The following is a 57,671-nucleotide window of genomic DNA, read 5'->3' as shown; positions in this document are numbered from 1 at the left end:
ACAGCAGCCCGATCGCCACGAGCAGGCCCTGGACGACGGAGGCGGCGATCGTCACCCATTCGATCTGCCACGCGAGGTTCGCGATGAGAGCGGCGGCCACGAGCCCGATGGGCATCGCGTACTTCGCCGGCCAGCGGAAGCCGATGAGGAGGATCCCGGCGAGCAGGATCGGGGTGAGCGCGAGGAGCGCGGCTACGGCAAGATTGTCCATCGTCGTGTCCGATCCGTGGCGGCGGTGCCACTGGCTGTGTGGCGTCGTTGCCACCGGTCGGCTGCCGCGACGATCGCGGCGCTTGATGTCATCTTTCCTTGCCATAGGCTCAGCGGTCAAGGGTCGGTGGGAATCGGCGGGGTCGTCGCCTGCTGCCGTACGGCCGTCGACGACGCCCGGCCGGTGCCGGCAATGGCGGCGGCAACGGCTCTTGAGTCGGTGCGCGTGTGCCGATATCGTCGAAGGTGTCGAGGGCGACGTGCGCACTGCGCGTCCCGGTCTCGGCCCGTGACGAAGGAGTCGGAGCTCATGACGTACATCAACAGGGAGTCCAGCGAATCTGTGCCGGGCCTGCCGGAGGTCGTCGATGCCGATTCGTGGCGCGACGCCAGGGCCCGACTGCTCGACCGGGAGAAGGCCCACACCGCCGAGGCGGACGCCATCGCCGCAGCCCGCCGCACCCTGCCCATGGGCGAGATCGACGCCGACGCCGAGGTCCACGGCGAGGACGGTTCCGTCGCCTTCCGCGAGCTCTTCGACGGCCGTGACGAACTCATCGTCTACAAGCACATGTGGTACGACGGGGCACCCCACCAGGGGCAGTGCGAAGGGTGCACGGCCGTCGCGTGGAGCCTCCGCGACGCCGTCTACCTCAACGCCCGCGGCGTCTCCTTCGCCGTCCTCACCTCCGGCGCATGGTCTGAGGTGAGGCCCTATGTCCACTTCATGGGCTACGAGCAGCCGTGGTATTCGGTGAGGGGACTCGATGAGCCGCTCGGCGGGGACATGGGATCCCTGCTCAGCTTCGTCCGCCGAGGCGACCGGGTGTTCCTCACGTATGAGACGACCGGACGGGGCGTCGAACCGGTCACCGGGTTCCTCGGACTCCTCGACATGACCGCTCTCGGTCGGCGCGAAGGGTGGGAGGACGTCCCCGAGGGCTGGCCAGAGGTGCCCGATGCGGGTTCGCCCGTCGGCGGACGCGGATCACCCGTGGGCTGGTACTGGCGCACCGACGACCAGGGGCGGGCGACGTGGGGTCCGACGAGCCGACCAGTGCCCCAGTGGACGCGCCACGGCGCGGCGCCTGTGACCTCGCTCGGCCGCGACGGACACAGCCACTGAGCAGGGCGCTGCTGCCATGGCCGGCCGCGACGGACACGGCGGCTGAGTGCTACGGGCACAGCCGCTGAGCAGGCTGCGGTTGCGACGGACACCGCCTGCGGACCGGGCGTTCGCACGGGTCTGCGGACAGCCTCGGCGAAGGGTTTGACGAGATCTGGATCACGTCATAGTCTTTCGGTGTGTGAACAATAAATTTCACGATGTGAAATTTTCGCCGGCCAAACCCCGTTGCCCGCGATACTCGACGCACCGATAGGGTGCTGGAGAAGGAGAACCACCGATGACCGCTCATATCGAGAACCTCGACATTCCCGCAGGGATGGAGATCACGGGCGAACTGCCCGACGGGGCAGAGAAAGTCCTCACCCCGCAGGCGCTCGAGCTCATCGTCGAGCTGCACCGGAAGTTCAACGGGGACCGCCTCGAACGGCTGGAGGCCCGCCGCGTGCGCCAGCAGGAGATCGCGAACGGTGCCGACCTCGACTTCCTTCCCGAGACCAAGGAGATCCGCGAGGACGAGACTTGGCAGGTCGCCCCTCCCGCACCCGGACTCGAGGACCGGCGCGTCGAGGTCACCGGACCGACGTACAAGAAGATGACGATCAACGCGCTCAACTCGGGCGCGAAGGTGTGGCTGGCCGACCAGGAGGACGCGAATACCCCGCAGTGGGATTCGGTCATCGGCGGTCAGATCAACCTCCTCGACGCCCTGACCAGGGAGATCGACTTCACCTCGCCCGAAGGCAAGGAGTACCGGCTCGCCCCCGACGAGGAGCTGCCGACGATCGTCGTGCGCCCCCGCGGCTGGCACATGCCGGAGAAGCACATCCTCGTCGACGGTGAGGAGACCTCGGGTTCGCTCGTCGACTTCGCCCTCTACTTCGCCACCGCCGGTCAACTCCAGGTCGAGAAGGGCAAGGGCCCGTACTTCTACCTCGCGAAGATGGAGTCCCACCTCGAGGCGCGCCTGTGGAACCAGGTCTTCGAGCACGCCGAGGACGCCTTCGGCCTGGCCCGCGGCACGATCCGGGCGACCGTGCTCATCGAGACCTACCCGGCGGCCTTCGAGATGGAGGAGATCCTCTACGAACTCCGCGAGCACTCGGCCGGGCTCAACGCCGGACGCTGGGACTACATCTTCTCCGTGATCAAGAACTTCCGCTCCCGCGGCGCCGACTACCTCCTGCCCGACCGTTCGGATGTGACGATGACGGTGCCGTTCATGCGCGCCTACACCGAGCTGCTCGTGCGCACCTGCCACAAGCGCGGGGCGCACGCGATCGGCGGCATGAGCGCCTTCGTCCCGGCCAAGGACCCCGAAGCCAACGAGGCGGCGTTCGCGAAGGTCCGCGAGGACAAGTCGCGTGAGGCCGGCAACGGCTTCGACGGATCCTGGGTCGCCCACCCGGGCATGGTCGCCCTGTGCAAGGAGGTCTTCACCGAGACCCTGGGCGAGGCGCCCAACCAGATCGACAACAAGCGCGAGGACGTCTCCGTCACCGCCGCCGAGCTCCTCGACGTGAAGTCGACGCCCGGTGCGATCACCGAGGCGGGCCTGCGGACGAACATCAACGTCGGCATCCAGTACCTGCGGGCGTGGCTCGAAGGCAACGGCGCGGTGGCCATCCACGGGCTCATGGAGGATGCGGCGACCGCCGAGATCTCCCGCTCCCAGGTGTGGCAGTGGCTCGACGCCGGCGTCGAACTCGACACCGGGAAGACCGTGACGAGGGAGCTCGTCCAGCAGATCGTCGCCGAGGAGGTCGCCGGCCTCCCGGGTGAGGCGAGCGATTGGAAGGACGCCACCGACCTCTTCCTCTCCGTGGCCGTCGCCCCCGACTACGTCGACTTCCTCACCCTGCCCGCCTACGCGAAGATGGCCTGAGGCGCGCGCGGCTCTCGCGCCGCTCCGTTCGCGGGGCCGGCTCGCCCGCCGCGGGGCCGCAGTCATCAGCACGGTCTTCCGACTCAAGCAGTGTCCACGCACCCTGCTCACGTCGGAAGACCGTGCTTTTATGTGGTCACGGTGTCGTCGAGTCCGCGAGCGCGTCGAGTTCGCGGGGGAGGTCGCGCATCCCGGTCAGGGGTGAGAGCAGCACAGGCAAGGCCGCGAGGATCGAGACGGCGGCGAAGATCCACAGCGCCGGCACGATCCCGATGGTGTGGGCGAGTGTGCCGCCGAGGAATGCGCCGATCGGCATCGGACCCCACACGAGGAACCGGATCGAGGCGTTCATCCGTCCGAGCAGCGGCTTCGGGCACAGACGCTGGCGGAAGCTCACCTGGGCGACGTTGTAGACGACGACGCACCATGAGAGGACGAGCCACCCGATGAGCAGCGTCGGCAGCGCAGGCAGCACCGAGGCGAGGGGAACGGCGAGCGTGGCGAGCCCGGCCAGTGTCGCAGACACCGTGATCGAGCGCCCTTCGCCGACGAACTTCTGCACCCACGAGGAGCTCAGCGCCCCGACGATGCCGCCGACGGCGCCGAGGGACATGACCAGCCCGAGTTGGAACTGGTTGAGGTCGAGTGTGCGCAGGGCGTAGAGGACGAGGAGTGCGAAGACCGCGGAGGAGGCGAAGTTCGACAGACCGGTGCACGCGACGATCCGGCGCAGCAGCGGGTGGCCGAGGACGAAGGCGAGGCCTTCGCGGATGTCGGCGACAAGGGTGGGTCGGCTGTCGGGCTGCGGCGGTTCCTCGCGGTGGCGGATACGGCTGACGAAGAGGCTCGAGAGCGCCATGCAGATGCTCGTGACCCCGATCGTCAGCGGTCCGCCGATGAGTCCGACGAGTCCGGAGGCAGCCGACGGTCCCACCACCGAGGCGGTCTGCTGACTGGCCTGGAGCTTGCCGTTGCCGTCGCCGATCTGATCGCCGGCGACGATCTCGGGCAGATACGACTGGTTGGCGACGTCGAAGAAGACGGTGACGACGCCGACCCCTGCGGCGATGACGAAGAGCTGGATCATCGTGAGCAGGTCGAGCGCCCAGGCCAGAGGGATCGTCAGGAGCAGGGCTGCGCGGAGCAGGTCGCCTGCGACGATGACCCGCTTCTTGCGCATCCGGTCGACCCAGGCCCCGGCAGGCAGGCTGATGAGGAGGAACGCGGCGTTCTCGAACGCGGCGAGCAGGCCCATCTCGAAGGCATCGGCGGCGAGGAGCTGGACGGCGATGAGGGGGAGGGCGAAGAGGACGAACTGGTTGCCGAACACCGAGACGGTGTCGCCCATCCACAGCTGCCGGAAGTCGTGATGGCGCCAGAGGGAGCGCTGCCCGGGCGGGGGTGTCTGGGTGCCGGAGGCCGGGTCGGCCGGGGCGCCTGCCAACGGGCTCGGAGACGCGCCGGGCGACACCGGTGGCGGCGAGGGTTCAGCAGGATCGTCTGTGCTCATGGGCTCTTCTTCGAGTCGGTGAGGTCGGCAGTGATTGAGTTCTCTCAATCACTAGTGTCGCATCGAGACCTCGGCCCGGCAATGGTTCGACCCGAAGTGATTGACTTCTCTCAATCGTTGGCTAGCGTGGACGGCATGAACGCCGAGCAGTCCGAACCCGGAGCGACAGCGGACCCACCGGAGCACCCCGCCCGCAACCCCGATGACCCGACGGTGCGGGTCGCCCACGCGATCGAGCGCCGTGACGCCACCGACGCCGAGGCGAAGGCGCTCGCCTCGAGCGTGCGCATCCGCATCCTCCGGCTCTGCCTCGACGAGGAGCTGAGCAACCGGGAGATCGCCGAGGCGCTCGACCTCAATCCCGCGACCGCGCTCCACCATGTGCGGATGCTCGTCGACACCGGGTTCCTCGAGGCCCAGGAACCCCGCCGAGGTCGACGCGGCGCTCGGGAGATCCCCTACCGGGCGACCGGCAGGAGCTGGTTCATCGACGCCGGTGACATCACCGACCCGATGATCGAGGCCTTCGCCGCCGAGTTTGCTGCCGCCCCCTACCCGGAACGGTCGATGAGCCGGATGGCGGCGATGCTCACCCCCGCCGAGGTCGTCGAGTTCCAGCAACGACTCGAGGACCTGCTCGAGGACTTCCGGTCCCGGCGATCGCAGGACGGCGCCCGGCAGTGGGCGCTCTTCGTCGCCATGCATCCCAGCGCCGCCCCCGACGAAGGAGCCTCATGACCGCCAAACAGCTCGACCTCGATTCCCTGCCCGCCGAGGCGGTCGACTTCCTCGAGGCGGTCATACGCGGTGAGGCAGTCGCCGTCGTCCGCGGCGGGGAGCAGCTCGGAACGCTGGGCTTCACCTCGGCGGTGATCGAGGGCGATATCGTCGCGAGCTCCCGCTTCGGTCAGCCGACGGTCGACGTGCCCGAGGGGGTCACGGTCGTCGTCACGGCGATGGCGCTGTCCACGGCAGCCCGGCGCCGCCTCGGCGAGGCATTCGGGGAGGACTACATGGTCCTCGACTTGGGCGACGCCCCCGAGGACGCCGACATCCTCCTCACCCATCCGATCAGCCTGCAGCTCCTCGGTGCGCTGCGGGAGCGGTTTCCCCGCGCCGAGGTGGTCGTCACGGAGATCGACGACGAGGAGGCCGGCGTCTCCTACCTCGGGCCGGTCAGCCGCCTTCTCGACGCCGGCGCGAGTGCCTACCTGCCGCCGCGTCCTCCGCCCGCCATCGCCTCGGCGGTCGACGCCCATGTCCGCACAGTCCGCGGTCGAGACCTCGACGGTAGGGCACACACACGGTTGACTTCGCGCTCGAAGCGATGACCGACCAGGCGGAGAACCGGGCTCGAGCACGGTGAACCGACGCCAGCACGGTCCGCGCACCCTGCTCAAGTCGGAAGACCGTGCCGAACAGCTGAGCGTGCCTCGGGCACCTTGCTGAGGTCGGAAGACCGTGCGGATGCGAGACCCGGCTCAAGCCACGCCGAGACCTCCGGATTTGCGGGGATCGGGCCGGGAATCACCTTAGGATGAGGAGCATGGCGACCAGAACGACTTCCCCCGCTTCTGGTACCGGAAAGCGCTCTGCCTCCAAGGCGAAGGGCGGTTCCGGACAAGCGGGGACCGAAGACCCCGGGACAAACGTTGTCACCGGTGCGTGGAGGGGAGTGGCCCACATGGCCGGAAACCGTGCGCGAAAGATCCTCAGTGACGAACCCACCGACTCTCCGACGAAGCGCGACGGCACCGCCTTCTTCCTCGTCGGACTCTCGATCGTCGTCGCCGCCTTCGAATGGTGGAACATCCCCGGCGCGATCAGCGACATGGTCCGCAACGTCGTCGAAGGCACCTTCGGCCGCGTCGCCCTCGCCCTGCCGGTGATCTTCCTCGGCTACGCGATCCGCCTCTTCCTCCGCGGCGATGACAACCGCGGCAACAACCGCATCCTCATCGGCATCGTCCTCCTCCTGCTCTCCTCCGCAGGACTCGCCCACATCGCGGCCGGCAACCCGAGCTTCGTCAACTCGCGGGAGGCGATGGCCAACGGCGGCGGTGCCCTCGGCTTCGTCATCTCCTCCCCGCTCGTGACCGCGACGACCGTCTACGTCGCCGTCCCGCTGCTCGTCCTCCTCGGACTCTTCTCCGTCCTCGTCATCACCGCGACCCCGGTCCGCTCGATCCCGACCCGCCTGACCGCGCTCTACCAGCGGCTGACCGGCGGTGCCCGCCCGACCCCGAACGACGCCGAGGCGGACGAGAATCCGACCGACCTCGTCGCCGAGAACACCCACACCTCGAGCCTCAAACCCGTCATGGGCGCCAAGCGGCGCAGCCGGAAGAAGAAGACCGAGATCCCCGAGCTCGACCCGCCGGCCGACGACGACCTCGCCGACAAGGCCTACGACAAGGCCTACATCCACGAGAACGAGGTCTCCGACGAGGAGGCCCCGACCACCGTCTTCGAACCCGAGCCGCAGTTCAAGCCCGGTGAGCGCCGCCCGACGAAGGCCGAACGCGAAGCCTCGGCGCTGAAGAAGGCCATCGGCATGTCCGATGACGCACCGACCACCGCGCACACTGCGAACCCAGCGGCCGCCTCGGCGCCGGTGCCGACGACGAACACCCCGGCACCCCCGCCCACCGAGCAGCTGCCCGAACGCGTCGAACAGCTCACCCTCGCAGGCGACGTCACCTACACCCTGCCGAACTCCGACTACCTCGTCCCCGGACCGCCCGCGAAGGAACGCTCGGAGGCCAACGACCGCGTCGTCGAGGCGCTGCGCGACGTCCTCGAGCAGTTCAAGATCGACGCCCAGGTCACCGGGTTCTCCCGCGGCCCCACGGTCACCCGCTACGAGGTCGAACTCGGGGCCGGCACGAAGGTCGAGAAGGTCACCGCGCTGTCGAAGAACATCGCCTACGCCGTGGCCAGCGCCGACGTTCGCATCCTCTCACCGATCCCCGGCAAGAAGGCCATCGGCATCGAGATCCCCAACTCCGACCGTGAGAACGTCGCCCTCGGCGACGTGCTGCGCTCGAAGGCCGCCCGCAAGACCGACCATCCGATGGTCATGGGCGTGGGCAAGGACGTCGAAGGCGGCTTCGTCGTCGCCGACCTCTCGAAGATGCCCCACCTGCTCGTCGCCGGTGCCACCGGCGCCGGTAAGTCGAGCTTCGTCAACTCGATGATCACCTCGATCATGATGCGCGCCACCCCCGACGAGGTCCGCATGATCCTCGTCGACCCCAAGCGCGTGGAGCTGACGATCTACGAGGGCATCCCGCACCTCATCACCCCGATCATCACGAACCCGAAGAAGGCCGCCGAGGCGCTCGAATGGGTCGTGCGTGAGATGGACGCCCGCTACGACGACCTCGCGAACTTCGGGTTCAAGCACATCAAGGAGTTCAACAAGGCCGTCCGCGAGGGCCGGGTCCAGGTGCCCGCCGGGTCCGAGCGCGTCCTCCAGCCCTACCCGTACCTCCTCGTCGTCGTCGACGAGCTCGCCGACCTCATGATGGTCGCCCCCCGCGACGTCGAGGCCTCGATCCAGCGCATCACGCAGCTTGCGCGTGCCGCCGGCATCCACCTCGTGCTCGCCACCCAGCGACCCAGCGTCGACGTCGTCACCGGCCTCATCAAGGCCAATGTGCCCTCGCGGCTGGCGTTCGCGACGTCCTCGCTCGCCGACTCCCGCGTCGTCCTCGACCAGCCGGGTGCCGAAAAGCTCATCGGCCAGGGTGACGCCCTGTTCCTGCCGATGGGTGCCGCGAAGCCGATGCGCGTCCAGGGTGCATGGGTGAATGAGTCCGAGATCGAGAAGGTCGTCGAACACGTCAAGGGCCAGCTCACCCCGAACTACCGCGAGGACGTCGCCGTCGAGGCGCCGAAGAAGCAGATCGACGAGGAGATCGGCGACGACCTCGAGCTCCTCCTCCAGGCCGCCGAGCAGGTCGTCACCACCCAGTTCGGGTCGACGTCGATGCTCCAGCGCAAGCTGCGCGTGGGCTTCGCGAAGGCCGGCCGCCTCATGGACCTCATGGAGTCCCGCGGCATCGTCGGTCCCTCCGAGGGCTCGAAGGCCCGCGACGTCCTCGTCCGCCCCGAGGATCTTCCGGCGACCCTGGCCGTCATCAAGGGGGAGACCCCACCCGCCGAGGCGGCCGACCCGTCCGCGGGTGCCTCGGCTGCCGATGACTTCGCCGAGGACTTCGACGACGACTACGGTGACTCCGGTGCCGATTACGGCACCTCCGATGGGTCCGGGGCGACCGCCTCGGCGAGGGAGGACCGCTACGGCAACGGCGTCGGCCATGCCGAGGACCTGCAGGTCGGCGACATCGACCCGGAGACGGGACTCGAGGTCGTCGAAGCCTCCGGCGAGGACGCCTGGCAGCTCACCGGCCGCTGAGGCCCTGGGCCGCTGAGGCCACGGGCCGCTGTCAGGCGGCCGGCATAACGATTGCGGAGTCGATCGCCCACGACGGGCGGTCGGCTCCGTCTCGTTGTCAGGGGTCTCCGATAGGGTTGAGGTGTGAACGAACGAGCTGAGACCCCACCCCAGGCCGCACCGAGCAACTGGAACGTCCCCAACGCCCTGACGGTCGTGCGGATCCTGCTCGTTCCCGTCTTCCTCGTGTTGCTGCTCAACGACGGCGGGCAGAACATGACGACGCGGTGGTGGGCGCTCGCGGTGTTCCTGCTCGCGATGCTCACCGACAAGATCGACGGCGACCTCGCCCGCAAGTACAACCTCGTGACGAACTTCGGCAAGATCGCCGACCCCATCGCCGACAAGTCGCTCATGGCCGCAGCGCTCATCGGGCTCGCGATCGTCGGGGAGCTGCCGTGGTGGGTGCCCGTCATCATCCTCGTGCGCGAACTCGGCATCACGGTGCTGCGGTTCTTCATGATCCGCATCGCCGTCATGCCCGCCTCCCGCGGCGGCAAGATCAAGACGGTGCTCCAGACCGTGGCGATCGGCCTGCTGCTCCTGTGGAAGCCGCTCGCGTTCCTCGTCCCAGGTCCGGTCGCCGTCGTCCTCCTCGTCATCGCGTGGCTCGTGCTCGTCGCGGCGATCATCGTCACGATCGTCACCGGCATCGACTACTGCATTCAGGCCGCGAAGCTCGCCCGTGCCGCGCATGCCGGGGAGGGGGCCGGCGAGAATGGTTCGACTGCCGGGGGACCCGGTGAGGGCGCCGAAGGGAACACACCCGGCTCGCCGACGGACGACCCCGGGGAGGTTCGGCCCGACCATGGCCGGTGACCTGCTCGGCACGTGCCGGACGATCATCACCACGTGCGCTGAGCTGGGACTCTCGGTCGCCTCGGCGGAATCACTGACCGCCGGACGGTTCATCGCCACCCTCGTCGACGTCCCGGGCGCCTCCGCCGTCGTCCGCGGCGGACTCGTCACCTACGCCACCGACCTCAAAGCCACCCTGGCCGGCGTCGACGCCGACCGCCTCGAGGAGACGGGACCCGTCGACCCCGTCGTCGCCGCCGAGATGGCCGTCGGTGCGGCCCGCGCATGCGTCGCCGACATCGGCGTCTCGTGCACCGGCGTCGCCGGGCCCGACCCGCAGGACGGCAAGGAGGTCGGGCTCGTCTACACCGCCGTCGCCTTCGGTTCGCGCGCCCAGGTCCTCGAACACCGCTTCACCGGGGGTCGGGAGGCGATCCGGACCCGCACGGTCGAGACCATGGTCGAGCGCCTCGGCGAGTTCACGACGAAACTCGCCTTCGGGCCGCCCGCGGAATAAGATCGCCGTCTCAGAGGTTGTCTCATCAAGATGACATATGCACTGAAATGCCACCGTGCCGGTTTCTCCGAAAGGACTGGCAAAACTCCGATCTCACCCGCCCAGGTTGGCGCGTCCACGCGGCCGGGCTGTAAAGTTGAATCCACGTTCGCGCGAACAAAGGGAGGGACGCACAATGCTACTGAGAGTTGAAATCGGCGATGCCCTGCGTTCCGCTCGCCGCCGTCAGGGGCGGACGCTGCGCGATGTCTCCACCGGTGCCAGCGTCTCGCTCGGCTACCTCAGCGAGATCGAACGCGGACAGAAGGAAGCCTCCTCGGAGCTGCTGTCCTCGATCTGCGAAGCCCTCGACCTGCCCGTCTCGGCCCTGCTCTCCGAAGTGTCCGACCGATTCGCCCTCGCCGAAGGCGTGGAGATCCCGGACACCATCCCGCAGGAGCTCTCGGACAAGATCCTCGGGCACCCCGGCGGGTATCCGTCGCCACGGCTGGCCGCCAAGCCGTAATGCGCCACACCCTCTACTGGACCCTCATGAACGAGGAGTTCGGTGAGGCGCGTGCGGCCTCACTCCACACCGACCTCACCCTGAGCACCCTCGGCTCCATCACCGCCGACGAGGCGTTCCGCCGCGGCATCGAACCCCGCGACATCTGGACCGCCGTCTGCGATTCGATGGGCGTGCCCGAGTCCCGGCGACTCGGCAAGGAGAAGCCCCGGTCGACGCCGTTCTGACGGGCGGTTCCGGCGGCATCGCCGGGCGCATTCGCACAGATCTTCGTCCGACACGCCGCCGCATATCGAACACATGTTCCCATATGGGCTATGCTGGTGAGCGAATCACGGGACCTGTGACCACGAGTGGCGCACTGTCCACAGGCGAGAAGCGTTCTCTGTCCTCATGTCAGTGCCGTCTTCTAGCCTTGGTCTCACAGGAAACGACACCTTAGGAGAGGTCATGGCGCGAACACCCAAGAACCTGCAGATCCCCACCGGCGGCGACAAGTCGAAGGCCCTCGACGCGGCCCTCGGACAGATCGACCGCAACTACGGCAAGGGCGCGATCATGCGCCTCGGCGAAGGCGTGCGGGAGCCGATCGAATCGATCCCGACCGGCTCGGTCGCCCTCGACATCGCGCTCGGCATCGGCGGTCTTCCCCGCGGCCGCGTCGTCGAGATCTACGGACCGGAGTCCTCGGGTAAGACGACCGTGGCCCTCCACGCCGTCGCGAACGCCCAGAAGGCCGGCGGCATCGCCGCGTTCATCGACGCGGAGCACGCCCTCGACCCCGAGTACGCGAAGAAGCTCGGCGTCGACACCGACCAGCTCCTCGTCTCCCAGCCGGACACCGGTGAGCAGGCGCTCGAGATCGCCGATATGCTCATCCGCTCCGGTGCCCTCGACATCATCGTCATCGACTCCGTCGCAGCCCTCGTGCCCAAGGCCGAGATCGAAGGCGAGATGGGCGACAGCCACGTCGGCCTCCAGGCCCGCCTCATGTCGCAGGCGCTGCGCAAGATCACCGGCGCGCTGGCCCAGTCGAAGACCACCGCGATCTTCATCAACCAGCTGCGTGAGAAGGTCGGCGTCTTCTTCGGCTCCCCGGAGACCACCTCGGGCGGCAAGGCCCTGAAGTTCTACGCCTCCGTGCGCATCGACGTCCGCCGCATCGAGACCCTCAAGGAGGGCCAGGACGCGATCGGCAACCGGACCCGGGCGAAGATCGTCAAGAACAAGGTCGCCCCGCCGTTCAAGCAGGCCGAGTTCGACATCCTCTACGGCCACGGCATCTCCCGCGAAGGCAGCCTCATCGACATGGGCGTCGACAACGGGATCATCCGCAAGTCCGGTTCGTGGTTCACCTACGACGGCGACCAGCTGGGCCAGGGCAAGGAGAACGTCCGCAACTTCCTCCGCGACAACCCCGGCCTCGCCGAGGAGATCGAGCTGAAGATCAAGCACAAGATGGGTCTCATCAAGGTCGACGCGGACACGACCGAGGCCCCCGCGGAGGAGACCGACGACGTCGAGGTCTCGTGAGACCGTGAGCGAGACCCCGAAGACGGCTGAGCAGCTCTCCGCGCTGCGCCAGGCCATGTCGGACCTCGAGGCCCGACAGGCCGCAGGCGGGACGGGGTACTTCGCGCGCCTCGACGAGGGTGAATCGGCTGCCGTCGCCGAGGCGGCGCCAGGGGATCCGGCACGCGGCCTTCAGCCGCCCGGCCCGGGGGCAGGAGAACCGACCGGCACGGTGCCGGACGAACCGTTCGCGGACTCTCCGGAGCTCGCCGATGCGTATGCGAAGGCGAAGAAGACAGCGCTGAACATGCTCGCGATGCGCGATCACTCCTCGACCGAGCTGCGGGAGAAGCTGCTGCGCCGTGACTTCGACCCCGCGGCCGTCGACCGGCTCATCGCCAAACTCGAACGCTCGAACCTTCTCGACGACGGCCAGTTCGCGCAGCGGTTCGCGAAGGCCCAGCGGGAGAGCAGGAAGCTCTCCCGGTCGGCCCTGCGTCGGCAGCTCGTGAAGAAGGGCATCGACGAGGAGACCATTGCCGGAGTCGTCGCCGAGGTCGACGGCGAAGAGGACCTCGCCCGTGAGGTCGCCGAGAAGAAGGCCCGCTCGACGCGCGGTCTCGACCATGAGGTGCGCGAACGGCGGATCCTCGGCATGCTCGCCCGCCGCGGGTTCTCCTCGACGATCTGCCTCAAGGTCACCCGCGAGGTCCTCGCCGAGGGGTGATGGTCCGCCGAGAGGTGAGTCCCCGTCCGCGAAACATCACCCGGCGGGTGGAGCCGCGGCTCCGGCAGCGCGGGCATCGGGATCGGGGGAGCCGCTAGAATGGTGGGGCCATGACTGAACTCATCGACTCTCCGCACTCCGCGGATCAGCACCCCCGCAGCTACGAGGTCAAGACCTACGGCTGCCAGATGAACGTGCACGACTCCGAACGCCTCTCCGGCCTCCTCGACGACGCCGGCTACGTTCCCGCGGACACGCAGTCCCAAGCCGACGTCGTCGTCTTCAACACCTGCGCGGTGCGGGAGAACGCCGACAACCGGCTCTACGGCAACCTCGGCCGCCTCGCCAAGGTCAAAGAGCAGCACCCCGGACTCCAGATCGCCGTGGGCGGATGCATGGCGCAGAAGGACCGCGACACGATCGTCAGAAAAGCCCCCTGGGTTGACGTCGTCTTCGGCACCCACAACATGGGATCCCTGCCCGCGCTCCTCGAACGTGCACGGCACAACGACGAAGCCCAGGTCGAGATCCTCGAGAGCCTCGACGTGTTCCCCTCCACACTGCCCAGCCGCCGCGAATCCCAGCACTCCGGGTGGGTGTCGATCTCCGTCGGCTGCAACAACACGTGCACGTTCTGCATCGTGCCGAGTCTGCGCGGCAAGGAGAAGGACCGCCGACCCGGTGACATCCTCGCCGAGGTCGAAGCCCTCGTCGCCGACGGCGTCGTCGAAGTCACCCTGCTCGGCCAGAACGTCAACTCCTACGGCGCCGAATTCCGCGACAAAGGTGCCTTCGCGAAGCTCCTGCGTGCCGTCGGCAACATCGAGGGCATCGAACGCGTCCGCTTCACCAGCCCCCACCCCGCCGCGTTCTCCGACGACGTCATCGACGCGATGGCCGAGACGCCCACCGTCATGCCGCAGCTGCACATGCCGCTGCAGTCCGGCTCCGACCGGATCCTCAAGGCGATGCGCCGGTCCTACCGGACGAGCCGCTTCATGCGCATCCTCGACACCGTGCGAGAGCGCATCCCCCGCGCCGCGATCACCACGGACATCATCGTCGGCTTCCCCGGTGAGACCGAAGAGGACTTCCAAGGCACCATGGACATCGTCCGCCGCGCCCGCTTCTCCCAGGCCTTCACCTTCCAGTACTCCATCCGCCCCGGCACCCCGGCCGCGACGATGCCCGACCAGCTGCCCAAGGACGTCGTCCAGGAGCGCTTCGAACGCCTCATCGCCCTCCAGGACGAGATCGCGTGGGAGGAGAACCAGGCTCTCATCGGCAGCGAAGTCGAGGTCCTCGTCACCGGCCTGCCCAACGCCGACTCTCCGCGGCTGAGCGGCCGGGCCGCCGACAACCGCCTCGTCCACGTCGGACTGCCCGAAGGCGCGAGTCTGCCCCGGCCCGGCGACTTCGTCACCGCCACCGTCACCGACGCCAAGCCGTACTTCCTCCTCGCCGACACCGGGTTCGGCCTCCGCCCCTCCCGTGCCGGCGACGCCTTTGACCGCGCGCAGGCCGAATCCTGCGGCACCCCGAGCCCCAGCGGTGGCAGCGGCGGCACCACGGTCCTCGGCATGCCGACGATCCGCCCCCGCAGCTGAGATGGGTCGACTCGCACTCATTCCTGCCGCCCCTGTTCTCCTTCCCGACGTCGACGCCTCGGAAGCGGCGTCCGCCGTGCGGGTGAGGACCGCGATCACCGATCTGCTCTCCACCGCAGACCGGTGGGCTCTGCCCGTCGATGCGCTGCCCGCAGTCCTCGGACTCGGTGGTTTCGGCATCGACCGCGGGCTCGACACCCGCACAGGGAAACGCCTCGACGGTGACGACTGGGTCGATGCCGTCACCGGGCTCACCGAGGACGACCGCGATATCTGCACCACCGCGCATCCGGGCCTCGGAGTCGCAGCTCTCCACACCCAGGCGGCCGAAGCAGCCATCGGACCGCTCGGGTCGAGCGATTCGGTTCTCGTCCCCATCGACCTCTCCGCAGCCGCCTCGGCGAATGCGCCCCTCGCACCGGTGCCAGGGGCGCGCGATTTCGATTCGGCGCTCATGGCAGCCGTGCGCACCGGCGACCTCGACGGCCTTCGTGACGCGGTCAGCCGGGCAGGTGCGGTCCACGCGGACCTCGAACTGCTCGGCGTCGCCCTCGACCACCTCGGCGAGGAGCCCCACACCGGAGGAACCACGGTCCTCATCGACGAGACCATCCACGATGTGCGCACGGTGTGCGCCGTGATCGGGACCTGAGATGAGCACTCCCGCATCGGCGCGCGGCACAACAGGCTCGGTGAGCGACACAGAGGCGTCGCAGTCCACTACCCAGGGTGCGGACACGATCCCACCTGTCATCACCGTCGTCGGGGCGACCGCTACGGGCAAGTCCGATCTCGCGCTCGACCTGGCCGACCACCTCGGCGGGGAGATCGTCAACACCGATGCGATGCAGTTCTACCGGGGGATGGACATCGGCACGGCGAAGCTGCCTCCTGCTCAGCGCCGCGGGATCGACCACCACCTCATCGACATCCTCGACGTCACCGACGAGGCGAACGTCCAGACCTTCCAGGCACAGGCGCGCGCTGCGATCGCCGAGATCCGTGCCCGGGGGCACCGTCCCATCCTCGTCGGCGGCTCCGGCCTCTACGCGCGCGCCGCGACCGACCGCCTCGACTTCCCCGGCACCGACGCGACGGTGCGCTCCTGCCTCGAGGCCGAGGTCGAGGCCGACCGGTGGGCTGCCCACGCGAGACTGGCAGACCTCGATCCGGTCGCTGCGGAGAAGATCACCGTCAACGACGTCCGCCGGATCGTCCGCGCCCTCGAGGTCATCGAACTCACCGGCCGCCCGTTCACCGCGTCTCTGCCCGAGTACACGGAGATCGAACCGACGATCCACATCGGACTCGCCCTCGACCGCGGCACCCTGCACGACCGCATCGCCCGCCGCGTCGACCTCATGTGGGAGGCCGGGTGGGTCGACGAGGTCCGTACCCTCCTCGACCGTGGACTCGCGAGCGGGAAGACCGCCTCCCGGGCCATCGGCTACGCCCAGATCCAGGACTACCTCGCAGGCACCCTCGACGCCGATGCCGCCCGCCAATCGACGACCGTGCGCACCCGCCAGTTCGCCCGCCGCCAGGACACGTGGTTCCGCCGCGACCCGCGCATCACCTGGATCGACTCCGGTGTCTCCGATGCCGGGGCCCGGCTGAACGCGGCACTGTCGATCGTTAGACTGGAATCATGAATACCCCGTTCGCCGCCCTCGCCGGCACCCGCTTCCACAAGGGCCACGGCACCGAGAACGACTTCGTCCTCCTCGAGGACGACGGCGGCGACCTCACCCTCCACCCTGAGACGGTGGCCCTCCTCGCCGACCGGCGCACCGGCCTCGGCGGCGACGGCGTCATCCGCATCGTCCGCTCCGCCGACTCCGGGATCCCCGGCGCCGACGCGCAGGCCGCCGACGGCGCGGAATGGTTCATGGACTACTACAACCACGACGGCAGCCTCTCGGAGATGTGCGGCAACGGGGTGCGCGTCTTCGCCCACACTCTCGTCGCCACCGGCCGCGTCCCTGCCGACGCCGCTGAGATCAAGGTCGGCACCCGCGACGGGATCAAGACCGTCCGCACGACCCTCAACCCCGCCCTCGGCGAAGTCGAGACCTCCACCGAGGCAGCGACGTCCGGCCCGGGCGGACCCGAGGACGCGTGGTACACCGTCGACATGGGCTCATGGTCGCTCGACGAGCGCGCCGAGGTCCTCGTCACCACCGCCGGCATCGACGTCGCCCGCCCGGGCCTGTCGGTGGAGACGGGCAATCCCCACACCGTCGTCGCCCTCGCCGAGGCGGCCGAACTCGCCGCCGCCGACCTCCGTGACGCTCCCGTCCTCGACCCTGTGCCGCCTCACGGATCCAACGTCGAGTTCATCGTCATGGAACCCGCCCGCAGCGACATCGCCGGGGGAGAGGGCGCCCTGCGGATGCGCGTGTCCGAACGCGGGGTGGGGGAGACCCGATCGTGCGGCACCGGTGCGTGCGCGGCGGCGATCGCCGCCCACCACTGGGCGGGACCGACCTCACCGCTGCAGTGGCGCGTCGACGTCCCCGGCGGACGCCTGCGCATCGGCATCACCCCGGATCAGACCGGTGATCGGGGAACGGTCACCCTTGCCGGTCCCGCCGTGCTCGTCGCCGAGGGCACGCTCGACTGAACGACCGCCTCGGCGGGGAGACCGCGAGGGCCGTGAGCTCAGGCGTCCCTGTGGACGGTGAGGATGCGGAAGCCCTTGGATGAGGCGGTGCGCTCGGCGGTGAAGCCGTCTCCGAGCATTCCCCGCATCCAGCTCAGCAGCGAATCCGCGCCGAGGTTCTTCAACACGACGAGATCGGCGCGACCGCCCGGCGCCAGGCGCGGCAGCCACGTCTCCAGCAGTTCGTGGAGGGCGTCCTTGCCGATGCGGATCGGCGGGTTCGAGCGGATCGTCGTGAAGGTGAGGTCCTCCGGCACCTGTTCGGCGGTGACGGGACGGATCGAGGTGAGGCCGAGTCGGGCGGCATTGGACGCGGTCGACTCCAGGGACCGGGAGTTGACGTCGAGGGCCCAGATGCGGACGTCCACCTCGGCGTCGGCGGCCTGGAATGCCGACTCGAGCGCGATGGGACCCCACCCGCACCCGAGGTCGAGGAGGTCGCCGGGGGCGGGATCGGGCAGATGCCTGAGCAGGACCGCGGTGCCGGGGTCGAGACGGGTGGGGGAGAACGTCCCGCTCATCGTCTCCACCGTCACGGTGCGACCGGCCAGGTCGAGCGTGAGCTCACGCCGCTTCGCCTCGCTCGATGGGCTCTCAGTGAAATAGTGCTCGGACACGTCTCCAGTCTAGGCGGCTGTGGGAGAATATATGGACGCACCGCAGCGTTGTACTTCTCAGGCGTCGTCCAACGATCGGCGCCCGCACACGAAGAGTCTGCACACGAACAAAGGAATGAATGACCTCCACTGACAAAGAGCGTCGAGACGCCATGCTCGACCGTGTCCTCGCCCGAGGTGCCCAGGCGCTGAGCCCCAAGCAGGCCTCCGCCGACGAAGAATCGCAGTTCGACCTCGCCGAGCGCGCCGCCCTGCGCCGTGTCGCCGGCCTCTCGACCGAACTCGAAGACGTCACCGAGGTCGAATACCGTCAGATCCGGCTCGAGCGGGTCGTCCTCGCCGGACTGTGGAACACCACCCTCGACGAGGCGGAGAACTCCATCCGCGAGCTCGCCGCCCTCGCCGAGACCGCCGGCTCCGAAGTCCTCGACGCGATCGTCCAGCGCCGCGACAAGCCGGACCCCGGCACCTACCTGGGCCGCGGCAAGGCTGCCGAGCTCAAAGAGATAGTCGAAGCCGTCGGCGCCGACACCGTGATCATCGACTCCGAACTCGCCCCCAGCCAGCGGCGCGGGCTCGAGGACGTCATCAAGGTCAAGGTCGTCGACCGGGTCGCGCTCATCCTCGACATCTTCGCCCAGCACGCGAAGTCCCGCGAAGGCAAGGCGCAGGTCGAACTCGCCCAGCTCGAATACCTCCTGCCGCGTCTGCGCGGTTGGGGTGAGTCGCTGTCCCGCCAGGCCGGCGGCCGTGTCGCCGGCGGTGCCGGCATCGGCTCCCGCGGTCCCGGTGAGACGAAGATCGAACTCGACCGTCGCCGCATCCGCACCCGGATGGCGAAGCTGCGCCGCCAGATCGCCGGCATGGCTCCCGCGCGTGACACGAAGCGGAAGAACCGCTCCCGCAACCATGTGCCCTCGGTTGCGATCGTCGGGTACACGAACGCGGGCAAGTCGTCCCTGCTCAACCGGCTCACCGACGCCGAGGTGATGGTCCAGAACGCGCTGTTCGCGACCCTCGACCCCACGGTGCGCCAGTCGCGGACCGCTGACGGGATCACGTTCACCTACACCGACACGGTCGGCTTCGTCCGGAACCTGCCCCATCAGCTCGTCGAAGCGTTCCGGTCGACGCTTGAGGAGGCCGCGGACTCCGATCTGCTCCTCCACGTTGTCGACGCCTCACACCCGGATCCGCAGGGGCAGATCCATGCGGTGCGGCAGGTGCTCGGCGACGTCGACACCGGTGACATCCCCGAACTCCTCGTCTTCAACAAGGTCGACCTCGCCGATGAGAACGTCGTCACGGCCCTGCGCGCGGAGTACCCGGGCGCCCGTTTCGTCTCCGCGGCGACGGGGGAGGGCATCGCCGAGCTCGTTGAGACGATCGAGGAGAAGCTGCCTTCGCCGAACATCGAGGTCTCCGTGCTCATCCCCTATGAGCGGGGCGACCTGGTGTCGAAGATCTATGCACTCGGCACGGTCGACCATGAGGAGCACGGCGTCGGCGGCACCGGCATGCATGCGAAGGTGCCGGCTGAGCTCGCCGCCGAACTCGAGGAGTTCCGCCGGCCCGACATGGTCATCGGCGAGTGAGCACGGTCGGCGACCTGCTCTCTGCGGCCGTCGGCGCCATCGGCGGGTCGACCCGTGAGGGTCAGACCGAGATGGCGCAGGCGGTCGCCTCGTCGCTCGACAACGGCATCCACCTCCTCGTTCAGGCGGGCACCGGCACCGGCAAGTCGCTGGCCTACCTCGTGCCCGCCGCGGAGTATGCGAGCCGCACGGGTGGGAAGGTCATCGTGTCCACGGCGACACTGGCCCTGCAGACGCAGATCATCCACCGGGACCTCCCGCGCCTGTTCAAAGCCGTCAAACGGTCCCTTGATCCGCTGCCGAAGGCCGCGCTGCTCAAGGGACGCCGGAACTATGTGTGCAAGCACAAGCTCGCCGGCGGCTATCCGGACGAGGACGAGGGGATGCTCTTCGACCTCGGCGCGGATGCCGCGGCCGGGCGCAAGCCTGCGGACCGGTCGGGGCTCGGCGAGGAGATCCAGCGGATCCGCACGTGGGAGAAGACGACGGAGACCGGTGACCGCGACGACCTGATCCCCGGGGTCAGCGACAAGGCGTGGGCGCAGGTCTCGGTCAACGCCTTCGACTGCCTCGGCTCGAACTGTCCGCTCTTCACAGAATGCTTCGCCGAGCAGGCCCGCAATGCCGCCGCCGAGGCGGACATCGTCGTGACCAATCATGCGCTGCTCGCGATCGACGCGTTCGGGGAGAACTCCGTGCTGCCCGAACACGACGTCATCATCATCGACGAGGCGCACGAGCTCAAGGACCGGGTCACCAGCGCCCTGTCGGGCCAGATCAACACGGGCATGCTCTCGGCCGCGACCTCCGCGGTGCGCAAGCACACCACCGTCGAGGACGGGGTCGTCGCTCTGCTCGACACCGCCTCGGCGGCCTTCGAACGCGCCGTCTCAGGCACGACCGAAGGGCTCATGCTCTCGCTGAGCGAACCCCTGGGGCTGGCGCTCACGCAGATCCGCGACTCCGCCCGCCAGATCATCAACGACATCGGGGGTCGCAGCGAGGACGCTGACGCCGGACGGCAGATGGCGAAGGCCCGGTGCCAGGAGATCTTCGAACTCGCCGAACGCTTCTGCGACCCCGGCAAGAACGACGTCATCTGGCTCAGCCGGTCGACGTTCCGGGAGAGGGAGACGGTCAACCTCGTCGTCGCCCCGCTCAGCGTGGCCGGCACCATGCGGCACGGCATCTTCGAGGAGTCGACGGTCGTGGCGACATCGGCGACCCTGTCCTTGGGCGGGAACTTCGATGCCGTGGCCGCCTCGCTCGGACTCGTCGGACCTGATGCGCCGAGGTGGGACGGCCTCGACGTCGGCTCGCCGTTCGACTACGGCAAGCAGGGCATCGTCTACGTCGCCGCGCACCTGCCGAAACCCGGTCGCAGCGGACTGAGCGAGGAGGCGCTGGCCGAACTCGAAGCGCTCGTCACCGCATCCAAGGGCGGTGCGCTGGGACTCTTCTCCTCGCGGGCGGCCGCGAATGCCGCGGCCGAGCACCTGCGCGACGCGGTCGACCTGCCGATCCTGCTCCAGGGCGATGACGGTCTGCCGTCGTTGGTCTCCCGGTTCGCCGCCGATGACGAGGCGTGCCTGTTCGGGACGATGTCGCTGTGGCAGGGCGTCGACGTGCCCGGTCGGACGAACCGACTCGTCATCATCGACCGGATTCCCTTCCCCCGGCCCGACGACCCGCTCATGCAGGCTCGTGCCCGGGATGCCGATCGGCGTGGGGTCAACGGATTCATGGCGGTGAGCGCGACTCATGCCGCGCTCCGTCTCGCCCAAGGTGCCGGGCGCCTCATCCGCTCGACCGGGGACAAAGGCGTCGTCGCGGTGCTCGACTCTCGGCTGCGCTCGGCCCGGTACGCCGGCTACCTCGTCAACTCGATGCCACGGATGTGGCCGACGACGGACTCGGCGCTCGTGCGCACGGCCCTGGGACGCCTGGCCGCGACGAAGGACGACGACTCCGCGAAGGGCTGACGGCGCGTCCGCGAGGCGACGGTGCGTCTGTGTGACGGCGGTGCGTCGGCAAGCGCGGTGAGGCGGGCCGGACTCTGCGCGGTATCCTGCACGTCCTACGTCCAGGTCGACTTCGCACGCATAGCCCTGTTTCGCACGCGCAGCGACATTTCCTAGGCCTGGCTCCGTATAGCGTCGCTCCAACGAGATGAACCACCCGTGCACAGGTGGTTTATCGAGCTAAGCGTGATGGTGAGAACCGCGCTCGAAAATGAGTGCACGCTGTGACGCTGATAGTCCCCAAGCTGTGTAGCTGAGGCCCTCGCGTATTGTCCGCGAACTGCGCACCAGGGGTGGTCGCGATTTAGAGCACTCGTGTTGCCGAGCCCCTTGCGTTGTCGGGCCCCTTGCGTTGTCGGGGCATTCGCGCTCACGGGGGACCACCTCGGCGAGGTGATGGTGCGTCGATAAGGATCGGGTGTTCCCGGGCGCGATGGTAGAGTCCGCGTCATGGCCGGGATCTCGCGCAGGAAGAAGTACGGTCTGGTGTGCCTGCTCATCGGCGTCGTCTGCCTGGTGTCCGGTGGGATCGGGTTCCTGGTGGGAGCAAAAGCCGAGGACATCTGGCCGCCCGCACTGCTGATCGTCGGCGGGCTTGCCGCGCTGTTGAGCCTCGGAGCGCTCTTCGACAACGGAGATTCTGCAGGGGGCGCGCACACGACGACCTCGTCGATGAACGACATCACGCGCAATCTCTGACGTCGTCGCTGCCACTGGTCCTTGGTGACCCTCGTCGTGAGCGCCGCAACCGCAAACCACCCCTGTAACCGCATCTCCACCAGGCAGCCGCAATTCATACGTCTGGCTCCGCACAACGTCGGTGCAACGCGATAAACCACCTGTGCACAGGTGGTGTGTGGAGCTGAAGGTGGTTGAAGGGCTGGGCGGCCTCCGTGAGGGATAAGCCTCGCTCGTCGCAAGCCGCGCTCGTCACAAGCCAGCTCACGCGCCGCGGAAACGCCGAATGCCCCCGACCACCATCGGTCGGGGGCATTCGTGCTCACGGCAGGCCACCTCGGCGAGGATCTGCGCACCCTCGCCGATGTACCTCAGAGGCGGCGGATGACGGCGACGACGAGGCCCATGATCTGGGCATAGGTGCCGTCGATCGGGTCGTAGTCCTTGTTCTGCGGCAGCAGCCACTGGCGCCCGGCCTTGCGCTTGAGCGTCTTCACCGTCGCCTCGCCGTCGAGGAGGGCCGCGACGATCTGACCGTTGTCCGCAGTGTGCTGCTTGCGCACGACGACCCAGTCGTCGTGGCAGATCGCGGCTTCGATCATCGAGTCGCCGACGACTTTGAGCAGGAACATCTCACCCGAGCCGACGACCTGCGTGGGCAGGGAGAAGACGTCGTCGATCTCCTGCTCGGCGAGGATCGGCCCGCCGGCGGCGATGCGCCCGACGACGGGGACCTGGACGGTGTTGTTCGCCAGCTCCTCGTACTTCGCGCGCTCGGCCTCCTCCTCTTCGAACGGGTTGACGACCTCGATCGCACGCGGACGCTTGGGGTCGCGGCGGACGTAGCCGAGCCGTTCGAGCTGGGAGAGCTGATGCGCCACGCTTGAGAGCGACGCGAGCCCGGCCGCCTCACCGATCTCACGCATGCTCGGCGGATAGCCGTTGGTCACCACGGCGCGCTCGATCGTCTCGAGCACGAGCCGCTGCCTGGGGGAGAGCCGGAAGTCCCCGGCCCCGGTCGGACCGTCAGGAATTTCGACCTCGTCCTCGTCGTTGCGGGCCGCGGCGATCTCGCTGGCAACATCCTCGTTGCGCGGCCGTCCTCTGCCTCGTTTGCTCTGCACCATTGCTCTCTCCCCTTCGTTCTAATCCCGCCGTTTCCCACCGGTCGAACCGCCTCGAGAGATCTCGTGTCAGTGCCGCCTGGGATGGTTGTTCGAGACCGATCAACAACGCTGGTTCTCGTTCATTGTCTCATAAATGTTCGAGATGGACTGGACATATGTTCGAATGGCATGTTGAATAGAACAGACGTTCTACCCATTGCGGGTGGAATCGTACGAAGAAAGAGGTAAATGCAATGTCTGCGAAGACTTCCCCCATGCATCTGACCACCCGTGGCCGCCGCGCCGTCCGCCTGCTCCGCACCGCACTGTGCGCGCTGGCCATCATCGGAGGCACGCTCTTCTTCTCCGCTCAGACGTTCACCGCCGAGGCGGTCGCCGGGGACGAGGTCGTCGGCGTCGCCGCGGACGCCGTCGTCGTCGGCGAGGGAGAGTCGCTGTGGACCGTGGCCTCGAACCTCGGACTCGACCGGGACACCCGCGATGTCGTCGCCGACATCGTCGAGCTCAACCACCTGTCCTCGCCCGTCGTCCACCCCGGCCAGAGCCTCGACGTTCCCCAGCGCTAAAATCGGTGTGTGGGAAACATCGAGTCTCTGCCAGTGCGTGCCGATCTCGTCGGACGGGAGCCCTACGGCGCTCCTCACCTCGACGTTCCGGTGCAGCTCAACGTCAATGAGAACGCCTATCCGATCCCGGACGTCGTCGTCGCGGCGATGCGGGAGGCCGTCGACACGCATCTGTCCGGACTCAACCGCTACCCGGACCGGGAGTTCACCGCGCTCCGCGAGCACCTCGTCGGCTACCTCGACGGCGTCAACGAACGCGCCGGCACCCCTGTCGATCTGCGCCCGGAGATGATCTGGGCGGCCAATGGCTCGAATGAGGTCCTCTCCCACATCGTCCAGGCCTTCGGCGGTCCCGGGCGCACCGCGCTCGGCTTCACGCCCAGCTACTCGATGCACCCGCTCATCACCACCGGCACCGGTGCCGAATGGGTCCATGCCGACCGTGACGATGATTTCGGTCTCACCGCCGAGGCGGTCGCCGCCGAAGTCGCCCGTGTCGACCCGGACATCGTCTTCCTCTGCACCCCGAACAACCCCACCGGCACCTCGCTCGGCCTCGACGTCATCGAAGCCGCCTACGACAACTGCTCGGGCATCGTCATCGTCGACGAGGCGTACGCCGAATTCTCCCGCCCCGCACTGCCCTCGGCGATGACCCTGCTCGAGGGCCGCCCCCGTCTCGTCGTCTCCCGGACGATGAGCAAGGCGTTCGCGTGCGCGGGTCTGCGCCTCGGCTATGCGATCGCCGCCCCCGAACTCATCGACACCCTCCGCCTCGTGCGCCTGCCCTACCATCTCTCCGACGTCACGCAGGTCCTCGCGTGCACCGCACTCGACCACGCGGACCTCCTGCTCGGCAACGTCGACCGGCTCATCGACTCTCGCAACGCCATCGCCGCACGCCTGGCCGAAATCGGCTTCACCGTGCACCCGAGCGATTCGAACTTCGTCCTCTTCGGCAACATCGCGAACCCGGCCGAACTGTGGCAGAAACTGCTCGACCGAGGCATCCTCATCCGCGACATCGGCATCGCCCATCATGCCCGTGTCAACGCCGGCACCGAGGCTGAGACGACTGCGTTCCTCACAGCGATCAGCGATATCGTCGACACCGATCCCAGCATCCTGCTCACGTCGAACTGAGACCGCGCTCATTCAATTGAGACGGCTCCCGGCGAACTGAGTCGTCTGAGGTCGCCCTGGTCATCACCCGGGCCGCGACCCTGGGACAATGGAGAGGGCACCACCCGCGCTGCACACGAAGAAAGGCTCACTATGAGGCAGGCCCAGCTGGAGAGGTCGACATCCGAATCGACCGTGTCCGTCGCGCTCGATCTCGACGGCACCGGGAAGTCCGACATCTCGACGACCGTGCCGTTCTTCGACCATATGCTCACGGCGCTCGCGAAGCACTCCCTCATCGACTTGGACGTCTCCTCCTCCGGCGACACCCACATCGACGTCCACCACACCGTCGAGGACACCTCGATCGTCATCGGTCAGGCCATCGCCGAGGCACTCGGCGACAAAGCCGGCATCCGCCGGTACGGTGCCGCCTTCGTCCCGCTCGACGAGTCCCTGGCCCGGTGCGTCGTCGACATCTCCGGTCGGCCCTACTTCGTCCACGCAGGCGAACCCGAAGGCCAGCAGTACCACCTCATCGGCGGGCACTTCACCGGGTCGATGACCTCGCACGCCCTGGAATCGATCGCCTTCCACGCGGGACTGACCGTCCACCTCGACCTCATCCGCGGCCGCGACCCGCACCACATCGTCGAAGCGCAGTTCAAAGCCTTCGCCCGCGCCCTGCGCGAAGCCGTCGAACCCGACGGCCGCACCACCGCCGTGCCGAGCACCAAGGGAGTCCTGTGAGCACCACCGTCGTCGTCACCCCGTTCGGGATCCCCGACCAGCTCGCCGCCGCCTGCGTGCTCTCGAACATCACCGGCACGATCGTCCCGATCGGTGAGTTCACCGGCATCGTCCTCGAGGATACGGGAGTTCAAGCCGGCAACGAGGCGGCTGCGGCCATCTCGAAGCTCGCCGGCAAGCACGAAGTCCTCCTGCTCGTGCGCAGCGATGAGCAGATCGACGCCGGCCACTACCGCAACGGCGCCCGCGAATCCGATGTGCCCGCGGGACTGGCCCTGCGCAACCTGCCCGACGTCGTCGAACAGCTGCTGCTCGAACTCACGACCGCTGACCGGGTCGAGGGCAGCATCCCCACCTCGTCGATGTCGAAGCTCCAGGCCAGCGCCGCGACGATGACCCCGGGCCGGGCGGCCTTGGCCAGGACCGCGCTGCTGTGGATCATCGTCGCCGTCCTCGCCGGTCTCGTCCTCGCCTTCGGCGTCACCGTCGGCCTCGGCGGCAACGCCATGGCGTGGGCGGTTGCGGTCTTCGGCGGTGTCGTCCTCGGATTCTCCCTCTGGCGCATCTCCCGGGTGCTCTCGGGAGGGCGGTCGCAGTGACGACGATCGCCGTACTCGACTACGGAGCCGGCAATGTCCGTTCCGCTGTGCGTGCCGCGCAGGCCGCCGGCGCCGAGGTGACGCTGACGGCCGATCATGCCGTCATCGACGCAGCCGACGGACTCCTCGTCCCCGGAGTCGGCGCGTACTCCGCCGTCATGGCCGGACTCGAGGCCGTCGACGCCGTCGACCTCATCCGCGCCCGCCACGAAGCGGGCCGTCCGCTGCTCGGCATCTGCGTCGGATTGCAGGTCTTCTTCGCCGAAGGCCGTGAGCACGGTGTCGAGACGACCGGGATCGGGCTGTGGCCCGGTGAGGTCACCGCCCTCGATGCCCCTGTCGTGCCCCATATGGGCTGGTCGGACATCGCCGCCGCCGAAGGCTCGTCGATGTTCAGAGGCATCGAGGACGAGAAGTTCTACTTCGTCCACTCCTACGCTGCGACCGAGCACCCTGCCGGCACCCTCGTCACGACCGCCCATCACGGCTCCGACTTCGTCGCCGCCGTCGAGGACGGCACGACGTGGGCGGCGCAGTTCCATCCGGAGAAGTCCGCGCAGGCCGGTGCCTCACTGCTGCGCAACTGGATCGCCTCGTTCCCCGAGAGACCATAGGCTCCGCCAGACCCCGAGCACTCACCCCTCAGGCCCTCACACTCCCGTCGACCACCCGACCGACTGCGTTGCGGGCAGACCGCAACCGAAGAAAGGCCACCATGACCGACAAGCTCGTCCTCCTTCCCGCCGTCGACGTCGCCGACGGCAAGGCCGTCCGCCTCGTCCAGGGTGAAGCCGGCACCGAAACCGACTACGGTTCGCCCATCGACGCCGCCCACGACTTCGAGGCCCGCGGCGCGGAATGGATCCACCTCGTCGACCTCGACGCCGCGTTCGGCCGCGGCTCGAACTCGGACCTGCTCAACCAGGTCGTCAAGGCCGTCGACATCAAGGTCGAACTCTCCGGAGGCATCCGCGACACCGAAAGCCTCGAACGCGCCCTGGACACGGGCGCCGAACGCGTCAACATCGGCACCGCGGCCCTGGAGAACCCGGAGTGGACGGCGGAGATGATCGCCCGCTTCGGCAACCAGGTCGCCATCGGACTCGATGTGCGCGGTCAGACGCTCTCGGCCCGCGGCTGGACCAAGGACGGGGGAGACCTCTACGAAGTCCTCGCTGCCCTCGAAACCGCCGGCTGCGCGCGCTACGTCGTCACCGACGTCCGCAAGGACGGCACCCTGCAGGGACCGAACGTCGACCTCCTCGAGTCCCTGACGACCCGCACGGACAAGCCGATCACCGCCTCGGGCGGCGTCTCGAGCCTCGATGACCTGCGTGCGCTGCGCGCCCTCGTGCCCGCAGGCGTCGACTCCGCGATCGTCGGCAAGGCGCTCTACGCCGGGAAGTTCACCCTCGAAGAAGCCCTCGACGTCGCAGGACGCTGAGCACCATGTCCACCGACTCCGCCGGCCAGCCCTGGGAGGGCCGCAACCTCGCCCCCAACCCGTTCTCCGGTGACACCGGAGAGGCCGACGCCGCTCTGCTGACCGCCCTCGAAGCCGTCGCGGCGACACCGCTGGAACCGAGCGCCCACGAAGGCGTCGTGGCTGCCCTGGCCGGTGCCCGCCTCTACGCGCCGATCGTGCCGATCGCCGTCGACCACGGGGTCGGCGAGAACGGCCTCATGGTCGACAACTCCTCCGACATGGCCATGGTCCGACTCCGGGCCGAGGACGGCCGCGAATGCACCCCGGGATTCTCCGCGATCCCGCCGCTGTCCCAGTGGCATCCGCAGGCCCGGCCCGTGCCGATCGAGGCCGAACGCCTCGCGCTCGGGGCCGTCGAAGCCGAGTCCCAGCTCGTCGTCATCGACCCGGGCACCGACCGGTCGTTCCTCCTGCGGCGGCCCGCGCTCTTCGCGTTCGCGCAGGGACAGCCGTGGACTCCCGCGTGGGCCGATCCCACCGTCGCCGAGGCGGCCGTGGCCCTGGCCGGCCGGTTCCCCTGGCTGGCCCGCATCGCGGTGAGCCCCGGCAGTGCCCGCGTCCACGTCGAGGGGCCGGAACTCGGCATCCGCCTCGGCGTCCGTGATGACGTTCCCGCCGAGGAGATCGACCGGTTCCAGCGGGCGCTTGCGGCCGATCCGATCATCGTCGAGCGCGCGGACTCACTCGCCATCCAACTCACCCGGGTCTGAGCAGTCATCCAACTCACCCGGGTCTGAACAGACGGCCGAGTCTGCGACAGGGGATGTGCAGTCGTCGGATGTCTCCTATGCTTGGGACTCATGAGCGCCCGGAGAGACCTCAGTCACGTTGCCCGACCCGACGAGAGCTATCTCGATCACATCGCCGCCGAGACCCGCGATCGGGCGGAGAAAGCCGCAGAGTGGACCTCGGAGTTCACCGGCGCCCCCACCTCGAGCACGACGCGCATCGAGGCCAACCTCGCCACTGCCGAGCCTGAGATCACCGGCCTGCTCCACACGATCCACGCCTTGGCCGAAACGGCCTTCGAGGAGCACGAATCCGTCGCAGCGATCGCCTCGGTGCTGGAGGCCCGCGGAATCCCCGTCGAGACGGGACTCTTCGGTGTCGAGACGACGCTGCGGGCGACGACCGGCAACGGCAACGGCCGGACGATCGCGATCCTCGCCGAATACGACGCCCTGCCCGGCATCGGTCACGCGTGCGGGCACAACCTCATCGCGGCCGCCGCGGTCGGAGCCTTCCTCGCCCTCCACGACCTGTATGAACAGGATCCCGATGCGGTGCCGGGCACCGTCGTCCTCCTCGGCACCCCGGCGGAGGAAGGCCATTCGGGCAAAGAGGTCATGGCTCGGGCCGGTGCCTTCGAGGGCATCGATGCGGCGATCATGGTCCACGGGTACGGCTACGACTGCGCCGATCAGGTGTGGTTGGGCAGGCGCCTGCTCGAGGTCACGTACACCGGGGTCGCCGCGCATGCCTCGGCGCAGCCCTTCATGGGACGCAACGCCCTCGACGCGGCGACGCTGTTCTACCAGGGGCTCGGGCTCATGCGACAGCAGATGCCGCCGATCTCGCGCCTCCATGCCGTCATCGCCGACGGCGGCACTCGGCCCTCGATCATCACGGAGACCGCGCGAGTCCAGTGCTACGTGCGCTCGAAGTACCCGGAGACGCTCAAGGAGCTCTCCGAGAGGGTCGAGGACGCCGCGAACGGGGCTGCGCTGATGACGGGCACCGGGGTCAAGGTGACCTGGGATGAGCATCCGCCGTCGCTGCCGGTGCGCGGCAATGCGGCGCTCACCGCCCGGTGGGCGCTCCACGAGATCGAGCAGGACCGCACCCCGCTGCCGGCCGGTGTCCTCGACGAATCGATCGCCGCCTCGACGGACTTCGGCAACGTCTCCTACCGGATCCCCGGCATCCACCCGCTCATCAGGACCGCGGACGCCGAGGTGGCCCTGCACACCCGCGAATTCGCCGAGGCCGCGGACACCCCCGCCGCCGAGGCCGCCGCTCACGACGCCGCCTACGGGCTCGCGTGCACGGCACTCGACTTCCTCGTCGACGACGATCTCGCCGCCGAGGTGGTCGCCGAGTTCGAACGCGCCGGCGGCGCCATCGACGTCGAGAACTACTTCGCGTAGCACCCGAGCCAGCACTCGAACACGCACCAAAGCACCACCCGAGAGAAAGCAGAGCCATGTCAGCGCAGACTCCAGCGAAGGTCGGGATCGGCCAGCGCCTCCTCGACGGGATCGAACGGATCGGCAACCGCCTGCCCGAACCGTTCACGCTCTTCCTCGGACTCTTCCTCATCACCGGGGCCATCTCGACGGCGATGGCGCTGGCGAACGTGTCCATCTCCATTCCCGGCAGCGACGAGATCGTCACGATCAAGGGCCTGTTCACCGGCGAGGGCATGGCGTGGCTGACGACGACAATGGGGGAGAACTACATCGGGTTCCCGCCGCTGGCCACGGTGCTGCCGATCCTGCTGGCCGTCGGCGTCGCCGAGAAGTCCGGCATGCTCGCCGCGGCTGTGCGCGTCGCCTTCGGGTCGAGTCCCCGCTGGCTGCTGCCCTACGCTGTCGGCTTCGTCGGTGTGGTCGGGTCGATCATGGCCGACTCGGCGTTCATCATCATCCCCCCGCTCGCAGCCCTCGTGTTCAAGGCCGCCGGCCGGCACCCGATGGCCGGTCTCATCGGCGGGTTCGCCGCCACCGGCGCCGGCTATTCGACGTCGATCGTGCCGACCAGCCTCGATGCGCTCTTCGCCGGCATCACCACCTCGGTGATGGAGACCCTGCCCGGTGTCGAATACCAAGCGGTCAACCCGGTGTCGAACTACTACTTCAACATCGTCGCCTCGATCGTGCTCGCGATCATCGCCGGCTTCATCATCGACAAGCTCATCGAACCGAACATGGTCCGCAAGGGTGTGCCGCGTGACTACGTCGACGCGACGAAGCAGGGCCTGGACAAGAAGTACCAGGCGAAGACCGTCGCCTACAGCGAGAACTCGGTGACCGCCGAGGAGGTCGAGGCCGCGCAGAAGGAGATGAGCCCGAAGCTCGAACCCGCCGAGAAGAAGGGACTGCTCTGGGCGCTGCTGGCAGCACTCGCGCTCACCGCGGTCATCCTCGTCGCCGTGCTCATCCCGGATTCGCCGTGGCGGAACGAGGACGGCGGGTTTCTGCCGAAGTCGCCGCTGCTGTCCTCGATCGTCTTCATCGTCTTCGCGTACTTCATGCTCATGGGCGTCGTCTACGGACTCGTCGTGGGCACGGTGCGGTCGATGAATGACATCGTGCGGATGATGGCCGAGTCGATCATCGACATGATGTCCTTCCTCATCCTCGCGTTCATCCTCGGCCAGTTCATCGCCCTGTTCAACTGGACCGGCATCGGCTCGTGGATCGCCGTCGCCGGCGCCTCCGGGCTCGAGGCGATCGGGCTGACCGGGTTCGCCGCGATCATCGGGTTCATGCTGCTCGCGAGCGTGCTCAACCTCTTCATCGTCTCCGGTTCGTCGATGTGGACGCTCATGGCCGCGGTCTTCGTCCCGCTCTTCGCCCTCCTCGGCTACGAACCGGCGTTCATCCAGGCCGCGTTCCGCGTCGGCGACTCCGCGACCCAGGTCATCACCCCGCTCAACCCGTACATGATCGTCCTCCTCGGCCTCGTCCGCCGCTACGAGCCGACCGCGGGCCTGGGCACCGTGATCTCCCGGATGTTCCCGTTCGTCATCCCGTTCTGGCTCGCGTGGGCGGCCCTGCTCGCCCTCTGGTACTTCCTCGACCTGCCGCTCGGCCCCGGCAACGGGATCTTCCTCGGTCAGAGCTGAGGACGGTCGTCAGGGTCGCCGGTTCCCTCGCCGAGGTGGGGATCGGGTTTCCTGCGTATGTTCGCCGAGGTGGTCGTCCAGTCCGTGCGGATGTTCACGGTTCGGCCGGTGCGCCCGCCGAGGTAGGGGTCGGGTTTCCCACGTCCGCTCGCCGAGACGGGTGTCGGGCGCTCACCGCAGCATCGCGTCGATCCCGGCCCGCCAGTCGGCCTCGGCGTCACCTGTCTCGATTCGGCAGGGGCGGCGCCAGATCGGGGCGAGCTCGGCGAGCTCGTACATCGAGCGATCGAACCAGCCTGCTGCGCGAACGACTGCGTGGGGGAGGGCGATCGGCGTGCGGACCCGCGAGCCGAGGACCGAGTGGGTGTAGGCGGCGACTTCGGTGAGCGTCGGATTCGCGCTCGGGGCGATGACGAGGCGGTGCTCTCGGGAGACGGTCCTCGCCGAACCAGCTCGCGCCGAGCTAGTTCGCGCCGAGCCCACCCGCGCACCTGCACTGAGGTCCGCGGCATTGAGCTCCCCGGCATCGCGGGGCCGTCCTGTCTCCTCGAAATCGGCCGCTGCCTGAATCATCGTCGCCGCCATGTCATCGATGACGGTGATCCCGTGCGGCACATCGGTGCGGGCAGGGACGACGGCACGGTGGCCGTCCGCGATCCTCTCGGTGATGCACAGACGCACCACCGAACTCGTCGGAGAAGCCGTCGCGCCGATGAGATCGCCGGCGACGACGCTGGCCACCCGAGCCGGATGCGCGGTGCGTGCCTCGAGGAGCTGCTGCCGGATGCGGCCCTTGTCCTCGACGGGGGCGAACGGGGCATCGGCCGTGATCGGTGTGGTCCGTCCGGCGAAGGCGTAGACCGATTCGGGGAAGACGACGGGGATGTCGAGCTCGGCCGCCGCGTCGAGGATCGCGGCCTCAAGTCCCGGCAGTGTTTTGGCCCAGACTCGCGAGTCGTAGGCGGTGTGGACGCAGGCGAAGATCGCCTCGGCACCGACCACAGTCGCTGCCTGGAGGACTGCCTCGCGTGACGACGCATCACCCCGGGACCACGAAAGACGCCCGCACGAGGTCACAGACGTGGACCCCGAGTCCGACGTCGACTCAGACGCAGGAGCTGTCGTCGGCGTTGATGCCGTGCTGCTCACCGGCCGACGTTCGCGGGCGGTGTCCGCCGACGCCAACGCAGGCGACGTGCCGATCGCCGCGAGGGCGGTCTCCGATGGCTGCGAGCGGGTCATGATGCGGACGTCGGTGCCGGCCCGGACGAGGTCGGCGGCGATCTGTGAGCCGATTTGTCCGAAACCGAGGACGAGTGCTGACTTCATGGCGGATGTCCCTTCAGTTGATGAGCGAATCAGAACCGAGAGCACTGCTCTCTAGCGTGCTGATTCGAGAGTAGCGCCGCCGCACCGACAAAACAAGAGCAGTGCTCACATTCATCTGCGGTGCTCTCTCAACCTACGATGGACACATGGCTGACGAGACTGCGAAGACACCCCGACAGCGGGCCCGCGAGGAGACCGAGGCGCGGATCGTTGAGATCGGGAATCGGATGCTCGACGAGGACGGCGTCGACTCGCTGTCTCTGCGGGCGATCGCCCGGGAGCTCGGCATCGTCTCGAGTGCGGTCTACCGTTATGTGAGGACCCGTGACGAGCTGCTGACGATTCTCATCGCCGATGCCTTCACCTCGCTCGCGGACGCCGTCGACACGGCGCTCGGACAGGAGAAGTCGGTCGAAGCGCTCGGGCTGGCGATGCTCGCGTGGTCCCGAAGGTATCCGCAGCGCTGGGCGCTCATCTACGGCACCCCGATCGCCGCCTATCAGGCACCCCGCGAGGTCACCGTCGAACCCGGCACCCGCGTCATGGCCACCCTCGTTCAGCTTGTCGCCGCAGCAGGTTCCGGCGACCAGGCCGGAAGCGAATCCGGCGACCAGGCCGGGCCCGACTCCGGCACCGCTCCCGTTGACGACGCCGGTTCACGCCAGCCCGCTGCTGCAGCCTCACCGGAACTCTCGCCCGCCATCGCCCGCCTCGCAGCCGAACTCGAGACCCTCGGCCTCGACGTCGGGCCCGAGGCAACGATCGCCGCGATCACCGCGTGGGTCTCCATCATCGGACTCATCAGCTCGCTGCGCTTCGGGCAGTTCGGCCCCGGCTTCGACAACGTCGAGGACGACCTCATGACCTCGGTCGTCCGCCAGCTCGGGTGGTGACGGCACGGTCGCCCCACCTCGGCGAGGGCGCACGTGTTCCCGGCCTGGCGACCGTTGCCTCCGCCCCACCCCGGCAGGGGAGATCTCCGTGCCGGCGACGACCTTTCCATGAATGACGAACGGCCCCTGCCGAGAAGACAGGGGCCGTGACGCAGACGGGTCAGCGGACGGGGCCGGTGAACTTCTCTCCGGGCCCCTGGCCGGGCTCGTCGGGAATCGACGAAGCCTCGCGGAAGGCGAGCTGCAGGCTGCGCAGGCCATCGCGCAGCGGGCGGGCGTGATGGTCGCCGATGACGGTGGCGGCACCGGTGACGAGGCCGGCGAGGGCCGTGATGAGCTTGCGCGCCTCGTCGAGGTCGATGAGGTCGGCGGCGGACTGCTCAGGAGTGTCCTCGGCGAGGCCGACCTTGACGGCGGCTGCGGACATGAGATGGACGGCCGTGGACGTGATGATCTCGACGGCGGGCACCTCGGCGATGTCGCGGGTGACGTCGGCGACCGCCTCTGCGGCGTTGGGGTCTTGAGAGGTCATGGGACTACTCTGGCACATCCCGGCGTCCGGAGTGGCGGGAAGGGGTGCCGATGTGCGAAGAGTCATGAAGCGTAGTACACTTAATACGGTGCGAAGCGGAGTCTGACTCCCACCTGGATCGCGACGAGCGATCGGGTCCGAAGATCTACTGCAGGTCTCACCTCGATATTCATCGGGTTGAGTGCGGCGGATCGAGGTGTATTCACGGAAGATCCCATGGTCCTCATGGCCGCGGTGATCGTGTGTGCAGGCTCCCTTGGCATTCGTGTCGATGGGAGCCTTTTTCATTGCCGCGAAACCATTTGAGCTAAAAAGGAGTGAACACATCAGCGAGACGCGCATCAATGACCGGATTCGGGTTCCCGAGGTCCGGTTGGTCGGACCCAATGGTGAACAGGTCGGTATCGTTGCCATTCGCAAGGCACTCGATCTCGCCCGAGAGGCAGATCTCGATCTCGTCGAGGTCGCCCCGCAGGCGAAACCCCCCGTGGCCAAGCTCATGGACTACGGGAAGTACAAGTACGAATCTGCCCAGAAGGCCAGGGAAGCCCGGAAGAACCAGGCGAACACCGCGCTGAAGGAGATCCGCTTCCGTCTCAAGATCGACGAACACGATTACGAGACGAAGAAGGGTCACGTGACGCGGTTCCTGTCCGGCGGCGACAAGGTCAAGGTCATGATCATGTTCCGCGGGCGCGAGCAGTCCCGTCCCGAGATGGGCATCAAGCTGCTCAACCGTTTGGCCGAAGATGTGTCGGACCTCGGCACCGTCGAATCCGCCCCCCGGGTCGACGGCCGCAACATGGTGATGGTCATCGCTCCTCACAAGTCCAAATCCGACGCCAAGGCCGAAGCCCGCAAGGCATCCACCGATGCCAAGGGCCGCAGTCCTGAAGTGAAGTCCCGACGTGATCGAGTCGCTGCGGAGAAGAACGCAGCGCCCGAGGCGTGAGAAGTAGGTAACGAATCGCCGGATCCCCGTGATCCGGCGGGTGAAGTAGTTGTGGGCGCTTGAGCGCCTGCAGCGAAATGCAAAGGAGAACGGCACCATGCCGAAGCAGAAGACGAACAGCAGCGCCAAGAAGCGCATGCGTGTGACCGGCACTGGCAAGATCATGCGTGAAGGCGTGAACAACCAGCACAAGTTCGAGGGTAAGTCCTCGAGCCGCAAGCGTCGCGTCGGTACGGACCAGGTCCTCACCGGCGGCGACCGCGCCATGGCCCGCAAGCTTCTGGGCAAGCTCAAGGGACGCTGACCCCTCCGGGTCCGTGCGACCCTCAGTGTCTCAGTGACACCAGGGTCCACCTCAGCTTGAACCAGACTCCGGCACCGCCGGAAGAAACGAATCGAAGGAGTAACACGTGGCACGTGTGAAGAGGGCAGTCAACGCCCACAAGAAGCGCCGGGTCATCCTCGACCGGGCAAGCGGCTACCGCGGACAGCGCTCGCGCCTGTACCGCAAGGCCAAGGAACAGGTCATCCACTCGCTGGTCTACAGCTACCGTGACCGCCGCGCTCGCAAGGGTGACTTCCGTCGCCTCTGGATCCAGCGCATCAACGCCGGCGCCCGCGCCAACGGCATGACGTACAACCGCTTCATCCAGGGCCTCAAGGCCGCTGGCATCGAGGTCGACCGTCGCATGCTCGCCGAGCTCGCCGTCAACGACGCAGCGACCTTCGCCCACCTCGTCAAGGTGGCCAAGGACGCCCTCCCGACCGACGTCAACGCCGCGAAGACCCCGGCCGCCTGACGTCCGCTCGGACAGACTCTTCCACAGCGGCCCCGACCCGATCGTTCATGCGATCCGTCGGGGCCGCTGTCCTGTCCGGATCACCCAGCCGGGCGGTGGGTTCGCCAGTTCCGTTCGGACCAGCCCTGCCCCTCGACGCATCGCCCGCTCGACCGCACGATTCCTCGACCAGAAGGCCAGCCATGAAGCTTCCCGACGTCATCTCCTCGCCGAACTCCAAGCGCATCAGGAATGCGGCGAAGCTGCTCAACCGCCGAGGTCGTCGCGCCGCCGGCATGTTCCTCGCCGAAGGTCCCCAGGCCGTCCGCGAGGCGTTGGCCACCGAGGGTGCCGTCGATGAGCTCTTCCTCACCGAGGCGGCCGCCGAGTCCCACCCCGAGTTCGTCGCCGCCGCTACCGGCGGGCGGGTCTTCCTGTCGATCGTCTCCGAGGAGGTGCTCACCGAGCTCGCCTCGACCGTGAACTCCCAGGGCGTCGTCGCCGTGTGCCGCACCCTCGACGTCGATCTCACCGAGGTCGTGACGAAGGACGCGCAGCTCATCGTCGTCCTCTCCCAAGTCCGCGACCCGGGGAATGCCGGCACGATCATCCGCCTCGCCGATGCCGCTGGTGCCGATGCCGTCGTGCTCACTTCATCGAGCGTCGACGTCTACAACGACAAGACCGTCCGCTCGACCGCCGGTTCTCTCTTCCACATTCCCGTCGTCATCGGCGTCGGCCTGCCCGAGGTGACCGAGCTCGCCCGTGCCCGCGGACTCCAGGTGCTCGCCGCCGACGGCAACGACGCCGCCCACGACCTCCATCATCCGTGGGAGTCCGGTCTCGACCTCTCCGCCCGCACCGCGTGGGTCTTCGGCAACGAGGCCTGGGGGATGCGGCCGGAGGACCTCGAGGTCACCGACGCCTCGGTGGCCGTGCCGATCTACGGCCAGGCCGAGAGCCTCAACCTCGCCACCGCCGCCGGCATCTGCATCTACGAGACTGCGCGCAACCAGCGGATGTAGCGGGGGAGATTCCGAAAGTTCTCGGCAGTGTCGGTACGTGTGGCCGGAGAGAGTCGGCCTGATTCCCACGAGTCCCATTTGGGTCTAAGCCCCAGTCGAATGATGGTTCGGGAAGGGCCCATTTTTTGAACTTCTCGATGTCCGAAGCGGCTCAGAACACGAAAGCGGTGGACGCTCCGTCGACATATTGCAGCGGTCCTGTGCGGTGCGCTCGAAACTGATGGTCCAGCGCTTGTAGCGCCTGGTCAGCAGCCCGGAATGGCTTCTTCGTCGTCTGCCAAACAATTTTGCCAGCATCTGCTTTACGGTTTCGCGGCCGTCTACTTTACGGTTATACAGTCGACAGGTTAGCAACTGCTCCTTCGCAGCTAGGACAGTCGCTACCCCGGGGAATGAGACGCCGGTCGCACTGAGCAGCCGAATCGTCAGTTCACCCCATAGGTACCTCGACCTACTTCGAGACTTGACGCGCCGGATGCTTCCGCCCATGCGAACAACGGTTCGCGTCAACTATGTCGGGCAACGTAACAACGCCAGGCCGCGGTCACCGCGTCGACCCAGGCGGATTGGGTGCACCCGCGACGACGTCACGACCTGAGCGACTCGAGATCGATCATCGGTCGCTTGCCCAGGGCAGCCTCGACGGTAACAGTCTTGAGAGATCTTCGAAGGGCTTGACTTCACCGGCCTCGACCGGCCGGGGCTGTCGCTTGAGGGTTCCAGGGGCAGACAGCCGGCCGATCGGTACTACGCTTGTGTCCTCAGTGGTCTAATCTAGGAAGACGACGGAGAGCTCGCAGTGTTCCGCCTTGCGAACATGAGTCTGAGGGGAGCATGGATTGGTAGCTGAAGGATTCGTGGTTTTCGATCTCGAGACGACGGGGTTCAACGCGAGCCGGACCGACAGGATCGTCGAGATTGGCGTCGTCCACATGAACCGTCTGGGAGAGGTAACCCATCGCTGGGACACACTGATCAATCCCAATCGAGACCTCGGTCCGACGCGAATCCACGGGATCCGCGGCGCCGACGTCGCTTCAGCGCCGTTGTTCGAAGACATTTCAGATGACCTTCGATCACTTATGGCCAACCGTGTGCCGGTAGCGCACAATGCGGTATTCGACACACGCTTTCTCGAAGAGGAGTGGAAACGGGCGCGACTTGCTCAGGGTGCCGATTTTGCCGTGGATGCTCTGTGTACGATGCAGCTTGCGTCCCGCTTGCTACCTGGTACGGGCAGGAGCTTGTCTGACTGCTGCGCAGCATTCGACATTAGAATCGAAAGGGCCCACAGCGCCTTGGCTGATGCTGATGCCACTGCGGCTCTGTTGGCTCAGTTTCTTCAAATGTCGGAAACTGAGCCGCTCTGGAACACCGCATTGCAGAGGGGATTCGACCCCGCAGGTATTCGACTCGCCGGTCGGCGGCTAGACCCGGTCTCCCGCCAGGCGTCAACCTCGACTGCAGTGTCACTGGAAGCGTCGACTCGGCGATGGGACAAAATCGTGTCCTCTCTGCCTGAGAGCGAGGATGTCACCGAAGCTGAACGTAACTACCTTGCGCTGCTAGATCGTTGCCTCAGCGACTTCGAAATCACGACCGCAGAGCTCGGCGAGCTCGGATTACTGGCGTCCGAATCTGGGCTGGACCGCAAGAAGCGACGTGAACTCGAATCGGCGTACTTCGAACAAATGGTTGCTGTCGCGGCCGCCGACGGACACATCTGCGAGGACGAACGCCACGCAATCGAATCGCTTGGCCATGCGTTGGGTATTGGTGACCAGCGGGTGCAAACTTCGTTGGCGCTTCGAGACAGAATCTCACAGGTAGGCGACGACGCTGGCGAAAGCACGCAGGCGGAATCGGTGACGATCGCTCCAGGCTCAATGGTCGTACTCACCGGTGACATGGAACGGCCTCGTTCAGAGTGGGCTGACCGTCTTGTCACGGCCGGCTTCACTGTCCATCCTGCAGTAACTAAAAGAGTCGACCTAGTAGTCGCAGAAGACCTCAATTCCTTGTCAGGTAAGGCACGAAAAGCCAGATCGTACGGGATCCCCATTATTTCGGAGAAGCAGATGGAACAGTACCTTTCCGCTGGCCAGTCACCTCTGCCAGACGCATCCACCCCACGGCCACTCGATCCAGCGTTGCAGGCAGAGCCCGTGATCGATGCCGATGTTGCCAGCAAAGTACGTGAGGAACAATTGCTTCGCGAGTTTGCATCGGAGCTTCCCGGAAGTCTCAAAGGGATCGAACATGAGACCCTGTCCGTCGGAGGTCTGAGTGTCATCATTTTCTACCGCCGTGAGCTCAACTATGCGTTGGTCCACAATCGCGTCGGTATACTCGCAGGGATCGGAATTACGGCGGAGGAGCCACACGAAGGAGGCGGCTTTTCGGCCCAAGAAGGCGGCGCACGGACTCTGAGTAGACTCACTGCGAGACTGCGTTCGAATCGGTTCAACAACGACAATGTGCTCACGGTTGCGCCCATTCGCATCGAACCTGGCCAGAAACATTGGATCGACCAGAGAACTCTGAACTGGGACCTCAATACCGACGCGTTCTTGAGTCTTGACGAATCTGTGCCTGAATCCCTAGACATCGACGTAGATGTCGAGGGCCATCGTATGGAACGAACACTCAATCTTCGCATGCTCGCTCACGATCAGTGGACTCCACGAAGCGTACCTGAGACCATCACGGCGTTCGTCCGACCTCGATCTGAAGCGGTAGGCGAGGTGCTCTCAGCAGCAGCAGATTTGCTCGAAGAGCGAACCGGAGATCCGTCGCTTGCCGGATATCAGCTGGGATCTGACAGGGTTATTGCCACGGCCGAAGCCATTTACGATTCGATCAAACGCCTTGGCATCAGATATTCCGAGCCGCCCGCATCCTTCGAGTCAGAGGGGCAGAAGGTTCGAACGTCAGACGTGGTGAGTTCTGCGAAGTTCGGAACTTGTCTAGATCTCGCGGTGTTCTTCGCCGCTGCGCTTGAGGAAGCAGGGATACAGCCGTTCATCATGTTTCCTCCCGGGCACGCCTTAGTCGGCTTTGCCATCAAAGAAATCGCGACGGAGTCGGCAATCGTCGATGAGGGAACAATCACGAACCTCTTCGGCAGCAAAGTGTTCATACCCATTGAAACCACCGCTGCGACTGCTGGTAAGGATCTTGCCTTCCACGATGCTGCAGACTCAGGTTTCGAAGTCAGCGACTTCGGACGAAATGTGGAGTTCGTGGTTAACGTCGCTGCGTCTCATCGTCGGATTATGCCGCTCCCAACGATAGTGAGGCTCGACGGAGTGCCGACGTTAGTTCATGTCGAGGAACAGAAGTCCACAAAGCAAAAGTATGTTGACTTCAGTACCAGCACTCCGCATTCCGAAAACACGCGGCTCAACCTCAAGACGTCGGATTCGCCGAGGCGGGTGCAAAGGTGGCAGTCCGAACTGTTGGATCTCTCACTGCGCAACCCGTTGCTCAAACTCGCCAAGAATCGTGGCATCAAGATTCTTTTGCCCGAACATGATCTTCCTGAGTTGGAAGATCGCTTGGCACAGAACGAACCTGTCGAGCTGACTCCGGACAACGTGGTGGAGCCGATCGACCTCGAACAAGGAATTCGGTCGGCCGGAGAGTACTCCCCGACCAAGCTCTCCCGGTTATTCACGGAGGAACGGCGAGTCTTCGTCAAATCGTCAAGCGGTAGGGCCTTGACGAAACTAACTTCCCTGCGCCGAGAAGCGAGGAGTATTCAAGAGGAGACCGGCGCGAACGCTCTCTACCTCAGCATCGGACTTCTGAGGTGGCCGCTCAGCGGCTCCGGTTCCATGAAGAAGGAGGCATTAAGTCCCTTATTCCTGCTGCCAGTGGAGTTGACGGGCAACACGTCGAGGCCCTATTCGATACGGGTCGAGCCGAACAGCGAGCTTAAGCCGAACCATTGTCTAATCGAGAAAATACGGATAGAGCATGGTGTGAGCTTGCCGCAACTCATCGAGCCGCCTTCGGATCACAACGGTATTGACGTGGAGAGAGTCTTCGTCGAACTGCGACACACCTTTCTCGAGCTTGGCCTGCCGTTCTCGATTGAACCTGAGGCGCGATTGGCGATCATCAAATTCTCTAGTCTCGATATGTGGCGCGATGTCAGCGAGAATTGGCGCGCGCTGATGGGTAACCGCCTGGTCGAACACCTGGTTAACAACTCTGGCGATCTCATCGACTTACGCTCGGCCTCTCCTTCTGTTTCGCCTGAAGACGAGGTATCCCGCTTTCTTCCCCTACCTGCGGATGGTACGCAGTTGGAGGCTATTATCGCTTCTTCGGAGGCGGAAAGTTTTGTGCTTGAAGGTCCTCCTGGAACTGGCAAATCTCAGACGATCACGAACATGATTGCGGATGGTCTTGCACGTGAACGTACGGTTCTGTTCGTGGCCGAGAAGCAAGCCGCACTCTCCGTGGTCTTCGACCGTCTCAAGCGAGTCGGACTCAAGCCGCTTGTGCTCAATGTTCACGGGAATAATCAGACCGTGAATTCAGTTCGCGAACAATTGAAGTCAGCTCTGCAGGCCAAGCGCACTCCGAACCGAGCACTGCTCGACGCCAAGCGTGAACGACTGAAGACGATCATCTCTGCCTTGCAGAAGTACCCGGAATCAGTGCATTCACAGGCCCACCACGGCGATTCCGTTTGGGAGAGTTTTCAGCGTTGCGCGGTTCTCGAACGTGAATATCCCGCGGAAAGCCAATGGGATCCAGAAGAGGTCGATGTCTCACCGCAACTGAGCACGATGGAATCCACGACGATCGAAGAGCTGAGCTCTGCTCTCAACTCCGCAGTGTCGCAGTCTCGGGGACGTCAACTGCCGGAGGAATGGAATCTTATCGGCCCAGTATTCGATCCTCGCGCAAGCACAGAGAATCCGACCAAGAGATCGGGGACCTCCACGAAGCAGCTGGTCGATTCCATACGCCGGCTCATCCTAGCCTTCGAGCAGCTTCCAGAGGAACTGCGCGAGCTCATGGATCGATTCTCGCCGAAACAACTCCGGCTCCTGCGAAATTGGATCACTGATCTCGACGATCAGTTTGCCGTGATCCCGAGCTGGTTGAACTTCCCTACGGACACTGTGGACCGTGCGCAGGCGAAACTGCAAGCCCTGCAGGATTTCAAGTCACGTTGGTGGCGGTTCGCTTCGTCGATTGCGCCAGGCGCGTCGAATGCTTCGGCCGATGCCCTGCTCCGCGAATACGAGGAGTCACGGCGTGCGGGTATCCTCAGCCGGAAGAGACTGGTGCGGCTTTCGCTGGAGAAGATCCTTGCGAACTTCAATGTTGAGTATGCCGCGGAAGTCGAACAAGACCCGATCAGACATTTGACACAGCTTCGAGAATTCCAACAGAGCCAGCATTCGATCCGACAACAATTGGCTTCGGTCTCGGGGATTCAACGCGGTCAGCCTCTGTTCGATTCAGAACTCGAGAAGGAGCTTGGCGCCAATCTAGACAAGGCGCGGACCTTTCTCCGTCATGCGACGATTCTGCGGGAGCTTCTTGCGGCAGCGCCCGCTGATATTGAACTCATCGACCATCTCGGTGCTCACTTCCACCTGAGCGCGATCGGCGAGAGATCCAACACGCTGGCCTCGCGGTGGACGGAGTTTGAAGAGGCATGGCAGGGCGTCGTCACTGCCGCCGCCGCGACCCAGGACAGTCTGAATCGATGGTTGGCAGGCAGTTCGCTGCTCCAGCGCATCAGCGCGTGCCTCGACCGGTGGGGAGCGGATCTTTCCGACCCGGCTTCTATCAACACGCTTGAGCGACTCTTCCGAAGGCATGCTTTGCTCGAACGGCTTCGCGCACTGGGCCTCCAGCAGGCGGCCAACGATATCGATAACGGAAAGTCTCCCCAATTCTTTGCCGAGGCTGCGATTCTTGCGGTCAGCCGTCATCGCCTGGCTGTGCTCATGCGGGAATCGGATCTCGAGGTCTTCGACAGTGCAGCCCATATGCGTCTGGTTGCCGACTACGTCCGCGTGTCCCACGATCTCAGAGAGATTGTCCGGACCGAGTTGCCGGCGCAACTCTTGGATCGGAAGAAGAGCTTCTCCGCTAGCGTTGGACTCCGCAAGCAACTCGATCGCAAACGCGGCGGTTCGATCCGCGCCCTGTTCAAGGATTATGGAACCGAGATCATGAAGATCACTCCGGTGGTGCTCATGAGCCCGTCCAGCGTCGCTCGCTCATTGCCGATCGATTCAGTTCGTTTCGACACAGTCGTCTTTGATGAAGCTTCCCAAGTGACTGTCGCGGATGCAGTTGGTGCGATCGGGCGGGGGGAAGCCGTTGTCATTGTGGGCGATTCCCAACAGATGCCGCCATCGAATACCTTCAATGCCGGCGCGCCTGGCGACGAGGACGATAATCTGGCTGAAGACCTCTCTGACGCATCGTTGAACCTTCTCCCGAGGTCACACGAATCCGAGAGTCTGCTGGGAAGTGACGATTCAGATACGATGGAAGACGATTCTGGGATCACGCTTGCCACGACAGTCGACCAGGAATCGATCCTCACAGAGGCCGTCAATAGTGGGCTTCCCCGAAGGTGGCTCCAGTGGCATTACCGGTCTCAACACGATAGCCTGATCAGTTTTTCGAACGCGAAGTACTATGAAGGAAAGCTTCAGGTATTTCCGGCCCCACCAGAGTCCGATCCCATGCTCGGGGTCAGCGCCCGATTTGTAGGTGGAGTTTATGACCGGGGGAAGACTCGGACCAATCGTGCGGAAGCGGATGCTGTCGTTGCCGAAATTGAGAAGCTCATCTCCCAGGACAGCAACGCGTCGATCGGCGTGATTACATTCAATACTCAGCAGCAGGATCTGATTCTCGACCTTCTGGAGGGCTCGGACAGCAACGAAGTGAGGAAGTCACTCGAGCGCGTCGATGAACCCGTGTTCGTCAAGAATTTGGAAAGTGTGCAGGGCGATGAGCGAGACGCCATTCTCTTCTCGGTCGCTTTTGCGAAAGATCAGGAGACCGGAAAGCTCAACCAGAATTTCGGTCCATTGAACAATGCTGGTGGAGAGCGAAGGCTGAATGTTGCTATCACTCGAGCACGCAAATCTGTCACACTGTTCACTTCGCTGACCTCTGAGGACATTGACCCGGGCAGGACCAAGTCGCAGGGATTGATCGATCTGAGAGAATACTTGGCAGCGGCGGAACGGCAAGAAGCGTTTGCGGGGACCGATCTGGAGCTCCAAGCCCGCCACGATGAGTTTAGAGATCAAGTGGCGGAAGAGCTGAAAGCACAGGGATTCGAAGTAGTCACTGATATCGGAACCTCAGATTTCCGTGTCGAACTTGCCGCGCGAGGAAGTGCGCAAAGCGGATGGGTGGCAATCATTCTCGATTCTCCCGAATGGGCAGCCAGACGAATTACGTCAGATCGGGAATCGTTGCCCACCACCATCCTTGAAGGCATCATGGGTTGGGATGGCACGGCCTTGATTCTTCTTGCCGATTGGATCAACGACCGTACCCGAGTCATCGATGGGCTCCGGGTGAAATTGAACTCTCACGCTCGTACAGAGCCCGCTAATGTCACTGAAACCATCCTTGAATTGCCCGAGCTTTCGATTCGTGAAGGCAAAGTCGTCGGTGGCGGGGAACCTGAAGAACTGAATTTCGATGAAGAGTTGGATCAGTTGCTCAAATCCTCCGCTCCGGCCGAAGGCGTTGATAGTTCTGCTGAAGCAGCGGCTGAAGAACCGACTAACAGGGTCAGGAGCTTGTCGGAGCCGGCGGGTATGCCATCGCCGGTGACTTCGTCCGGTGCCGATATCGTCGGATCTCCGGCTTCTGTGCGGAGCGAAGAGGTCGAATTCGCTCAACAGGAAATCGACCGATCTGGCGAATACGAGTTCATTGCGGCTGACCGAGAACAGGTCGGTGAGACTGTAGTTCTGGACAATCCGAAAATTGCCAGTCACCGGTTGCTCATTCAGACGGCGTTGGAGGAGGTCATCGCGACAGAGGGGCCGATCGAGACCAGTCGCGCGGCCCGCATCGTCGGCAACCGCTTCGGTCTGAGCAGGGTCAGCGAGTCAAGGAAGAGGTCAATTCTTTCGCTCTCTCAAAGAAGACCTGTCAAAGACGGGGTTTTCGGAGACTACTTCTGGCCCGATGAACTCAGCCCGGACACGTACACCGGCTATCGAGTCAGCCCTGACCGTACTGAGAATCGAATCGTCACCGAGATCGGGAAAGTGGAGATTGGGAACGCCATGTTAAGCGTTATGTCTCAGCTACAGGAGCTTGACTCTGAAAACCTCATTCGTCAGACGATGGATATCTTCGGCTGGACGCGCAAGGGGAAGGTGATCCTCGAACGACTGACTGCAGTTCTGGAGTGGCTGACTGATTCGGGAAGGCTCGAGACCACACCCGAGGGCAACGTGCGCATGGCGAAGTGAGTTTTTTGCCTGAAACCGTAACGTCGATAAGCGGAATGCTGCACTATTCGGGGCATTGGAGTGATGTCGGCCACTGCTTTTCGCGTGGAGTTCGGTGAGTTGACTGCCAACGTTTCAAACGAACCAGGTGAATGCGGCGCACGTGATCACGATGCCAGTCCGGCCTCGCCGTGTCACCCCGAGTGGATAGTCTGCACCCGTGACGACTGCCGTACCGAAGCCGCCGACCATCGACCATGCGAACCTGGCAGAGGGTTTCCTCGGCGACATCGGTCCTGAGGAGTTCCTCGAAGGATTCGACTTCACCGAACTCGACCTCGCCGAGGTGGATGCGAGAGGCTCGACGTTCCTCGACTCAGCGCTCACCCGGGTGACCTTCGGCGACGCGGAGGTGCACGCCGACTTCACGGGCGTGCGACTCTCCGGCGTCCGCCTCGTCGACTCCCGTGCCGACACCCTGACGATGCCGCGAGCGAATGTCCTCCACACACAGATCAGTGGTTGCCGGATCGGGGCCGGCGTGTGCTTCGACAGTGTGTGGGAGAAGGTCGTCATCGAGAACTGCCGGATCTCCTACCTCAATCTCCGCTCGGCGAAGCTCACCGATGTCGAGTTCCGCGGATGCACGATCGACGAACTCGACCTCGGCGCGGGTACGGCCAAGCGCGTCGCGTTCCCGGAGACGACGATCGCCGACCTCCAGTTCGAAGGGGCAAACCTCGGCAGCGTCGACCTGCGCGGACTCGCGCCTCGGCGGATCTCCGGCATCCACTCGCTCAAGGGCGCGACGATCGACGAACAGCAGCTCATGGTCTTCGCCGACCTCTTCGCCCGCGAACTCGGGATCACCGTCGAATAGGAGGATGGGACGATAACTGGCGGCCGCCTCGGCGAGGGACTGGACGACGGACAGGAACGACCTACCGGTCGCGCAGCTCCTCGATGAGGACGCGGACGTTCTCCGTGTAGTCGATGGGGGAGACGATGACCTGGACGCCGCCCTCGGTGAACGCGTCCTCGAACGCGTCGTGGAGGTCGTCGATGTCCTCGACGCGCCGACCCTTCGCCCCGTACGACTCGGCGTAGGCGACGAAATCGGGATTGCCGAACGTCATCCCATAGTCCGGCAGACCGTCGACGGCCTGCTTCCACCGGATCATCCCGTACGCGTTGTCCTCGAGGATGAGCACGACGAGGTCGAGGCCGAGGCGCACCGCGGTCTCCATCTCCTGACTGTTCATCATGAACCCGCCGTCGCCGCAGATTGCCATGACCCGGCACTCGGGATGCGTGAGCTTCGCCCCGATCGCCGAGGGCAGACCCGCCCCCATCGTCGCCAGCGCATTGTCGAGCAGCACGGTGTTCGCCCTGGTGGTGCGGTAATTGCGGGCGAACCAGATCTTGTACATCCCGTTGTCGAGCGCGAGGATCCCATCGACGGGCATGACCCGGCGGACCTCATGGACGATCCGCTGCGGTGTGAACCGCTCCTCGAGCGAACCCTCCTCGATCTTCGCAAGGATCTCCTCCCGCATCGGCAGCAGCGCCCCGGCGTTGGGGACCTGCCCTTCGAGCATGTCGCCGAGGCGCATGAGCGTGGGCCCGAGATCGCCGACCGCCTCGTACTGGGGGAAGTAGACCTGCTCGACGACTGCGGGCCGGAACCCGAGGTGGACGACGGTGGGTCCGTGCTCGCTCATCGTGAACGGCGGCTTCTCCGTCGTGTCATGGCCGATCGTGACGATGACATCGGCCTGTTCGATCGCGTCATGGACGTAGTCGCGCTCCGTCAGCGCCGCCGTGCCCATATAGAGGCCGGTCGAGCCCGACACCGTGCCCTTGCCCATCTGGGTGGTGACATAGGGGATGCCGACGCGGGGGACGAACTCGGCCAGCGGCCAACTGCAGTCTGCCCGGGAGGCGTCGGCGCCGAGCACGAGCAGCGGTCGCTTCGCGTTGCGGATGACCTCGGCCGCGGCGATGAGCGAATCGTTCGACGGGGTGGGCCGCTGGATCGGGTGCGGAGGAATGAGGTCGTAGTGGGCGACGAGAGAGCCGGCGACATCCTCGGGGAGTTCGAGATGGACAGGACCGGGACGTTCGTCGACGGCGACACGGAAAGCTTCGCGGACCATGGTGGGGATCATCCGCGGCGACATGATCTGGTGCGTCGACTTCGTCAGCGGGCCCATCGCGGCGACGGTGTTGACGATCTGGAAGCGGGCCTGCTCGGCGGAGAGGATGCCCTTCTGCCCGGTGATCATCACCATCGGCATCCCACCCAGCTGCGCGTACGCAGCCCCGGTCGCGAGGTTGAGGGCACCGGGGCCCAGCGTCGTCAGACACACTCCCGGGCGTCCCGTGAGGCGACCGTACGTGGCGGCCATGAACGCGGCGGCCTGCTCGTGTCGGGTGATGACGAGTTCGATGCTCGACCGTCTCAGGGAGTCGAGGAAGTCGAGGTTCTCCTCGCCCGGGATCCCGAAGATCCGTTCGACGCCCTCGTTCTCGAGGGCACGGACCATGACATCGGACGCTTTGACTGGGGCAACGCTCTCATTCGTCGTCATTCTCCGACAGTAACCCCTGTGGCCGTTCGAGGCACTGACTTCTCGGTCACAGGACGACCGCCCGACCCGGTTAAGCAGAGGCGATAGACTGATCTGCGGCAGAGAGGCGTTCGCCTGACCAGACGAATGCCGTGATCACAGCAGCCGACGAAGGACATCGATGACAGATCAGCTCGACCCCTTGGACGAGACAGCCGTGCAGGCTGCCGTGGACACGGCACTGACCGCATTCGCGGACGCCGCGACCCTTGAGGACCTCAAGACGGCGAAGATCGACTTCATGGGCGACAAGGCCCCGCTGGCGCTGGCGAACCGGGCGATCGGCAGCCTCGACAAGGCCGACAAGGCCGCCGCCGGCAAGATCGTCGGCAAGGCCCGCGGTCTGGTGAAGAAGGCCCACGACGACCGTCTGGCCGAACTCGAAGCCGAACGCGATGCCGCCGTCCTCGTCGAGGAGTCCATCGACGTCACCCTGCCCAGCGACCGGCGCGGCCTCGGCGCTCGCCACCCGCTCGCCCTCATCCAGGAACAGGCTGCGGACTACTTCATCGGCCTCGGCTGGGAGGTCGCCGAGGGCCCGGAGATCGAAGCCGAATGGCTCAACTTCGATGCGCTGAACTTCGGCCCCGACCATCCGGCCCGGCAGATGCAGGACACGTTCTTCGTCGATCCGCCCGAAGCCGGCCTCGTCCTGCGCACCCACACCTCACCTGTACAGTCGCGGTCCCTGCTCGAACGCGGCGTGCCCCTCTACGTCGTGTGCCCCGGCAAGACGTTCCGCACCGACGAGCTCGACGCCACCCACACCCCGGTCTTCCACCAGATCGAAGGCATCGCCATCGACAAGGGCCTGACCATGGCGAATCTCCAGGGCACCCTCGACGGGTTCGCCCGCGAGATGTTCGGCCCCGAGTCGCGGACCCGTCTGCGCCCCAGCTTCTTCCCGTTCACCGAACCGAGCGCGGAGATGGACTTTTGGTTCCCCAACAAGGTCGGCGGGCCGGGCTGGATCGAATGGGGCGGCTGCGGCATGGTCCATCCCAATGTGCTCCGCGCCGCCGGCATCGACCCCGAGGTCTACCAGGGCTTCGCCTTCGGCATGGGCATCGAGCGCACGCTCATGCTCCGCGAGGGCATCAATGACATGCACGACATGGTCGAAGGCGATGTGCGCTTCTCGGCCCGTTTCGGAATGAAGGCTTGATACATGCGCGTCCCACTCTCCTGGCTGGCTGACTACGTCGACTACCCGGCCGACACCGACCCGCACGCCCTCGCCGCGCAGTTCGCCGCGATCGGACTCGAAGAGGAGGACTTCTTCGGCGCCGAGGTGTCCGGACCCCTCGTCGTCGGCCGTGTCCTCGACCTCGTCAAGGAAGAGCACAAGAACGGTAAGACGGTGAACTGGTGCCGTGTCGACGTCGGACCCGAGCACAACGAGGCCGCCGACGACCCGAAGGACCCTCAGCCCGGTGAGGAGCGTCCGAGCCGCGGCATCATCTGCGGTGCCCACAACTTCGCACCCGGCGACCTCGTCGTCGTGTGTCTGCCCGGCGCCGTCCTGCCCGGTGACTTCCACATCGCCGCCCGCAAGACCTACGGTCACACTTCGGACGGGATGATCTGCTCGACCGCTGAGCTCGGCCTCGGCGACGATCACGGCGGCATCATCGTGCTCACCGACTTCGGTCTCACCGGCGAGCCCGGTGACGACGCGATCGCCCTCCTCGGCCTCGACGACGTCACCCTCGATGTCAACGTCACCCCCGACCGCGGCTACCAGCTCTCGATGCGCGGCATCGCCCGTGAGTACGCTCAGATGAAGGGCCAGACGTTCACCGACTTCGGCAGCCCCGCAGTCGCCGAGGTGAACGCCCCCACCGCTGACGGCTTCCCTGTCGCCATCGACGACGTCCGTCCCATCGACGACGTGCCCGGCTGCGACGTCTTCACGGCACTCCAGGTCACCGGCATCGACCCGACCAGAGCGACCCCGTACTGGATGCGCCACCGCCTCCTCGAGGCGGGCATGCGCCCGATCAGCCTCACCGTCGACATCACGAACTACGTCATGCTCGAACTCGGGCAGCCGCTGCACGCCTACGACACGGCGCTGCTCGGTGAGGAGATCGTCGTCCGTCGCGCCGAGGCGGGGGAGACGTTCACGACTCTCGACGACGTCGAGCGCACCCTCGACGCCGAGGACCTCCTCATCACCGACCGCAGTGCGGACGGGTCGTCGAAGATCATCGGCCTCGCCGGAGTCATGGGTGGTGCCGCCGTCGAGGTGAGCGACCAGACGACCGACGTCGTCATCGAGGCAGCCCACTTCGACCCGATCTCGATCGCGCGCACCTCGCGCCGGCACAAGCTCTCCTCGGAGGCCTCCCGTCGCTTCGAACGCGGTGTCGACCCGACGCTCGGACCGGTCGCGGCCAGGCGCTGCGCGGATCTCCTCGTCGACCTCGCGGGCGGCACGCTCAGTGCTGCGACCACGCAGATCGGTGAGGCTCCCGCCCCGACGGTCATCGACCTCGCCGTGGATCGGGTGTCCTCGGTCGTCGGTGTCGACTACACCCCCGCCGAGGTGGTGTCCCTCCTCGAGGGCATCGGCGCCGACGTCGACGACCTCGGTGTTGGGGTCCTGCGTGTCACGGTGCCGAGCTGGCGTCCCGATCTCACCGCGGACATCGACCTCGTCGAGGAGGTCGCCCGCACCGACGGCTACGACCGGATTCCCTCGATCCAGCCGGCCGCCCGTGCCGGCTCCGGACTCACCGAAGCGCAGCGGGCCCGGCGTCGGATCTCGAACCTGCTCACCGCGGACGGGTTCACGGAGGTCTACAGCTACCCGTTCACCTCGGCGAAGCGCGATGACGACCTGCGGCTCGAGTCCGACGATCCGCGCCGCCAGCACATCCGGCTCGCGAACCCGATGTCCGAGGATCTGCCGCTCATGCGCACGACCCTGCTCTCGACGCTGCTCGATGTTGCGGTGCGCAACTTCGGCCGCGGAGCCAAGGACGTCGCGCTCTTCGAGGCCGGGCTCGTCTCGACCGCGGTGGGTCTGCCGGGCAAGCCGGGACCGCGGTTCCTGCCGGGCTACCATCCCACCGAGGCTGAGCTCGAGGAGATCTACGCCTCGGTGCCGGCTCAGCCGTACCATTTCGCCGGTGTCGTCGCCGGTCACGTCGAGTTCCCTGGGCTCTGGGGCAAGGGCCGTCGCGCGGAAGCGACCGACGTCATCGACATCGTCCGCCGGATCGCTGCGATCAGCGGTGTCGGAGTGAGCGTCGCAGCCGAACGGGGTGCTCCGTGGCATCCGGGTCGGGCGGCGACGTTCACGCTTGCTGACGGTGAGGTGCTCGGTTCCGCCGGTGAGCTGCACCCGAAGGTGTGCGAGAACCTCGGACTGCCGGCCCGTACGGTCGCCTTCGAGATCGACCTCGACGCCCTGCTCGCGCAGACTGACCTGCGGACCTGGGACGGCGCGCTGTCGACGTACCCGGTGTCCCGTCAGGATGTCGCGCTCGTCGTCGATGAGGATCTGCCTGCGCAGACGCTCGAGGCGACGCTCGTCGAGGGAGCGGGTGCGGATCTCGAGGGCATTGAGATCTTCGACCTCTACACCGGCGACCAGCTGCCCGAGGGCAAGAAGTCGCTCGCGTTCCGTCTGACCTTCCGGGCGTCGGATCGCACGCTCAAGGCCGATGAGGCCTCGGCGATGCGTGAGGCGGCGACGGCCTTGGCCGCCGAACGCCACGGAGCGGTCGTCCGAGGCTGAACCGTCCGCGTGCCGGTCGACCTGTAGGGTCGGCCGGCTGACCTGTCCGATCGACCGCTGACCCTGAGGAGTCCCGACCATGAGTGAGAAGCTTCCCTACGGCACGCACCTGCCTGCCGGTGACGGCGCCGCTGAGGCGACCGCGGTCCCGGCGGAGACGATCGCGCTCATCACCGGTGGGGCTCGCGGCATCGGCCGGCACCTCGCCGAGGCGTTCTCCCGTGCCAGTTATCGGGTCGTCGTCACCGCGACTTCGGCGATCAAAGCACGGGAGGCCGCAGCGGAGATCGCCGGGGCGACTGGCGGGAAGGCGACCGGGCTCGGGCTCACAGTCGACGATGCGGGTTCGGTGGCCGAGCTCAAGGCCGCGGTCACCGGGCTGGAGGCGGAGACCGGACAGCGGCTGCAGGTGCTCGTCAACAATGCCGGGCGAATCGAGTCGACGGAGGGGCCGCTGTGGGACGCCGACCCGGAGAGCCTCGCGGGGGTCGTCGGGGCGAACGTCCTCGGTGTCGCGCTCATGGTCAACGCGTTCGCGCCCGTCCTCATCGCCGCCGCCGAGGCGACCGGGCGTCCCAGCCGCATCATCGACCTCAACTCGGGGTCGGGGGCGACGGGGACGCCGGCGTACGCGGTGTATTCAGCGTCGAAGGCGTCGCTTTTCCGGATCGCCGATTCCGTCGTCCACTTCGGACACGATCGGGGTCTGCGGATCTTCGAGATGGCGCCCGGCGTCGTCGAGACCGCAATGACGAAGTCGATGCCCGTCCACGACTTCCGCACCGAGGGCGACTGGACGACACCGGAGCAGGTCACGGGTTTGGCCTTGGCTTTGGCGTCGGGTTCGCTCGATGCGTTCACCGGCCGGTACATCCGTGCCGGTGCCGACACCGAGGAGTCCCTCCGCGCCGAGGCGGCGGCAGGATTGTCGGACTCGACCCGTCGGCTCGTCCTCGGCTGACTTGGCTCCACCCGTGACCGCAGAGACCGCAGTGACTGCAGTGCCCGCGTCGACCGGAGTGACCGCATCGACCGCATCGACCGTGCCGCAGCCGGCTTCGCGGGGAGAATCTCAGCAACCCTCCGGTCGCTCAGCAACCCCGCGCCAGGTTGCCCAGCGTCCGGAAGGTAGCTCGAATCCGGTGCGCACGCTGCTCATCGACAACGCTGACTCGTTCACGTTCAACCTCTTCCATCTCCTCGCCGAGGTGAACGGCTGTGAGCCGGTCGTGGTGCCAAATGATTGGGCTGAGTATTCGCTGGCGGCTCTCGACGAGTTCGACAATGTCGTCATCTCTCCAGGACCAGGGACTCCTGTCGAGCCGGAGGACTTCGGGATCTGTGCGGATGTCATCGCGCATGCGGAGATTCCAGTGCTTGGTGTGTGTCTCGGGCATCAGGGGATCGCGTACGTCCACGGCGGGGCGATCGCGCACGCACCTGAGCCTCGGCACGGTCGGGTCTCGGAGATTTCGCATTCGGGGTCGGATCTTTTCGAGGGGCTGCCGTCGCCGTTCGTGGCCGCGCGGTATCACTCGTTGGCTGTTGCCGAGCTGCCGTCGAGCCTAGAGCCGACTGCGTGGTCGGACGACGGTATGCTCATGGGTCTCGCCCATACGACGTTGCCGCAATGGGGTGTGCAGTTCCATCCGGAGTCGATCGCGACGGAGCATGCGGCCGAGTTGCTGCGGAACTTCCGGCGGATGACGGAGGAATGGTGGGCTGGACAGGATTCGCCGCGCACCAGTAGACGCACCAGTAGACAGAGCCTGTCGCATGATTTTCGTCCGTCCTCCGGAGAGCGCTTCGTTCGCAACGAAGAAGTCGAGGACGTTGCTGGCGGCGTCGGCGACTCGGCAGTCCATGAGCAGCGGACGGTGACATTGCACGCGCGAGAACTGCCATTGAGGGTCTCATCCTCCGACGTCTTCACCGCACTGTTCGCCGATGAACCTGAGGCGGTGTGGCTCGACGGCAACATGCCGGGGCATCCGGATTCGCGGTTCTCGATCATGGGTGCGCCGACCGGACCTCTCAGTCGAGTGGTTACAGCAGACGTCCCCGCGGGGACGGTTGAGGTGAGGTCAACCGACGAGACGGAGACTCTTCACTCCGGGTTCTTTGATTGGCTCAACGCTGACCTCCAAGCGACTGAGCTGGTGCAATCGCCGGAAGTTGCCGAGCTGCCATTCGCTTTCCGACTCGGATGGGTCGGCTATCTCGGGTACGAGCTCAAAGCCGAGGTCGGTTCGCCGGGGAAGCACGCGTCCGAGCACCCGGATGCGCTGATGATGTTCTTGGACAGGGCTCTCGTCGTCGATCATGAAGAAGGGAGTGTCTACCTCCTGGCTCTCAGTAGCGAAGGCGTGACTGAGGATGACTGTGGAGCGTGGCTCGACGAGACCACTCGCCGGGTCGATGCGATCGAGTTAGATCTGGACACGGCTAAGCCAGACTCCATGGCGGCAGGACCAGCAGTACGCAGCCGTGAATCGGAAACGCTGACGGACTTTCCTCCGGAGCTGCAAGCACGGCATTCGCGAACTGAGTATCTCGACCTCATTGCGGAAGCACAGCGACTCATCAATGACGGTGAGACGTACGAAGTATGTCTGACAAACATGATCGAAATGCCGTGGACTCGAGACGTGTTAGAGACATACGGGGATTTGAGACGAGACAACCCCACACCGTTCGGAGCATTCCTCAAGTCGCCCAAGGTGAACGTGCTCAGTACGTCGCCGGAGCGGTTTGTGCGGATCTCAGCGAATGGAGTAGCTGAGTCGAAGCCGATCAAGGGAACGCGACCGCGGGGGAGTACCACCGAGGAAGACGAAGCACTGAAGGCTGACCTGCATTCGTCGGTGAAGGATCGGTCGGAGAATCTCATGATCGTCGATCTGGTTCGTCACGATCTCGGCGTGACAGCCGAAGTCGGCTCGGTCGAGGTCGCAAAGCTCTTCGATGTCGAGACGTACGCGACGGTCCATCAGCTCGTCTCGACGGTTCGCTCTCAGTTGCGGGAAACGGCCACGCCAGTTGGATGCATCCGAGCAGCATTCCCACCAGGCTCAATGACCGGCGCGCCCAAGCACCGCACAATGTCGATCATCGACGACCTCGAACAGGGTCCCCGCGGTGTCTACAGCGGAGCAATCGGCTTCTTCTCTCTCGACGGTGCCGTAGACGTCAGCGTCCTCATCCGGACTGCGGTACTCTTCGGAGACTCGTTATCGTATGGAGCAGGAGGTGCCATCGTTGCATTGTCGAATTCCCTCGAAGAGTGTGAAGAAGTAGAGATAAAGGTCCGGCCACTGCATCTGGCAGCTAGACAGGCAGGCAACAAATCGGTGGAGCCGCAAGTACGCGGCCAGCGTGATACCGAGCTGGTTCCAACATTGGTCTCTCACACAGAAGATTGAGAGAGCTCGAGCGAAAATTTACCGGATCGACGAGCTGCGGTGTGGTTAGAATAGACCGTCCTAGACACTGTCCCGAAGGGGGCGAGATGAACAGCACCGAAGATCGGCAAGGGGAGCGCAACCTATCCGGGAACTCCTCTGCAGTTGGATGGAACCTCGTGGGGTCCGTTGAACAACAATCAAATCAGCTATCCCATATTGTGTCAGACCATTATCAGGACGAGCAGGTCACCAACCTGCTCAACGAGTACAGGGGCCGTCGGAGACGGCAATTATTGTGGTTGTATGCAATAGTTTTGATTCTATTTATCGGTATAATATTGCTAATATTGTTCGTTTGGATAATCGCTCCAAATAAATTTGCAGACGATAATGAAGACTGGTCCATTTTAATTTCAGTAATGTTGGGCATTTATGGTGTGCTATTTTCACTCTATGTCTGGCAGACTAGTCGAAACTTAAAGTTAGAGAGAAAAATCGACAAGCTCGCTGAGCATAGGAATTTCCGGACTGGAGGTATGCTATTCCGGCACGGCGCTGACGGAAGCATACATGTCGTGAATGAAAGACGAGACGTTTGATGGATGCTTCGCGACAAAACTCCGATGTCGATGAGGGGTCAATTCCGATTGAAAATTCCAATTCTGAAATTGAATTGGAAGAGGTCGATGAAGGGGATTACGCATTCATTGAAGAGGCTTTTAAATTACGGACTGAGATTGAGTTGCGATCGAAGGGCCGATTAAAGGTCACTCCGGAAGTCGTTGCTGAAATATCATCCATCCGCGAAAGTTTGAAAAAGGAGATCATTCGATTAGCAATCTTGCGTTCGCGAACTCACAAGAAGGATGCGTATTTACTTAAGGAGGATGTCGAATGGGCTCATAAGCACCTGGTGACTGGTGGAAGTAGCTCTCTGCTTTCTGTCTTCACTACTACTGGCGGAGGTCTCTTAGTCGGTGCAGGACTGCCTTTGCTGGTGAAAGCTGCTACCGCCGCTAACGGCATGGGCATTAGCCCCGCCGAGGTCGGGTGGGGTACAGTGTTGACGATTCTGGGACTGGTATTCCTTGGGTTTGGCTTTATTACGGCGGCTAGAAGAGCGTCTTAACTTTCGGGCCAAGCGATTGTCTTAAAAGTTTGTAGTTATAAACTCGACGTAAATGAACTTAGCTGACCGTTTATTGATCATTCTTAAATTTAGTATGGGAATGAACGGTGATTCTTGAGGGAGATATCTGACCAGTTTGCCTAAGATCGTCTACTATGCCTAAGATCGTCTACGAAAGCACCTTGCGGCTGGTGCGACTAGCGAACGACAAAGGGAACATCAAAACTGCGTATCCAATCACAACTGACGCCACAGTTCCCATGATCGAAATAGCAAACAGGTTCTGATCAATGACATTCTGCGCGTATCAAGATAGTCCTGCGTCGAGTTGCTGGCCGCGCAACTCCGCGAAAATTCTGGACCGCTTGGTAAAGATTCCCCACGCGATCACGCCTGCGAGGGTCGCGCCGAAGGATCTAGTGATTTTGAGGAATAGATCCCACCTTTCGGCTCGATCGGTCGTCGCCAGATACAACGCGACTGCAGCCGATGCTGCTCCGACCACGATGATGTCGAAATGCGAGAAATCTCCACTTGAACGCGGCTTCCCGCCTCGCGGCGGGAAGTAGCGATCGCGGATGTCGACAGTGTACACTCGCCGAGATCGAGTTGAGGCTCGAAGAAATCGTTGACTGTGCGGCGGCAAAGATCGCCGCAACGAGCAGACCTAAGATCCCGGCGGGAAGCACGTTGACCGCGAAGTACGGCACAATCGGCGATTTGTTGAAGCCGACCGGAAACGCATCAGCGTACTGGTAGTAACTGTAGAGCACGGTGGCGATGGGCTGTGTCAAGTTTCGTAGACGATCTCTTTGTGGATCAGGCGGCGATCGCGGCCTGAAGGGTGTAGTCGGCGCGCGCT

48 protein-coding genes (1 of these 48 running past the window's edge) are annotated in these 57,671 nt (G+C 65.4%); 40 read left to right on the top strand and 8 right to left on the bottom strand.

The annotated features are described in order from the left end of the window. A protein-coding gene (locus tag AAHA49_RS05910) for an L-lactate permease (protein ID WP_342037577.1) crosses the window boundary here: on the bottom strand, nt 1–316 show its beginning. It extends 1,598 nt beyond the left edge of the window; only the first 316 of its 1,914 coding nucleotides appear in the window; the start codon lies at nt 314–316; the stop codon falls past the left edge of the window. 204 nt (nt 317–520) lie between these two features. Between AAHA49_RS05910 and AAHA49_RS05905 the strand changes: the two genes are divergently transcribed. Both AAHA49_RS05905 and aceB read left to right on the top strand, forming a co-directional pair. Continuing rightward, a complete protein-coding gene (locus AAHA49_RS05905; RefSeq protein WP_342037576.1) occupies nt 521–1,336 on the top strand; it encodes a DUF899 family protein in 816 nt (271 codons plus the stop codon). Between the two features lie 280 nt (nt 1,337–1,616). Further along, nucleotides 1,617–3,221, top strand: coding sequence for a malate synthase A (gene aceB / locus AAHA49_RS05900; protein WP_342037575.1), 1,605 nt, complete (start codon nt 1,617–1,619; stop codon nt 3,219–3,221). Nucleotides 3,222–3,357: 136 nt separating this feature from the next. Here the strand turns inward: aceB and AAHA49_RS05895 are convergent, their stop codons facing one another. Next, on the bottom strand, nt 3,358–4,731 hold the full coding sequence (locus tag AAHA49_RS05895) for an MFS transporter (protein ID WP_259788318.1): 1,374 nt from the start codon (nt 4,729–4,731) through the stop codon (nt 3,358–3,360). A 135-nt stretch (nt 4,732–4,866) separates the two neighbouring features. Here AAHA49_RS05895 and AAHA49_RS05890 point away from each other — a divergent pair, with 135 nt between their 5' ends. The 13 genes from AAHA49_RS05890 (at nt 4,867) to dapF (ending at nt 17,479) form a co-directional block, all read left to right on the top strand. Further along, a complete protein-coding gene (locus tag AAHA49_RS05890) occupies nt 4,867–5,469 on the top strand; it encodes an ArsR/SmtB family transcription factor (RefSeq protein ID WP_259788317.1) in 603 nt (200 codons plus the stop codon). Then, on the top strand, nt 5,466–6,062 hold the full coding sequence (locus AAHA49_RS05885; protein ID WP_342037574.1) for a hypothetical protein: 597 nt from the start codon (nt 5,466–5,468) through the stop codon (nt 6,060–6,062). The genes AAHA49_RS05890 and AAHA49_RS05885 overlap by 4 nt, the downstream gene beginning before the upstream one ends. A gap of 353 nt (nt 6,063–6,415) precedes the next feature. Continuing rightward, nucleotides 6,416–9,151, top strand: coding sequence for a DNA translocase FtsK (locus AAHA49_RS05880; protein ID WP_342037573.1), 2,736 nt, complete (start codon nt 6,416–6,418; stop codon nt 9,149–9,151). A 123-nt stretch (nt 9,152–9,274) separates the two neighbouring features. Then, nucleotides 9,275–10,009 carry a CDP-diacylglycerol--glycerol-3-phosphate 3-phosphatidyltransferase gene (pgsA, locus tag AAHA49_RS05875; protein ID WP_342037572.1) on the top strand — a complete coding sequence of 245 codons (735 nt, stop codon included), beginning with the start codon at nt 9,275–9,277 and terminating at the stop codon, nt 10,007–10,009. Next, on the top strand, nt 9,999–10,505 hold the full coding sequence (locus AAHA49_RS05870; protein WP_342037571.1) for a CinA family protein: 507 nt from the start codon (nt 9,999–10,001) through the stop codon (nt 10,503–10,505). The genes pgsA and AAHA49_RS05870 overlap by 11 nt, the downstream gene beginning before the upstream one ends. A gap of 136 nt (nt 10,506–10,641) precedes the next feature. Then, on the top strand, nt 10,642–11,010 hold the full coding sequence (locus AAHA49_RS05865; RefSeq protein WP_373314661.1) for a helix-turn-helix domain-containing protein: 369 nt from the start codon (nt 10,642–10,644) through the stop codon (nt 11,008–11,010). Beyond that, complete coding sequence (locus tag AAHA49_RS05860; protein ID WP_193338667.1) at nt 11,010–11,237, top strand: DUF3046 domain-containing protein; 228 nt, start codon at nt 11,010–11,012, stop codon at nt 11,235–11,237. Before AAHA49_RS05865 ends, AAHA49_RS05860 begins: the two co-directional genes overlap by 1 nt. A gap of 223 nt (nt 11,238–11,460) precedes the next feature. Beyond that, the gene (recA, locus tag AAHA49_RS05855) at nt 11,461–12,543 is read left to right on the top strand and encodes a recombinase RecA (RefSeq protein ID WP_339393565.1); all 1,083 of its coding nucleotides are present in this window, start codon (nt 11,461–11,463) and stop codon (nt 12,541–12,543) included. A gap of 4 nt (nt 12,544–12,547) precedes the next feature. Then, nucleotides 12,548–13,249, top strand: a complete 702-nt coding sequence (locus tag AAHA49_RS05850; protein ID WP_342037570.1) for a regulatory protein RecX — start codon at nt 12,548–12,550, stop codon at nt 13,247–13,249. A gap of 110 nt (nt 13,250–13,359) precedes the next feature. After that, nucleotides 13,360–14,856, top strand: a complete 1,497-nt coding sequence (gene miaB / locus AAHA49_RS05845; RefSeq protein ID WP_342037569.1) for a tRNA (N6-isopentenyl adenosine(37)-C2)-methylthiotransferase MiaB — start codon at nt 13,360–13,362, stop codon at nt 14,854–14,856. Nucleotide 14,857: 1 nt separating this feature from the next. Continuing rightward, entirely contained in the window at nt 14,858–15,508 is a 651-nt protein-coding gene (locus AAHA49_RS05840) for a hypothetical protein (protein ID WP_342037568.1), read from the top strand. A 1-nt stretch (nt 15,509) separates the two neighbouring features. Then, entirely contained in the window at nt 15,510–16,508 is a 999-nt protein-coding gene (gene miaA, locus AAHA49_RS05835; RefSeq protein WP_342037567.1) for a tRNA (adenosine(37)-N6)-dimethylallyltransferase MiaA, read from the top strand. Further along, nucleotides 16,505–17,479 carry a diaminopimelate epimerase gene (dapF, locus tag AAHA49_RS05830; RefSeq protein ID WP_342037566.1) on the top strand — a complete coding sequence of 325 codons (975 nt, stop codon included), beginning with the start codon at nt 16,505–16,507 and terminating at the stop codon, nt 17,477–17,479. Before miaA ends, dapF begins: the two co-directional genes overlap by 4 nt. Before the next feature lie 38 nt (nt 17,480–17,517). Here dapF and AAHA49_RS05825 read toward each other — a convergent pair whose 3' ends face one another. Continuing rightward, nucleotides 17,518–18,135 carry a class I SAM-dependent methyltransferase gene (locus AAHA49_RS05825; protein ID WP_342037565.1) on the bottom strand — a complete coding sequence of 206 codons (618 nt, stop codon included), beginning with the start codon at nt 18,133–18,135 and terminating at the stop codon, nt 17,518–17,520. A gap of 119 nt (nt 18,136–18,254) precedes the next feature. Here AAHA49_RS05825 and hflX point away from each other — a divergent pair, with 119 nt between their 5' ends. The 3 genes from hflX (at nt 18,255) to AAHA49_RS05810 (ending at nt 22,450) form a co-directional block, all read left to right on the top strand. After that, the gene (gene hflX, locus AAHA49_RS05820) at nt 18,255–19,730 is read left to right on the top strand and encodes a GTPase HflX (RefSeq protein WP_342037564.1); all 1,476 of its coding nucleotides are present in this window, start codon (nt 18,255–18,257) and stop codon (nt 19,728–19,730) included. Next, the gene (locus tag AAHA49_RS05815; RefSeq protein ID WP_342037563.1) at nt 19,727–21,712 is read left to right on the top strand and encodes an ATP-dependent DNA helicase; all 1,986 of its coding nucleotides are present in this window, start codon (nt 19,727–19,729) and stop codon (nt 21,710–21,712) included. The genes hflX and AAHA49_RS05815 overlap by 4 nt, the downstream gene beginning before the upstream one ends. Nucleotides 21,713–22,201: 489 nt before the next feature. Next, entirely contained in the window at nt 22,202–22,450 is a 249-nt protein-coding gene (locus AAHA49_RS05810) for a hypothetical protein (protein ID WP_342037562.1), read from the top strand. Between the two features lie 350 nt (nt 22,451–22,800). Here the strand turns inward: AAHA49_RS05810 and lexA are convergent, their stop codons facing one another. Beyond that, nucleotides 22,801–23,556 carry a transcriptional repressor LexA gene (gene lexA, locus AAHA49_RS05805; protein ID WP_342037561.1) on the bottom strand — a complete coding sequence of 252 codons (756 nt, stop codon included), beginning with the start codon at nt 23,554–23,556 and terminating at the stop codon, nt 22,801–22,803. A 254-nt stretch (nt 23,557–23,810) separates the two neighbouring features. Between lexA and AAHA49_RS05800 the strand changes: the two genes are divergently transcribed. The 9 genes from AAHA49_RS05800 (at nt 23,811) to AAHA49_RS05760 (ending at nt 31,926) form a co-directional block, all read left to right on the top strand. Further along, on the top strand, nt 23,811–24,122 hold the full coding sequence (locus AAHA49_RS05800; protein ID WP_227007250.1) for a LysM peptidoglycan-binding domain-containing protein: 312 nt from the start codon (nt 23,811–23,813) through the stop codon (nt 24,120–24,122). Between the two features lie 9 nt (nt 24,123–24,131). Further along, nucleotides 24,132–25,265, top strand: coding sequence for a histidinol-phosphate transaminase (locus AAHA49_RS05795; RefSeq protein WP_342037560.1), 1,134 nt, complete (start codon nt 24,132–24,134; stop codon nt 25,263–25,265). 132 nt (nt 25,266–25,397) lie between these two features. After that, nucleotides 25,398–25,994: an imidazoleglycerol-phosphate dehydratase HisB gene (gene hisB / locus AAHA49_RS05790; RefSeq protein ID WP_342037559.1), complete on the top strand. Its 597-nt coding sequence runs from the start codon at nt 25,398–25,400 to the stop codon at nt 25,992–25,994. After that, complete coding sequence (locus AAHA49_RS05785) at nt 25,991–26,593, top strand: hypothetical protein (RefSeq protein WP_193338681.1); 603 nt, start codon at nt 25,991–25,993, stop codon at nt 26,591–26,593. Before hisB ends, AAHA49_RS05785 begins: the two co-directional genes overlap by 4 nt. Next, nucleotides 26,590–27,207 (top strand): imidazole glycerol phosphate synthase subunit HisH, encoded by a 618-nt coding sequence (gene hisH / locus AAHA49_RS05780; RefSeq protein WP_342037558.1) that lies wholly within the window; start codon nt 26,590–26,592, stop codon nt 27,205–27,207. The genes AAHA49_RS05785 and hisH overlap by 4 nt, the downstream gene beginning before the upstream one ends. A gap of 101 nt (nt 27,208–27,308) precedes the next feature. Further along, the gene (gene priA / locus AAHA49_RS05775; protein ID WP_342037557.1) at nt 27,309–28,037 is read left to right on the top strand and encodes a bifunctional 1-(5-phosphoribosyl)-5-((5-phosphoribosylamino)methylideneamino)imidazole-4-carboxamide isomerase/phosphoribosylanthranilate isomerase PriA; all 729 of its coding nucleotides are present in this window, start codon (nt 27,309–27,311) and stop codon (nt 28,035–28,037) included. 5 nt (nt 28,038–28,042) lie between these two features. Beyond that, nucleotides 28,043–28,789 (top strand): SseB family protein, encoded by a 747-nt coding sequence (locus AAHA49_RS05770; protein WP_342037556.1) that lies wholly within the window; start codon nt 28,043–28,045, stop codon nt 28,787–28,789. 90 nt (nt 28,790–28,879) lie between these two features. Continuing rightward, complete coding sequence (locus tag AAHA49_RS05765; protein WP_342037555.1) at nt 28,880–30,226, top strand: amidohydrolase; 1,347 nt, start codon at nt 28,880–28,882, stop codon at nt 30,224–30,226. A 56-nt stretch (nt 30,227–30,282) separates the two neighbouring features. Next, nucleotides 30,283–31,926, top strand: a complete 1,644-nt coding sequence (locus AAHA49_RS05760; RefSeq protein ID WP_342037554.1) for an AbgT family transporter — start codon at nt 30,283–30,285, stop codon at nt 31,924–31,926. A gap of 171 nt (nt 31,927–32,097) precedes the next feature. Here the strand turns inward: AAHA49_RS05760 and AAHA49_RS05755 are convergent, their stop codons facing one another. Continuing rightward, on the bottom strand, nt 32,098–33,255 hold the full coding sequence (locus AAHA49_RS05755; protein WP_342037553.1) for a Rossmann-fold NAD(P)-binding domain-containing protein: 1,158 nt from the start codon (nt 33,253–33,255) through the stop codon (nt 32,098–32,100). 146 nt (nt 33,256–33,401) lie between these two features. Here AAHA49_RS05755 and AAHA49_RS05750 point away from each other — a divergent pair, with 146 nt between their 5' ends. Then, nucleotides 33,402–34,148, top strand: a complete 747-nt coding sequence (locus AAHA49_RS05750; protein ID WP_342037552.1) for a TetR/AcrR family transcriptional regulator — start codon at nt 33,402–33,404, stop codon at nt 34,146–34,148. 160 nt (nt 34,149–34,308) lie between these two features. Here the strand turns inward: AAHA49_RS05750 and AAHA49_RS05745 are convergent, their stop codons facing one another. Beyond that, on the bottom strand, nt 34,309–34,680 hold the full coding sequence (locus AAHA49_RS05745; protein WP_193338688.1) for a DUF1844 domain-containing protein: 372 nt from the start codon (nt 34,678–34,680) through the stop codon (nt 34,309–34,311). A gap of 271 nt (nt 34,681–34,951) precedes the next feature. Here AAHA49_RS05745 and infC point away from each other — a divergent pair, with 271 nt between their 5' ends. The 6 genes from infC (at nt 34,952) to AAHA49_RS05715 (ending at nt 46,781) form a co-directional block, all read left to right on the top strand. Beyond that, nucleotides 34,952–35,632 carry a translation initiation factor IF-3 gene (gene infC, locus AAHA49_RS05740; protein ID WP_193338712.1) on the top strand — a complete coding sequence of 227 codons (681 nt, stop codon included), beginning with the start codon at nt 34,952–34,954 and terminating at the stop codon, nt 35,630–35,632. Nucleotides 35,633–35,729: 97 nt separating this feature from the next. Further along, the gene (rpmI, locus tag AAHA49_RS05735) at nt 35,730–35,936 is read left to right on the top strand and encodes a 50S ribosomal protein L35 (protein WP_193338689.1); all 207 of its coding nucleotides are present in this window, start codon (nt 35,730–35,732) and stop codon (nt 35,934–35,936) included. 106 nt (nt 35,937–36,042) lie between these two features. Next, nucleotides 36,043–36,432 carry a 50S ribosomal protein L20 gene (gene rplT / locus AAHA49_RS05730; protein WP_009378556.1) on the top strand — a complete coding sequence of 130 codons (390 nt, stop codon included), beginning with the start codon at nt 36,043–36,045 and terminating at the stop codon, nt 36,430–36,432. Between the two features lie 182 nt (nt 36,433–36,614). Beyond that, entirely contained in the window at nt 36,615–37,436 is an 822-nt protein-coding gene (locus AAHA49_RS05725) for a TrmH family RNA methyltransferase (protein ID WP_342037551.1), read from the top strand. An 839-nt stretch (nt 37,437–38,275) separates the two neighbouring features. Beyond that, the gene (locus AAHA49_RS05720; RefSeq protein ID WP_342037550.1) at nt 38,276–45,922 is read left to right on the top strand and encodes a DUF4011 domain-containing protein; all 7,647 of its coding nucleotides are present in this window, start codon (nt 38,276–38,278) and stop codon (nt 45,920–45,922) included. Between the two features lie 199 nt (nt 45,923–46,121). Beyond that, nucleotides 46,122–46,781: a pentapeptide repeat-containing protein gene (locus AAHA49_RS05715; protein ID WP_342037549.1), complete on the top strand. Its 660-nt coding sequence runs from the start codon at nt 46,122–46,124 to the stop codon at nt 46,779–46,781. A 61-nt stretch (nt 46,782–46,842) separates the two neighbouring features. Here the strand turns inward: AAHA49_RS05715 and AAHA49_RS05710 are convergent, their stop codons facing one another. After that, nucleotides 46,843–48,492: an acetolactate synthase large subunit gene (locus tag AAHA49_RS05710; RefSeq protein WP_342037548.1), complete on the bottom strand. Its 1,650-nt coding sequence runs from the start codon at nt 48,490–48,492 to the stop codon at nt 46,843–46,845. Nucleotides 48,493–48,652: 160 nt separating this feature from the next. On the opposite strand from AAHA49_RS05710, the gene pheS reads away from it, so the two are divergent. The 6 genes from pheS (at nt 48,653) to AAHA49_RS05680 (ending at nt 56,809) form a co-directional block, all read left to right on the top strand. Further along, nucleotides 48,653–49,696, top strand: coding sequence for a phenylalanine--tRNA ligase subunit alpha (gene pheS / locus AAHA49_RS05705; RefSeq protein ID WP_342037547.1), 1,044 nt, complete (start codon nt 48,653–48,655; stop codon nt 49,694–49,696). Nucleotides 49,697–49,699: 3 nt separating this feature from the next. After that, nucleotides 49,700–52,276 (top strand): phenylalanine--tRNA ligase subunit beta, encoded by a 2,577-nt coding sequence (gene pheT, locus AAHA49_RS05700; protein WP_342037546.1) that lies wholly within the window; start codon nt 49,700–49,702, stop codon nt 52,274–52,276. A gap of 79 nt (nt 52,277–52,355) precedes the next feature. Next, nucleotides 52,356–53,237 (top strand): SDR family NAD(P)-dependent oxidoreductase, encoded by an 882-nt coding sequence (locus tag AAHA49_RS05695; RefSeq protein ID WP_342037545.1) that lies wholly within the window; start codon nt 52,356–52,358, stop codon nt 53,235–53,237. 181 nt (nt 53,238–53,418) lie between these two features. Beyond that, nucleotides 53,419–55,698: an aminodeoxychorismate synthase component I gene (gene pabB / locus AAHA49_RS05690; RefSeq protein WP_342037544.1), complete on the top strand. Its 2,280-nt coding sequence runs from the start codon at nt 53,419–53,421 to the stop codon at nt 55,696–55,698. Between the two features lie 86 nt (nt 55,699–55,784). Continuing rightward, nucleotides 55,785–56,279 carry a hypothetical protein gene (locus AAHA49_RS05685; RefSeq protein WP_342037543.1) on the top strand — a complete coding sequence of 165 codons (495 nt, stop codon included), beginning with the start codon at nt 55,785–55,787 and terminating at the stop codon, nt 56,277–56,279. Continuing rightward, nucleotides 56,279–56,809 (top strand): hypothetical protein, encoded by a 531-nt coding sequence (locus AAHA49_RS05680; protein ID WP_342037542.1) that lies wholly within the window; start codon nt 56,279–56,281, stop codon nt 56,807–56,809. The genes AAHA49_RS05685 and AAHA49_RS05680 overlap by 1 nt, the downstream gene beginning before the upstream one ends. 307 nt (nt 56,810–57,116) lie before the next feature. On the opposite strand, the gene AAHA49_RS05675 is transcribed toward AAHA49_RS05680, so the two are convergent. Next, nucleotides 57,117–57,404, bottom strand: coding sequence for a hypothetical protein (locus AAHA49_RS05675; protein WP_342037541.1), 288 nt, complete (start codon nt 57,402–57,404; stop codon nt 57,117–57,119). Between the last annotated feature and the right edge of the window lie 267 nt (nt 57,405–57,671).

Source organism: Brevibacterium ammoniilyticum, from assembly GCF_038429965.1.
GTDB classification, from domain to species: domain Bacteria; phylum Actinomycetota; class Actinomycetes; order Actinomycetales; family Brevibacteriaceae; genus Brevibacterium; species Brevibacterium ammoniilyticum.
This window is presented reverse-complemented; position numbering and strand designations above follow the sequence as displayed.

Excerpts from the sequence above, each read along its gene's own strand:
- pheT (WP_342037546.1), top strand. The coding sequence starts at position 49,700 with ATGCGCGTCCCACTCTCCTGGCTGGCTGACTACGTCGACTACCCGGCC.
- dapF (WP_342037566.1), top strand. The coding sequence starts at position 16,505 with ATGAATACCCCGTTCGCCGCCCTCGCCGGCACCCGCTTCCACAAGGGC.
- AAHA49_RS05750 (WP_342037552.1), top strand. The coding sequence starts at position 33,402 with ATGGCTGACGAGACTGCGAAGACACCCCGACAGCGGGCCCGCGAGGAG.
- AAHA49_RS05860 (WP_193338667.1), top strand. The coding sequence starts at position 11,010 with ATGCGCCACACCCTCTACTGGACCCTCATGAACGAGGAGTTCGGTGAG.
- rpmI (WP_193338689.1), top strand. The coding sequence starts at position 35,730 with ATGCCGAAGCAGAAGACGAACAGCAGCGCCAAGAAGCGCATGCGTGTG.
- AAHA49_RS05810 (WP_342037562.1), top strand. The coding sequence starts at position 22,202 with ATGGCCGGGATCTCGCGCAGGAAGAAGTACGGTCTGGTGTGCCTGCTC.
- AAHA49_RS05725 (WP_342037551.1), top strand. The coding sequence starts at position 36,615 with ATGAAGCTTCCCGACGTCATCTCCTCGCCGAACTCCAAGCGCATCAGG.
- AAHA49_RS05755 (WP_342037553.1), bottom strand. The coding sequence starts at position 33,255 with ATGAAGTCAGCACTCGTCCTCGGTTTCGGACAAATCGGCTCACAGATC.
- AAHA49_RS05890 (WP_259788317.1), top strand. The coding sequence starts at position 4,867 with ATGAACGCCGAGCAGTCCGAACCCGGAGCGACAGCGGACCCACCGGAG.
- AAHA49_RS05840 (WP_342037568.1), top strand. The coding sequence starts at position 14,858 with ATGGGTCGACTCGCACTCATTCCTGCCGCCCCTGTTCTCCTTCCCGAC.
- AAHA49_RS05745 (WP_193338688.1), bottom strand. The coding sequence starts at position 34,680 with ATGACCTCTCAAGACCCCAACGCCGCAGAGGCGGTCGCCGACGTCACC.
- AAHA49_RS05870 (WP_342037571.1), top strand. The coding sequence starts at position 9,999 with ATGGCCGGTGACCTGCTCGGCACGTGCCGGACGATCATCACCACGTGC.
- AAHA49_RS05880 (WP_342037573.1), top strand. The coding sequence starts at position 6,416 with ATGGCCGGAAACCGTGCGCGAAAGATCCTCAGTGACGAACCCACCGAC.
- miaB (WP_342037569.1), top strand. The coding sequence starts at position 13,360 with ATGACTGAACTCATCGACTCTCCGCACTCCGCGGATCAGCACCCCCGC.
- aceB (WP_342037575.1), top strand. The coding sequence starts at position 1,617 with ATGACCGCTCATATCGAGAACCTCGACATTCCCGCAGGGATGGAGATC.
- AAHA49_RS05905 (WP_342037576.1), top strand. The coding sequence starts at position 521 with ATGACGTACATCAACAGGGAGTCCAGCGAATCTGTGCCGGGCCTGCCG.
- AAHA49_RS05800 (WP_227007250.1), top strand. The coding sequence starts at position 23,811 with ATGCATCTGACCACCCGTGGCCGCCGCGCCGTCCGCCTGCTCCGCACC.
- AAHA49_RS05765 (WP_342037555.1), top strand. The coding sequence starts at position 28,880 with ATGAGCGCCCGGAGAGACCTCAGTCACGTTGCCCGACCCGACGAGAGC.
- hflX (WP_342037564.1), top strand. The coding sequence starts at position 18,255 with ATGACCTCCACTGACAAAGAGCGTCGAGACGCCATGCTCGACCGTGTC.
- recA (WP_339393565.1), top strand. The coding sequence starts at position 11,461 with ATGGCGCGAACACCCAAGAACCTGCAGATCCCCACCGGCGGCGACAAG.
- lexA (WP_342037561.1), bottom strand. The coding sequence starts at position 23,556 with ATGGTGCAGAGCAAACGAGGCAGAGGACGGCCGCGCAACGAGGATGTT.
- AAHA49_RS05885 (WP_342037574.1), top strand. The coding sequence starts at position 5,466 with ATGACCGCCAAACAGCTCGACCTCGATTCCCTGCCCGCCGAGGCGGTC.
- AAHA49_RS05685 (WP_342037543.1), top strand. The coding sequence starts at position 55,785 with ATGAACAGCACCGAAGATCGGCAAGGGGAGCGCAACCTATCCGGGAAC.
- AAHA49_RS05770 (WP_342037556.1), top strand. The coding sequence starts at position 28,043 with ATGTCCACCGACTCCGCCGGCCAGCCCTGGGAGGGCCGCAACCTCGCC.
- hisB (WP_342037559.1), top strand. The coding sequence starts at position 25,398 with ATGAGGCAGGCCCAGCTGGAGAGGTCGACATCCGAATCGACCGTGTCC.
- priA (WP_342037557.1), top strand. The coding sequence starts at position 27,309 with ATGACCGACAAGCTCGTCCTCCTTCCCGCCGTCGACGTCGCCGACGGC.
- AAHA49_RS05680 (WP_342037542.1), top strand. The coding sequence starts at position 56,279 with ATGGATGCTTCGCGACAAAACTCCGATGTCGATGAGGGGTCAATTCCG.
- AAHA49_RS05760 (WP_342037554.1), top strand. The coding sequence starts at position 30,283 with ATGTCAGCGCAGACTCCAGCGAAGGTCGGGATCGGCCAGCGCCTCCTC.
- pheS (WP_342037547.1), top strand. The coding sequence starts at position 48,653 with ATGACAGATCAGCTCGACCCCTTGGACGAGACAGCCGTGCAGGCTGCC.
- AAHA49_RS05710 (WP_342037548.1), bottom strand. The coding sequence starts at position 48,492 with ATGACGACGAATGAGAGCGTTGCCCCAGTCAAAGCGTCCGATGTCATG.
- infC (WP_193338712.1), top strand. The coding sequence starts at position 34,952 with ATGGGAGCCTTTTTCATTGCCGCGAAACCATTTGAGCTAAAAAGGAGT.
- AAHA49_RS05695 (WP_342037545.1), top strand. The coding sequence starts at position 52,356 with ATGAGTGAGAAGCTTCCCTACGGCACGCACCTGCCTGCCGGTGACGGC.
- miaA (WP_342037567.1), top strand. The coding sequence starts at position 15,510 with ATGAGCACTCCCGCATCGGCGCGCGGCACAACAGGCTCGGTGAGCGAC.
- AAHA49_RS05895 (WP_259788318.1), bottom strand. The coding sequence starts at position 4,731 with ATGAGCACAGACGATCCTGCTGAACCCTCGCCGCCACCGGTGTCGCCC.